Annotated in this window: 47 protein-coding genes and 1 pseudogene; 31 read left to right on the top strand and 17 right to left on the bottom strand. The window is 64.7% G+C overall.

Annotated features, from left to right (window positions below):
- Together N4G42_RS04495 and N4G42_RS04500 are read left to right on the top strand one after the other, a co-directional pair.
- Positions 1-265, top strand: a 265-nt coding sequence (locus N4G42_RS04495) for an electron transfer flavoprotein subunit alpha/FixB family protein (protein WP_260666321.1), incomplete at its 5' end; no start/stop codon positions are given.
- A gap of 128 nt (positions 266-393) precedes the next feature.
- Positions 394-1377 (top strand): Bug family tripartite tricarboxylate transporter substrate binding protein, encoded by a 984-nt coding sequence (locus N4G42_RS04500; protein ID WP_260666322.1) that lies wholly within the window; start codon positions 394-396, stop codon positions 1375-1377.
- Positions 1378-1412: 35 nt separating this feature from the next.
- Here N4G42_RS04500 and N4G42_RS04505 read toward each other — a convergent pair whose 3' ends face one another.
- Positions 1413-2258: a MurR/RpiR family transcriptional regulator gene (locus N4G42_RS04505; protein ID WP_056058413.1), complete on the bottom strand. Its 846-nt coding sequence runs from the start codon at positions 2256-2258 to the stop codon at positions 1413-1415.
- 255 nt (positions 2259-2513) lie between these two features.
- On the opposite strand from N4G42_RS04505, the gene N4G42_RS04510 reads away from it, so the two are divergent.
- The 4 genes from N4G42_RS04510 (at position 2514) to tal (ending at position 7856) form a co-directional block, all read left to right on the top strand.
- The gene (locus N4G42_RS04510) at positions 2514-3542 is read left to right on the top strand and encodes an ABC transporter substrate-binding protein (RefSeq protein WP_260666324.1); all 1029 of its coding nucleotides are present in this window, start codon (positions 2514-2516) and stop codon (positions 3540-3542) included.
- 96 nt (positions 3543-3638) lie between these two features.
- Positions 3639-5789, top strand: coding sequence for an ABC transporter permease (locus N4G42_RS04515; protein WP_260666359.1), 2151 nt, complete (start codon positions 3639-3641; stop codon positions 5787-5789).
- 26 nt (positions 5790-5815) lie between these two features.
- Complete coding sequence (locus N4G42_RS04520; RefSeq protein ID WP_260666325.1) at positions 5816-6898, top strand: ABC transporter ATP-binding protein; 1083 nt, start codon at positions 5816-5818, stop codon at positions 6896-6898.
- Between the two features lie 7 nt (positions 6899-6905).
- On the top strand, positions 6906-7856 hold the full coding sequence (gene tal, locus N4G42_RS04525) for a transaldolase (RefSeq protein WP_116748975.1): 951 nt from the start codon (positions 6906-6908) through the stop codon (positions 7854-7856).
- A 1020-nt stretch (positions 7857-8876) separates the two neighbouring features.
- Here the strand turns inward: tal and N4G42_RS04530 are convergent.
- Together N4G42_RS04530 and N4G42_RS04535 are read right to left on the bottom strand one after the other, a co-directional pair.
- The gene (locus N4G42_RS04530) at positions 8877-10274 is read right to left on the bottom strand and encodes a sensor histidine kinase (protein ID WP_056744047.1); all 1398 of its coding nucleotides are present in this window, start codon (positions 10272-10274) and stop codon (positions 8877-8879) included.
- 156 nt (positions 10275-10430) lie between these two features.
- Positions 10431-11147 (bottom strand): response regulator transcription factor, encoded by a 717-nt coding sequence (locus N4G42_RS04535; RefSeq protein ID WP_099731189.1) that lies wholly within the window; start codon positions 11145-11147, stop codon positions 10431-10433.
- Positions 11148-11321: 174 nt separating this feature from the next.
- On the opposite strand from N4G42_RS04535, the pseudogene N4G42_RS04540 reads away from it, so the two are divergent.
- The 7 genes and pseudogenes from N4G42_RS04540 (at position 11322) to N4G42_RS04570 (ending at position 18755) form a co-directional block, all read left to right on the top strand.
- Positions 11322-12572, top strand: a pseudogene (locus tag N4G42_RS04540) (ABC transporter substrate-binding protein).
- A 123-nt stretch (positions 12573-12695) separates the two neighbouring features.
- Positions 12696-13814 carry a carbohydrate porin gene (locus N4G42_RS04545; protein ID WP_056058431.1) on the top strand — a complete coding sequence of 373 codons (1119 nt, stop codon included), beginning with the start codon at positions 12696-12698 and terminating at the stop codon, positions 13812-13814.
- 462 nt (positions 13815-14276) lie between these two features.
- Positions 14277-15155, top strand: coding sequence for a carbohydrate ABC transporter permease (locus N4G42_RS04550; RefSeq protein ID WP_015012611.1), 879 nt, complete (start codon positions 14277-14279; stop codon positions 15153-15155).
- On the top strand, positions 15145-16014 hold the full coding sequence (locus N4G42_RS04555) for a carbohydrate ABC transporter permease (RefSeq protein ID WP_056744049.1): 870 nt from the start codon (positions 15145-15147) through the stop codon (positions 16012-16014). The genes N4G42_RS04550 and N4G42_RS04555 overlap by 11 nt, the downstream gene beginning before the upstream one ends.
- Positions 16015-16017: 3 nt before the next feature.
- Positions 16018-17079, top strand: coding sequence for an ABC transporter ATP-binding protein (locus N4G42_RS04560; protein WP_260666327.1), 1062 nt, complete (start codon positions 16018-16020; stop codon positions 17077-17079).
- 273 nt (positions 17080-17352) lie between these two features.
- A complete protein-coding gene (glk, locus tag N4G42_RS04565; RefSeq protein WP_260666328.1) occupies positions 17353-18330 on the top strand; it encodes a glucokinase in 978 nt (325 codons plus the stop codon).
- On the top strand, positions 18327-18755 hold the full coding sequence (locus N4G42_RS04570; protein ID WP_108498894.1) for a VOC family protein: 429 nt from the start codon (positions 18327-18329) through the stop codon (positions 18753-18755). The genes glk and N4G42_RS04570 overlap by 4 nt, the downstream gene beginning before the upstream one ends.
- A gap of 76 nt (positions 18756-18831) precedes the next feature.
- Here N4G42_RS04570 and N4G42_RS04575 read toward each other — a convergent pair whose 3' ends face one another.
- From N4G42_RS04575 to N4G42_RS04600, 6 genes are all read right to left on the bottom strand, one after another.
- Complete coding sequence (locus N4G42_RS04575; protein ID WP_260666330.1) at positions 18832-19836, bottom strand: transketolase family protein; 1005 nt, start codon at positions 19834-19836, stop codon at positions 18832-18834.
- Positions 19833-20687 carry a transketolase gene (locus N4G42_RS04580; RefSeq protein ID WP_260666331.1) on the bottom strand — a complete coding sequence of 285 codons (855 nt, stop codon included), beginning with the start codon at positions 20685-20687 and terminating at the stop codon, positions 19833-19835. The genes N4G42_RS04575 and N4G42_RS04580 overlap by 4 nt, the downstream gene beginning before the upstream one ends.
- A 36-nt stretch (positions 20688-20723) precedes the next feature.
- The gene (locus N4G42_RS04585) at positions 20724-21983 is read right to left on the bottom strand and encodes a TRAP transporter large permease (RefSeq protein WP_260666332.1); all 1260 of its coding nucleotides are present in this window, start codon (positions 21981-21983) and stop codon (positions 20724-20726) included.
- Positions 21984-22011: 28 nt separating this feature from the next.
- A complete protein-coding gene (locus tag N4G42_RS04590; protein ID WP_192422394.1) occupies positions 22012-22527 on the bottom strand; it encodes a TRAP transporter small permease in 516 nt (171 codons plus the stop codon).
- Positions 22528-22610: 83 nt separating this feature from the next.
- Complete coding sequence (locus tag N4G42_RS04595) at positions 22611-23597, bottom strand: TRAP transporter substrate-binding protein (protein ID WP_260666333.1); 987 nt, start codon at positions 23595-23597, stop codon at positions 22611-22613.
- A gap of 44 nt (positions 23598-23641) precedes the next feature.
- Positions 23642-24391, bottom strand: a complete 750-nt coding sequence (locus tag N4G42_RS04600; protein ID WP_099731177.1) for an SDR family NAD(P)-dependent oxidoreductase — start codon at positions 24389-24391, stop codon at positions 23642-23644.
- A 177-nt stretch (positions 24392-24568) separates the two neighbouring features.
- On the opposite strand from N4G42_RS04600, the gene N4G42_RS04605 reads away from it, so the two are divergent.
- Positions 24569-25453, top strand: a complete 885-nt coding sequence (locus N4G42_RS04605) for a LysR substrate-binding domain-containing protein (RefSeq protein WP_099731176.1) — start codon at positions 24569-24571, stop codon at positions 25451-25453.
- Positions 25454-25511: 58 nt separating this feature from the next.
- On the opposite strand, the gene zwf is transcribed toward N4G42_RS04605, so the two are convergent.
- Positions 25512-26966, bottom strand: a complete 1455-nt coding sequence (zwf, locus tag N4G42_RS04610) for a glucose-6-phosphate dehydrogenase (protein WP_099731175.1) — start codon at positions 26964-26966, stop codon at positions 25512-25514.
- Between the two features lie 175 nt (positions 26967-27141).
- On the opposite strand from zwf, the gene pgi reads away from it, so the two are divergent.
- From pgi to N4G42_RS04625, 3 genes are all read left to right on the top strand, one after another.
- Entirely contained in the window at positions 27142-28710 is a 1569-nt protein-coding gene (gene pgi, locus N4G42_RS04615; protein ID WP_260666336.1) for a glucose-6-phosphate isomerase, read from the top strand.
- 113 nt (positions 28711-28823) lie between these two features.
- The gene (locus N4G42_RS04620; RefSeq protein WP_260666338.1) at positions 28824-30065 is read left to right on the top strand and encodes an AGE family epimerase/isomerase; all 1242 of its coding nucleotides are present in this window, start codon (positions 28824-28826) and stop codon (positions 30063-30065) included.
- A gap of 70 nt (positions 30066-30135) precedes the next feature.
- Entirely contained in the window at positions 30136-30627 is a 492-nt protein-coding gene (locus tag N4G42_RS04625) for a GNAT family N-acetyltransferase (RefSeq protein ID WP_260666339.1), read from the top strand.
- A gap of 48 nt (positions 30628-30675) precedes the next feature.
- On the opposite strand, the gene N4G42_RS04630 is transcribed toward N4G42_RS04625, so the two are convergent.
- Positions 30676-31605 carry an SMP-30/gluconolactonase/LRE family protein gene (locus tag N4G42_RS04630; RefSeq protein WP_260666340.1) on the bottom strand — a complete coding sequence of 310 codons (930 nt, stop codon included), beginning with the start codon at positions 31603-31605 and terminating at the stop codon, positions 30676-30678.
- 98 nt (positions 31606-31703) lie between these two features.
- On the opposite strand from N4G42_RS04630, the gene edd reads away from it, so the two are divergent.
- The 3 genes from edd to N4G42_RS04645 all read left to right on the top strand — a co-directional run bounded on the left by edd (position 31704) and on the right by N4G42_RS04645 (position 34649).
- On the top strand, positions 31704-33473 hold the full coding sequence (gene edd / locus N4G42_RS04635) for a phosphogluconate dehydratase (protein ID WP_260666341.1): 1770 nt from the start codon (positions 31704-31706) through the stop codon (positions 33471-33473).
- The gene (eda, locus tag N4G42_RS04640) at positions 33464-34120 is read left to right on the top strand and encodes a bifunctional 4-hydroxy-2-oxoglutarate aldolase/2-dehydro-3-deoxy-phosphogluconate aldolase (RefSeq protein WP_313771898.1); all 657 of its coding nucleotides are present in this window, start codon (positions 33464-33466) and stop codon (positions 34118-34120) included. Before edd ends, eda begins: the two co-directional genes overlap by 10 nt.
- A 229-nt stretch (positions 34121-34349) precedes the next feature.
- Positions 34350-34649: a DUF805 domain-containing protein gene (locus N4G42_RS04645; RefSeq protein ID WP_056744079.1), complete on the top strand. Its 300-nt coding sequence runs from the start codon at positions 34350-34352 to the stop codon at positions 34647-34649.
- Positions 34650-34777: 128 nt separating this feature from the next.
- Here N4G42_RS04645 and groL read toward each other — a convergent pair whose 3' ends face one another.
- Positions 34778-36430 (bottom strand): chaperonin GroEL, encoded by a 1653-nt coding sequence (groL, locus tag N4G42_RS04650; RefSeq protein WP_108498884.1) that lies wholly within the window; start codon positions 36428-36430, stop codon positions 34778-34780.
- A gap of 94 nt (positions 36431-36524) precedes the next feature.
- Positions 36525-36815 (bottom strand): co-chaperone GroES, encoded by a 291-nt coding sequence (locus N4G42_RS04655; RefSeq protein WP_056058492.1) that lies wholly within the window; start codon positions 36813-36815, stop codon positions 36525-36527.
- Positions 36816-37464: 649 nt separating this feature from the next.
- Between N4G42_RS04655 and N4G42_RS04660 the strand changes: the two genes are divergently transcribed.
- The gene (locus N4G42_RS04660; RefSeq protein WP_260666344.1) at positions 37465-38016 is read left to right on the top strand and encodes a hypothetical protein; all 552 of its coding nucleotides are present in this window, start codon (positions 37465-37467) and stop codon (positions 38014-38016) included.
- A gap of 260 nt (positions 38017-38276) precedes the next feature.
- Here N4G42_RS04660 and N4G42_RS04665 read toward each other — a convergent pair whose 3' ends face one another.
- The gene (locus N4G42_RS04665; protein WP_260666345.1) at positions 38277-39197 is read right to left on the bottom strand and encodes a LysR family transcriptional regulator; all 921 of its coding nucleotides are present in this window, start codon (positions 39195-39197) and stop codon (positions 38277-38279) included.
- Positions 39198-39297: 100 nt separating this feature from the next.
- Between N4G42_RS04665 and N4G42_RS04670 the strand changes: the two genes are divergently transcribed.
- The 3 genes from N4G42_RS04670 to N4G42_RS04680 all read left to right on the top strand — a co-directional run bounded on the left by N4G42_RS04670 (position 39298) and on the right by N4G42_RS04680 (position 43292).
- The gene (locus N4G42_RS04670) at positions 39298-39624 is read left to right on the top strand and encodes a nuclear transport factor 2 family protein (protein WP_260666346.1); all 327 of its coding nucleotides are present in this window, start codon (positions 39298-39300) and stop codon (positions 39622-39624) included.
- Positions 39621-40403, top strand: coding sequence for an SDR family oxidoreductase (locus tag N4G42_RS04675; RefSeq protein WP_260666347.1), 783 nt, complete (start codon positions 39621-39623; stop codon positions 40401-40403). The genes N4G42_RS04670 and N4G42_RS04675 overlap by 4 nt, the downstream gene beginning before the upstream one ends.
- A 492-nt stretch (positions 40404-40895) precedes the next feature.
- On the top strand, positions 40896-43292 hold the full coding sequence (locus N4G42_RS04680) for a DNA polymerase II (RefSeq protein ID WP_260666348.1): 2397 nt from the start codon (positions 40896-40898) through the stop codon (positions 43290-43292).
- A 263-nt stretch (positions 43293-43555) separates the two neighbouring features.
- Here N4G42_RS04680 and argC read toward each other — a convergent pair whose 3' ends face one another.
- Entirely contained in the window at positions 43556-44491 is a 936-nt protein-coding gene (gene argC, locus N4G42_RS04685) for an N-acetyl-gamma-glutamyl-phosphate reductase (RefSeq protein WP_260666349.1), read from the bottom strand.
- A 102-nt stretch (positions 44492-44593) separates the two neighbouring features.
- On the opposite strand from argC, the gene N4G42_RS04690 reads away from it, so the two are divergent.
- A complete protein-coding gene (locus tag N4G42_RS04690) occupies positions 44594-45481 on the top strand; it encodes a LysR family transcriptional regulator (RefSeq protein WP_260666350.1) in 888 nt (295 codons plus the stop codon).
- Positions 45482-45528: 47 nt separating this feature from the next.
- Here the strand turns inward: N4G42_RS04690 and petA are convergent, their stop codons facing one another.
- On the bottom strand, positions 45529-46155 hold the full coding sequence (gene petA / locus N4G42_RS04695) for a ubiquinol-cytochrome c reductase iron-sulfur subunit (RefSeq protein WP_260666351.1): 627 nt from the start codon (positions 46153-46155) through the stop codon (positions 45529-45531).
- 360 nt (positions 46156-46515) lie between these two features.
- Here petA and N4G42_RS04700 point away from each other — a divergent pair, with 360 nt between their 5' ends.
- The gene (locus N4G42_RS04700) at positions 46516-47883 is read left to right on the top strand and encodes a sigma-54 interaction domain-containing protein (protein WP_260666352.1); all 1368 of its coding nucleotides are present in this window, start codon (positions 46516-46518) and stop codon (positions 47881-47883) included.
- An 89-nt stretch (positions 47884-47972) separates the two neighbouring features.
- Here N4G42_RS04700 and N4G42_RS04705 read toward each other — a convergent pair whose 3' ends face one another.
- The gene (locus N4G42_RS04705; protein ID WP_260666353.1) at positions 47973-48674 is read right to left on the bottom strand and encodes a TetR/AcrR family transcriptional regulator; all 702 of its coding nucleotides are present in this window, start codon (positions 48672-48674) and stop codon (positions 47973-47975) included.
- Between the two features lie 182 nt (positions 48675-48856).
- Between N4G42_RS04705 and N4G42_RS04710 the strand changes: the two genes are divergently transcribed.
- The 5 genes from N4G42_RS04710 (at position 48857) to hydA (ending at position 54914) form a co-directional block, all read left to right on the top strand.
- Positions 48857-49006, top strand: coding sequence for a hypothetical protein (locus N4G42_RS04710; RefSeq protein WP_156379419.1), 150 nt, complete (start codon positions 48857-48859; stop codon positions 49004-49006).
- On the top strand, positions 49006-50355 hold the full coding sequence (locus N4G42_RS04715; RefSeq protein WP_260666354.1) for an NAD(P)-dependent oxidoreductase: 1350 nt from the start codon (positions 49006-49008) through the stop codon (positions 50353-50355). The genes N4G42_RS04710 and N4G42_RS04715 overlap by 1 nt, the downstream gene beginning before the upstream one ends.
- A 33-nt stretch (positions 50356-50388) precedes the next feature.
- Positions 50389-51702, top strand: a complete 1314-nt coding sequence (preA, locus tag N4G42_RS04720; RefSeq protein ID WP_260666355.1) for an NAD-dependent dihydropyrimidine dehydrogenase subunit PreA — start codon at positions 50389-50391, stop codon at positions 51700-51702.
- 221 nt (positions 51703-51923) lie between these two features.
- The gene (locus N4G42_RS04725) at positions 51924-53381 is read left to right on the top strand and encodes an NCS1 family nucleobase:cation symporter-1 (RefSeq protein WP_260666357.1); all 1458 of its coding nucleotides are present in this window, start codon (positions 51924-51926) and stop codon (positions 53379-53381) included.
- Positions 53382-53462: 81 nt separating this feature from the next.
- Entirely contained in the window at positions 53463-54914 is a 1452-nt protein-coding gene (gene hydA / locus N4G42_RS04730; RefSeq protein ID WP_260666358.1) for a dihydropyrimidinase, read from the top strand.
- Positions 54915-55060: the final 146 nt, after the last annotated feature.

Below are 55060 nucleotides of genomic sequence, written 5' to 3' on the forward strand. Positions count from 1 at the left end.
GGCGCTCGGTGCCAGCCGCGCGGCGGTGGACGCAGGCTACGCACCCAACGACTGGCAAGTGGGCCAGACCGGCAAGATCGTGGCACCGCAGCTGTATGTGGCCGCCGGTATCTCGGGTGCTATCCAGCACTTGGCGGGCATGAAGGACTCCAAGGTGATCGTGGCGATCAACAAGGACCCTGAGGCACCGATCTTCAGCGTGGCCGACTACGGGCTGGAAGCGGATCTGTTCACGGCTGTGCCTGAACTGGTCAAGGCCGTCTGAGCCCCGCAGATCACAGGCACACCCCATTCGATGGGATCTGAGTGCTATAAAAAAATATAGCTTTTAGCGCTTGTTCGACGAGCGCTGAGGCTGCTTTTTATACCTATAAATCAGCAGGAGACAAAACCATGAGCACATTCCTTTCCCGTCGCAGGCTTGTCCAGGCCACTGGCGCAGCGCTGGCCAGTACGGCATTGCCAGCACTGGCCCAAACCAGTTGGCCCAGCCGCCCGATTCGCATCATCGTGCCGTACACGGCGGGCGGGTTTACCGACCAGATGGCGCGTCTGCTGACGGTAGGCCTGCAAAAGCAATTCGGTCAGCCGGTTGTCATCGACAACAAACCCGGTGCGAACAGCATCATCGGCGTGGATGCCGTCGCCAAGTCCGCCCCGGACGGTCACACCTTTGGTGTGGTCATTCCGGCCTTTACCGCCAACACCACGCTCTACCCCAAACTGCCCTACAACCCGCGCAAGGACCTGATGGGCGTGTCGCTGCTGGGTGTTTCTCCGTTGGTGGCGGCGGTGGCGCCCAATGCACCGTTCAAGACGGTGAAAGAACTCGTGGCCTATGCCAAGGCCAACCCTGGCAAGGTGAGTTTTGCCTCATCAGGCACAGGCTCTGCCGCGCACCTGACCAGCGAGCTGCTCAAGTCACTGACCAAGACCTTCATGGTCCACATTCCCTACCGCGGCGCAGCCCCGGCGTTGACGGACTTGCTCGGCGGCCAGGTGCCCCTGTTCCTCGACCCTCCGCCCAACCTGATCCAGCCCGCCAAGGCAGGCCGCATCACCCTCATCGGCGTGGCCAGCGAAAAGCGCTTGCCCATGTTGCCTGACGTGCCGACCTTCATCGAGCAAGGCGTGCCCGGCATGCTGGGCAGTACCTGGGCCAGCATGATTGCACCCGCAGGGACGCCGCGCGACATCGTCAAGCGCATGTCGGACGCCGTGAACGCCATCATCCAGAGTGATGAAACCAAGGCCAAACTCGACACCATGGGCACCTTTGGTGAAGGCACCACGCCCGAGGCGTGCGACGCTTTTCTTGCGGCCGAAACGACCAAGTGGGGCAAGGTGATCCGCGACGCGGGTGTCACGCTGGACTGAGAACGCGTGGGCCGGCCCGGCCTGATGGCCAGGATTTACGCGTAACGCTTGGCCCGCAGGTTTTCCTTCATCTGCTGCAGGATCGGCTGCAGCGAGCTGCCGATGCGTAGCGCCACGCAGGTGGCCAGCACGTCGATGATGAGCAAGTGCATGAGGCGCGACACCATGGGGCTGTAGCGGTCGTAGCCCTCGGGGTGGTCGGCCGCCAGATGGATCTGGCAGGTGCTGGCCAGGGGCGAGCCGCTGGCGGTGATGACGATGGTGGTGGCGCCGTTGCGGCGGGCGATGTCCGCCGCGTCCATCAGGTCGCGGGTGCGGCCCGAGTTGGAGATGATCACGGCGCAGTCGCCTGGGCCCAGCAGGGTGGCGCTCATCACCTGCATGTGGCCGTCGCTGCTGGCAATCGAGGTTACGCCCAGGCGGAAAAACTTGTGCTGTGCGTCCTGCGCCACGATGCCCGAGTTGCCCACGCCGTAGAACTCGATGCGTTTGCCTTTCTTCCACGTGTCTGCAATGGCCTCGGCCGCACGTTCGATGGCCACGGTGCTGGCCGCGTTGCGGTATTGCAGGAACGCTGCCACGGCGTTGTCCACCACCTTCACCAGAACGTCACCGGTCTTGTCGTCTGCATCCACACTGCGGTGGATGAAGGGCACGCCTTCGCTCACACTGCCTGCCAGCTTGAGCTTGAAGTCCGCCAGCCCGTCGTAACCCATGCTGCGGCAAAAGCGCACCACGGTGGGTTTGCTCACATGCGCGCGCTCGGCCAGCTCGCGCACGGGCAGGCGGGCGAAGGTGCGGGGGTCGGTCAGCACCAGCTTGGCCACGCGCTGTTCGGCGGGGGCCAGCGAGGGCAGGGAGGCGGTGATGCGGTCGAGCATGTCAGTCTGTGAAGGCAGGGCAGGCTGCGCAGGGGGCCTTGGAAAGGGCTTGGGTGGACGCTTCATCCACCGGCTGGGCGCGCGGTGGTGGGGCCATCTGCGTTTAATGTAACTCGGTTCCCAAAGGTATGGGGCCCGCGCAATCCCTGCCTTTCAACCTGCTTGCACGGGGCCTGGGCGTTTCCCCCCTGGCTCGGGCAGGCCCTGCACGCATAGCATCCTCCATCACGTTATCCAGATACTGAGGAGCCTTCCATGCGCAAACCCTTGCTGACAAAACTTCTGGCCGGTGCGGCCCTTGTGGCCGCTGCATCGGGCAGCTGGGCCCAGGGCCAGGTCAACATCATCTGCTCGGTGCAGGCCGAGTGGTGCAACCTGATGTCCACGGTGTACGCCAAGACCACTGGCACCAAGGTCAACATGACGGCCAAGGGCTCGGGCGAGGCGTTGGCGCAGCTCAACGCCGAGCGCGCCAACCCCAAGACCGACATCTGGTTTGGCGGCACAGGCGACCCGCATCTGCAGGCGGCCGAGCAGGGCCTGACGCTCGAATACAAGTCGCCCCAGCTGGCGCAGCTGTACCCTTGGGCACAAAAGCAGGCGGGCGATTCCAAGTACCGCACCGTGGGCGTGTACCTGGGCCCGCTGGGTTTTGGCTACAACAAGGAGCTGCTGGCCAAGCGCAAGCTCAACCCGCCCCAGTCGTGGGTCGACCTGCTCAAGCCTGAATTCAAGGGCGAGGTTCAGATGGCCAACCCGGCCTCTAGCGGCACCGCCTACACCATGATCGCCACGCTGGTGCAGATCATGGGCGAGGAAAAGGCGTTTGAATACCTCAAGGCCCTGCACCCCAACATCAGCGCGTACACCCGTTCAGGCACGGCGCCTGTCAAGGCGGTTGCACGCGGCGAGACCACGGTGTCCGTGAGCTTCGTGCACGACGTGACCACCGAGGCGGTCAATGGCTTCCCCGTGGGCTCGGTCACACCTTCTGAAGGTACTGGCGCCGAGGTGGGCTCCATGAGCATCGTCAAGAACGGCCCCAACACCGAGGCCGCCAAGAAGTTCTACGAATGGGCGCTCACGCCGGGTGGTCAGCAGTTTGGCCTGGCGGCCAAGCAGTTCCAGCTGCCCAGCAACACGCAGGTGCCCAAGGACCCGCGCATGACCGATCCGGCCAAGATGAAGCTCATCAACTACGACTACGCCAAATACGGCGCCAGCGCCGAGCGCCGCCGCCTGATTGCGCGCTGGGAAAAAGACGTGCAAAACGCAACGCGCTAAGGGGTGGTGGTGTCGGCAGCAGCGGCGGCGCACGCAACCCTTCGGACCAGGACTCCCGGTGCCTCGGTCAACCGGCCCCTGTGGGTCTGGCTGGCCATGGGCGTACTGGGGTACCTGGTGTTCCCCTGGTATGCACAGCAGGACGCCAATGGCCTGTTGGCGGTGGGCCAGGTCTTCAGCAGCGAGCAGGCCGCCAACGGGCTGATGCAGGCGGCCTTGTTCGGGCGCCCCTGGCTGTGGCTGGGCCTCGCCGGGCTGGTGGTGGCGGGCCTGGGTGCGTGCCTGCCCGCCGGGCGCAAGCAGGGCGCCCTGCTGGTGGCGGGGGGTGCACTGGGGCTGGTGGCCCTGCTGCTCAGCGGCTTTGCGATTGGTGCGCGCGGCTGGGCGTTTGAATGGATGAACACCAGCCTGGGCGAACTGGGCGCGCGCCAGCCCGGCATGGGCTGGGGCGGGTTTGTGGTGCTGTCGGCGCTGCTGGTGCTGCTGTCTTTCGGGGTGGCACGGCGGGGCTTCTTCAAGGGCGACCTGTTCGTGGCTGCGGCAGTGGTGGGCTGTGGCAGCCTGCTCGCGCTGTTCATCGTGTTCCCGGTGCTCAAGGCGCTGTCGGCTGCGTTTTTTCTGGAGGACGGCCCGTTCTCGCTGGCCGTGGTGTGGGAGCGCATTGCGCACGAGCGCAACTTCAGCCTGTCGTGCCTGGCGGGCGGCCAGCGCTGCGGCGTGGCCTGGAACACGCTGTTCCTGGGCTTGATGACGGCCACCAGCACCACGCTGCTGGGCACCTTCATGGCCCTGATGGCCGAGCGCGCATCGCGCCGCTATGCGCGGCCGCTGAACATCGTGGCGCTGCTGCCCATCATCACGCCGCCGTTTGTGGTGGGCCTGGGGCTCATCCTGCTGTTCGGCCGTGCGGGGGTGTTCAACCAGTTTCTGGAATACGCGTTTGGCATCACGCCGTCGCGCTGGTTCTACGGCTGGCTGGGCGTATGGGTGGCGCAGACCTTTGCCTTCACACCCATTGCTTTCATGATCATGCGCGGCGTGGTGCAGGGCGTGGCGCCCAGTCTGGAAGAGGCCGCGCAAACGCTGCGTGCCAGCCCGCACCGCACCTTCATGACCGTGACTCTGCCGCTGCTCAAGCCGGGCCTGGCCAATGCGTTCCTGGTGGGCTTCATCGAAAGCATGGCCGACTTCGGCAACCCCATCGTGGTGGGCGGGCAGTTCTCGGTGCTGTCCACCGAAATCTTCTTTGCCATCGTGGGTGCGCAGTATGACCAAGGCCGTGCCGCGTCGCTGGCCTGGATCCTCACATTCTTTGCGCTCACCGTGTTCGCCATCCAGCGCGGCTTGCTGGGCAAACAGAACTTCACCACCGTATCGGGCAAGGGTGATGCAGGCATTGCCATGCCGCTGCCCACCGGTGTGCGCCGCGTGGTGCACTCGATTGCACTGCCCTGGATGGCGTTCACCCTCATCGTGTACCTGTTTGCGCTGGCCGGCGGCTTTGTGCAGACCTGGGGGCGCGACTACACCATCACGCTGGCGCATTTCCGTACCGCGTTCAGCGTGGAATGGGGCGAGTTTGGTGTGGTGTGGGCGGGCACGGCGTGGAACTCGTTCTTCACCACGCTCAAGCTCGCCGCCATCTCGGCCCCGCTCACGGCCACGCTGGGCATCGGCATTGCGTGGCTGCTGGCGCGCACCGAGTTCCGGGGGCAGGGCGCGTTCGAGTTTGCAGCGCTGCTGGCTTTTGCCATTCCCGGCACGGTGCTGGGCGTGAGCTACATCCTGGCGTTCAACGTGCCGCCGTTCGAGCTGACGGGCACGGCACTCATCATCGTGCTGTGCTTCATGTTCCGTAACCTGCCGGTGGGCGTGCGTGCGGGCACGGCGGCGTTCAAGCAACTCGACCGGTCGCTGGATGAGGCGTCCGTCATGCTGCGCGCAGGCAGCGTGCAGACGCTGCGCCATGTGGTGCTGCCGCTGCTCAAGCCCGCGCTGGTGGCTGCACTGATCTACAGCTTTGTGCGTGCCATCACCACCGTGAGCGCGGTGATCTTCCTGGTCACCGCCGAGAACGAGCTGGCCACCACCTACATCATCGGCCGCGTGGGCAATGGCGACTATGGCGTGGCGCTGGCGTACTGCACGGTGCTCATCGTCCTTATGTCGGCCTCCATCGGACTCATTCAGCTGCTGGTGGGTGACCGCAAACTGGGCCGCCGTGGAGCCGCTCCCGCTGCGCATTGACCCCCTCTGAAAAAAGAAAACACGCCATGAACAACAATGACGCGGGCATCGTGTTCCGCAACATCACCAAGCGCTACGGCAGCGACAGCAGCGCGGCCCTGGCCGTCAAGGGCATCAGCTTTGAGGTGCCGCGCGGCACGCTCACCACCATCCTCGGCCCCTCGGGCTGCGGCAAGACCACCACCTTGCGCATGATTGCGGGGCTGGAATCGCCCACTTCGGGCGAGATCTTCATCGCAGGCCAGGACGTGACCACGCTGGGCCCCGCGCAACGCAATGTGAGCATGATGTTCCAGAGCTACGCGTTGTTCCCGCACATGAATGTGGTGGAGAACGTGATGTACGGCCTGCGTATGTCAGGCCAACCCAAGGAGCAGGCGCGCACCAAGGCCGTGGAGGCGCTGCGCGGCGTGGGCCTGGTGGGCTATGACGACCGCCTGCCCAGTGAACTCTCGGGCGGGCAGCAGCAGCGTGTGGCCCTGGCCCGTGCGCTGGTGCTGGAGCCCGAGGTGCTGCTGTTTGACGAGCCCTTGTCCAACCTCGACGCCCGCCTGCGCCGCGAGATGCGTGAAGAGATCCGTGCGCTGCAGCAGCGCCTGTCGCTCACGGTGGCCTACGTCACGCACGACCAGGCTGAGGCCATGGCGGTGAGCGACCAGATCATCGTGATGAACCAGGGCCTGATTGCACAAAAGGGCTCGCCCCGCGCGCTGTATGAAACCCCGCACAGCGAATTCGTCGCGGGCTTCATGGGCGAGGCCATGCTGTTCCCGGCTGTGGCCGACGCTGACGGCACAGTGGCGCTCGGCCCACTGGTGTTGCGCCCCCGCATGGCGGTGAAGAGCTGCCCGGTGAAGGTGGCGGTGCGGCCGGAGGCCTGGCGCATTCACCGCCAGGGCGAAGGCCTGCTGCCCGCGCGGCTGGACAAGCGGGCCTACCTGGGCGCCGTGTACGAATACACCTTCGAGACTGCGCTGGGCCATATTTTTGTGGTGTCGTCCGACCTGGACGATGTGCTGGCTGTGGGCGACGCGGTGCAGCTGAGCCTGGGTGCCCACGGCGTATCAGTGGTTGGTAGTACCGAAGGCGCCCGGACCAATGCGGAATAATGGCGCCATGACGAACCAACTCGACGCACTCAAACAGTTCACCACCGTGGTTGCCGACACCGGCGACTTTCTGCAACTGGCCCAGTTCCGTCCGCAGGACGCCACGACCAATCCCTCGCTGATTCTCAAGGCGGTGCAAAAGCCCGAATACGCGCCGCTGCTCAAGGACACCGTCGCCAAGTGGCAAGGGCGTGCGATGGACGAGGTGATCGACCGCCTGCTGGTGCGTTTTGGTTGCGAGATCCTGACCCACGTGCCCGGCCGTGTTTCCACCGAAGTGGACGCCCGCCTGAGCTTTGACACCAGCGCCACCGTCACGCGCGCCGAGCGCATCATCGAGCTGTATCAGGCCGAAGGCATCCACATCGACCGCGTGCTCATCAAAATCGCGGCCACGTGGGAGGGCATCCAGGCCGCCGCCCAGCTGGAGCGCAAGGGCATCCACACCAACCTCACGCTGCTGTTCTCTTTTGCCCAGGCCGTGGCCTGCGGCCAGGCCAAGGTGCAGCTGATCTCGCCCTTTGTGGGCCGTATTTACGACTGGTACAAAAAGCAGGCAGGCGCGAGCTGGGACGAGGCCGCGCGCGCAGGCGCCAACGACCCGGGCGTGCAGTCGGTCACGCAGATCTACAACCACTACAAGCGTTTTGGCATTGCCACCGAGGTGATGGGCGCGAGCTTCCGCAATGTGGGGCAGATCACGGCGCTGGCCGGGTGCGACCTGTTGACCATTGCGCCCGAGCTGTTGGCGCAGCTGGCTGCGAGTGATGCACCGTTGCAGCGGGCGTTGGATGCAGAGGCTGCCAAGGGCATGGACTTGCCTGCGGTGAACTATGACGAGGCGGGGTTCCGGTTTGCGCTGAATGAGGATGCGATGGCGACCGAGAAGCTGGCTGAGGGGATTCGGGCGTTTGCGGTGGATGCTGTGAAGCTGGAGAAGCTGATCCTCGCGGCTTGAGGTTTGTTTTTGTATTGGGGCGGCTGGTGCCTGGGGTGCAGGTGCTGGCCGCTTTTGTTTTTGGGTATTCGCAAGGCTACTTGCTTATCAGGTGGTGTGCCTGGTTTGAGTGCGGAGGCCGGGAGTCGCCCCGGCGGGCGAGGTACTTTTCTTTGCTTCGCCAAAGAAAAGTACCCAAAAGAAAGGCGACCCCCAGTCTGCGACCCCTGCGCTTCGCTCCGGGGCAAACCTGCGGCGGAGCGGTTGTGGGGTGCGCCGTGGAACTCGCTTTGCGCTGCGCGCGCCGCTCAGACATCCACGGCGAGTCAGTTGACGAGGCATGGGCGCTCCGACGCCCATGCTCACCCCACAACCGCCCCGCCGTAGGCACAGCCAGCAGGGGGTGGACAGCCGAACATCCAAACAACCGAACAACCGAACAACCGAACAACCGAACAGCCGGACAGCCGGACATCCATTCGGGCCATTGCTGCGCTCGGCCGTGCCTGCGCAGCGCGTGGCGCTTACGCCCGCGAGACGGGGCCGAGCGCAGCGCAGCGAAGCAATGGCCCGTGTGGATGTCCGTTTTTGGGTTCCCTTCTGCGCGTGCCGAGAAGCGCAGGGCAGGGGGTGCGTGCGTGTGCCGAAGGACACACGCACTTCGTGCACTGACTTGCCGCAGTTGTTTGAACGGAGCGCGTAGCGCGCAGTGAGTTCTGCGGCGCACCCTCTGTGCGAGCATCGCAGGTTGCCCGTAGCGCAGCGAAGGGACGCGCGCAGTAGGGTCGCCCTTTCATTGGTGACTTTCTTTCGGCGACGCGAAAGAAAGTTACTCGCACGCCGGGCGACTCCCGGCCTCCGCCCTCAGTGCCGGCATGCCATTCGATGAGCACAAGCCCCCAAGACTGAGCGTGAAAAAATACGCATCAAACCGTCAACGTCGGCCGGAAATCTCCCGTCCGGAAGTGCTGAAGATCACTATAAAAATCATAGCTGCCAAGACATGAAGCACTAGCGCACCCAGCCAAAAACACCAAAAACTCACCCCGCAGGCAGCCGCATCCCCACCCGCAACCCCTTCGGCACCACCCCTTCCGCCACCGTCCGCCCCCCGTGCCGCAGCGCGATCTCTTCCACGATCGACAGCCCCAGTCCGCACCCCCCCGCCTTGTCCGACCCGCGCCAGAACCGCGCAAACAGATCGCCCAGGTGCTCGGCCGGCACGCCCGGTCCGTCGTCCTCCACCACCAGCAGCGCCCAATGCCCCGGCTCTTCATGGCCCACGCGCACCGTCACCGTGGCGCCGGGGCCCGCGTAGTGCAGCGCGTTGTCGATGAGGTTGTTCAACGCCTCGCGCAGCAGCAGCGGGTGGCCCTGCGCGGGCAGGTGGTCCACGCCCTCGTAGCCCAGGTCCATGCCCTGGGCCAGGGCGCGGGCGGCCCATTCGCGGGCCACCTCGCGGGCCAGGGCGGCGAGGTCGATGGACTGCATCTCCACGTTCGACTCCGAGCGCGCCAGCTGCAGCAGCTGGTGCACCAGGTGCGCGCTGCGTTGCGCGGCCGACAGCACCTTTTGCAGGCGGGCCTGCACTGCGGGTTCGTGGCTTTCGTGCAGGGCCAGTTCGGTCTGGCCGATCAGGCCTGCGAGCGGCGTGCGCAGCTGGTGGGCAGCGTCGTTCAGAAACCGCTTTTCCTTTTGCTGGCCACGCGCCACGGTCTCCAGCAGGCGGTTGATGGTGCTGGCCAGCGAATGCACTTCCTGCGGTGCAGAGGTCAGCTCAATGGGCGGCAGCGGCGTGGTGCCCGTGTGGGGCTGCGCGCCTGCGCGCTCAATTTGCGCCTCCAGGCGCTTGAGGGGTTGCAGGCCGCGCAGCACGCCCGCATACACCACGGCACTCAGGGCCAGGCCCATCAGGCCCATGGGGAACACCATGCGCTCCAGCAGTTCCTGCGCAATGCGCTCGCGCACTGTGAGGCTCTGGGCCACCTGCACGCGCAGGCGCTGGCGGGTGGAGGCGGTGCCGTAGTCCACATCCAGCAAGGCCACGCGCACCGGTTTGTCGTCCACCCGCGCCTGGTACAAAAACGCCTCGCCCACCGCCACATCAACCTGGGCGGGCGGTGGCGGCAGCTGCGCGTTGCCCAGCAAAAAGCGGCCGGGCGGGGACGACACCATGTAGGTGATGCGGTCGGCTGGGTCCTGCTCCAGGATGTCCTGCGCGGCCTTCGGAAAGTCCACCAGCAGCCCATCGCCAATCGGCTTGATCTGCCGCGCCAGCGCCCGCACCGACTGGGTCAGCGTCTGGTCAATGCCCTTCTCGCCGTTCTGCAGCGCAATGCGCCACGCCAGAAACCCACCCGACAGCCACAGCACCAGCTGCGGCAGCAGCAGCCACAGCAGCAGCTTGCGTTGAAGAGAGACCCCAGGTACGTGGCGCATGTTTCAACAGTCAAAGATAGGCGGCGCTGCGTTGAAAACCGGCACGGCCCACGCGAGGGCCGCCGCGCAAGGGCCGCCCCGCCGCGCTGGCGGCGTCCCCCTTCCCGCGCACAGCGCGAGAGAAGGGGGAAGCGACGCAGCCGCTCAGGGGGATGCTCACGGTTTATTCAGCATGTACCCCAGCCCCCGGATATTGCGGATCACCAGATTGGACTGGTCGAGCTTCTTGCGCAGGCGGTGCACATACACCTCCAGTGCATTGGAGTTCAGCGGGGCGGCGGTTTGGCCCGGCTCGGGCGGGCTGGCGCGCCAGGCGGCCAGCACGTCGTCGCGCGTGACGACTTCGCCACAGCGGTGGGCCAGCAGCTCCAGCAGCTCCCACTCACGCTGGGTCAGCTCCAGCAGGTCACCGTTCAGGGCCGCGGCATGGCTGGCGTGGTCCAGCACCAGGGGGCCGATGGTGGTGCTGACGGCGCCCGCAGCGCTGCTGGCCTGGGTGAAGGCGGGCTGGCGCGCGCGGCGCAGCATGGCCTGCAGGCGGGCCTGCAGCTCCTGCATGTTGAAGGGCTTGGTGATGTAGTCGTCGGCCCCGGCGTTCAGGCCCAGCACGCGGTCGTCGACGCCATCGCGGGCGGTGAGGATCAGCACGGGCAGGCCGGCAATGTGCGCGCGGGCCCAGGTCAGCAGCTCCATGCCGTCGGCGCCGGGCAGGCCCAGGTCCAGGATGATGCCGTCCACCGCCTGCGTCTGCAAAAGCGCCATGGCCTGCGCCACGCTGCTGGCGGTGCAGACGCTGTAATCGAGTTGCTTGAGCTGGCCGGTGAGAGCGTCGAGCAGGAGGGCGTCGTCTTCGACAATCAGTATCGTGGCCATGGATTGAGCATAACAAAGGCCCCTGCAACGGGCCCTCTGTGGGGCCGCTGCGACTCTCAGGGAAAGCCCTGAGAATTAAATTAATTATTGTAATTAAAGTACCGACTGCGCTGAACGGCACCGGTATCACGGCGCAGCAACGGGTTCTGAAAACAACGTCGAGGAGACAAGGGTATGTGGAAGATGACAAAGATCGCCGCACTGGCGGTGGGCCTGGCGGCCGCGATGTCTGCCAGCGCGGGGGAGGTCGAGGTCCTGCACTACTGGACATCGGGCGGCGAGGCCAAGTCGGCCGCCGAGCTCAAGAAGATCATGCAGTCCAAAGGCCACACCTGGCGCGACTTTGCCGTGGCGGGCGGCGGTGGCGACAGCGCCATGACGGTGCTCAAGAGCCGCGTGATCTCGGGCAACCCGCCCTCGGCCGCCCAGGTCAAGGGCCCGGCCATCCAGGAATGGGCGTCCGAAGGCGTGCTGGCCAATGTCGATGCGCTGGCCAAGACCGAGAAGTGGGACGACGTGCTGCCCAAGGTGGTCGCCGACGTGATGAAGTACAAGGGCAGCTACGTGGCTGCCCCGGTCAACGTGCACCGCGTGAACTGGCTGTGGGCCAGCTCCGATGCGCTCAAGAAGGCGGGCGTTGCCAGCATGCCCAAGACCTGGGACGAGTTCTTTGCCGCTGCCGACAAGCTCAAGGCCGCAGGCCTGGTCCCGGTGGCCCATGGCGGCCAGAACTGGCAGGACTTCACGACCTTTGAATCCGTGGTGCTGGGCGTGGGCGGTGCCAAGTTCTACCAGGACGCCCTGGTCAAACTGGACGACAAGGCCATCAACAGCGACACCATGAAGAAGTCGCTGGAGACCTTCCGCCGCATCAAGACCTACACCGACCCGGGCGCTCCCGGCCGCGACTGGAACCTGGCCACGGCCATGCTCATCCAGGGCAAGGCGGGCTTCCAGTTGATGGGCGACTGGGCCAAGGGTGAGTTCATCGCGGCCAACAAGGCGCCGGGCAAGGACTTCCAGTGTGCAGCGGCACCGGGCACGGCCAACGCGTTCACCTTCAACGTGGACTCGTTCATCCTGTTCAAGCTCAAGGACGCAGCAGCATAGAAGGCGCAGAGCGACTTGGCCAGCTCCATCATGAGCCCTGAGTTCCAGGAGGTGTTCAACCTCAACAAGGGCTCGATCCCTGTGCGCACCGGACAGAAGATGGACAAGTTTGACGACTGCGCCAAGCTGTCCAGCAAAGACTTTGCCGACACTGCCAAGAGCGGTGGCCTGGTGCCCAGCGTGGCCCATGGCATGGCGATTGCGCCTGCCACCGAAGGGGCGATCAAGGATGTCGTCAGCCAGTTCTGGAACGACGACAAGGTGAGCGTCGGCGACGCCATGAAGAAGATCGCGGCCGCCGCGAAGACCAAGTAAGCCGTGTCCAACACACGCACCCGCACGCACTAAAACCAACCCCAGAGGGATCCCATCATGAAGACAAGAAACCGCCTCACGGCGGTGGCTTTGGCCGCCGCATGCGCGAATGGCGCCTTTGCTATGGACGTAGCAGGCTTTGAGTTCAACGGCTACTCCCGCGGTGGCCCGGTGTTCAACCACTCCGATGGCGTCAAGGGCAACCTGACGCTGGGCGGCGAGCTGCAGAAGTACCGCCTGGGCAACGAGGGTGACAACGGTATCGAAGTTAACTTCGCCAAGGGCTTCGAGGCCGGCGGCATCAACTGGAAGGTGAACTACATGCCCGCCAAGTGGGGCAGTGGCGACATCAGCACCGAACAGGCGTTTGTGGAAATGAGCGGCTTCTCGTTCTCGCCCGAAGCCAAGTTCTGGGTCGGCCAGCGCCGCCTGCGGATCCAGGACGTGCACATCGTCGACTACTTCCTGCTGAACTACGGCGACAACATCGGCGCTGGTGTGACCGACGTGCCTGTGGGCGGCATGAAGCTGGGCGTGGGCGTGTTCTCCGGCGACAAGTTTGACGGCGGCCTGCCCAACAACGTGAAGGCACACCGCATCAACGCCGACCTGTCCGAGATCAACACCAACCCCGGCGGCAAGCTGCGGGTGCTGCTGACCGCCGTTGGCGGCAAGAACCAGGTGGGTGGCGGCTCCGGCTCTGGCATCTCGTTGATGCACACACAAAAGGAGTTCCTGCTGCCCAGCATCAGCAACACGCTGTATTTGCAGACATCGCGCGGCCATGCCCGCATCGACGGGGAGTTTGAAGCCATCGAGGGCACCAGCGCAGGCAAGCGCGCCACCCGCATTGCCGACTCCATCAACTGGCAAAGCGGCCCGTTTGGCGGCCAGGCCCTCATTGGCTACCAGACCAACAAGGCTGACCTGACCGGCGTGGAGACCAAGGACTTCTCGCTGGGCGGCCGTGGCTCGTACGCGTTCACCAAGAACTTCAAGGGCCTGGTGGAGCTGTCCACCACCACCCGTAAGGGCAGTGGTCCGGACCAGCGCCTGTCCAAGGTCACGCTGGCGGGTGCCCTGGCCCTGAACGAAGACTTCTGGTCGCGCCCTGAGCTGCGTCTGTACGTGACGAAGGCCAACTGGAACCAGGCGGCGGCGGTGGCCAACGCAGGCACCTTTGGCGCCAATGGCAAGACCTCGCGCACGCTGGTGGGCGTGCAGTACGAGGTGTGGTGGTAAGAACCTGCTCAAGATCTTTTCGGGGTCGCACAAGTACCTTGCCGGGATGGGGTGCAAGGCGCGGGGCGCAGTGGATAGCCCGGCTATCCACAAGCGCCGCAACGCCGCAGACCGCCCGGCAAGGCACTTGCCCGAAGGGTTGGAGTGAAATCGGGCGATTGGACGCCTCGGCTGCTTGCGTGGGCACGAGCCCATGCGGCGCATCCAAGGCATCCACTCATCCCGATTGCACTCCAATGCGATCCCCGAACAGATTTTGAACAGGTTCTAAGTGAGTGAGTAGCGAGTTAGTTTGAGGTAGACACTTTGTTCATTGGGGGGTGCTCTGTGCGCACCCCCCTTTTTTCATGTGACACAAAGTGGGTGAGTGAATGAGTGAAACGGTGATTCAGTGACTGATCGAGACACCGCGTACCGCGCGCGCAGCGTGTGTAGTGCGTACGCAAGAGAGATTCGCAAGCAATGAAGAATTCCTTTGAAACCTGGCTGCCCAGGCTGGTGGTGACCCCGGCGTTTGTGCTGGGTTTTGCCTTCATCTATGGCCTCATGGTGTGGAACGGCGTGCTCAGCCTCACCGCATCGCGCATGCTGCCCAACTACGAATGGGCGGGCCTGGCGCAGTACGAGCGCCTGTGGGAGATGGACCGCTGGTGGGTCGCCCTGAAGAACCTGGGCATTTTTGGCGTGGGCTATGTGGGCGGATCGCTGGTGATTGGTGTGGTGCTGGCCGTGCTGCTGGACCAGAAGATCCGCGCCGAGGGCGCGCTGCGCACCATCTACCTGTACCCCATGGCGCTGTCGTTCGTGGTGACCGGCACGGCCTGGAAGTGGCTGCTGAACCCCGGCCTGGGCATCGAAAAGATGGTGCGCGACTGGGGCTTCACGAACTTTGAATTTGGCTGGCTGGTGGACACCGAGATGGCGATCTACTGCGTGGTCATCGCCGGCATCTGGCAAAGCGCCGGGTTTGCTATGGCGCTGTTCCTCGCCGGGCTGCGCGGCATTGACGACAGCATCATCAAGGCCGCGCAGGTCGATGGTGCCTCGCTGCCGCGCATCTACTGGCGCATCGTGCTGCCTGCGCTGCGGCCGGTGTTTTTCTCCACGCTCATGGTGCTGTCGCACCTGGCCATCAAGAGCTTTGACCTGGTGATGGCGCTGACGGCGGGCGGCCCTGGCTTTGCCACCGATGTGCCCGCCACCTTCATGTACACCATGTCGTTCTCGCGCGGGCAGATTGGCCTGGGCGCGGCCAGCGCCACCATGATGCTGGCCACCGTGGCGGCCCTGGTGATTCCTTACCTTTACAGCGAACTGCGGAGCAAACCCCATGACCGCTAAGCCCTCTGTTTTTCCGTCCGTGGGTCGCCTGCTGGTCTATGGCGTGCTGGCCCTGGCCACCGCGTTCTTTCTGCTGCCGCTGTACGCCATGCTGGTCACCTCGTTCAAGGACGCAGAGGAGATCCGCAGCACCTCGCTGCTGGCACTGCCCGCTGCGCTGAACTGGTCGGCCTGGGGCACGGCCTGGCAGAGCGCCTGCACGGGCGTGGACTGCAACGGCCTGCGCCCGTTTTTCTGGAACTCGGTGGCTATGGCCGTGCCGGCCGTGCTGATCTCCACCGTGTGGGGCGCGCTCAACGGCTATGTGCTGAGCCTGTGGAAGTTTCGCGGCAGCGACACGCTGTTTGGCCTGCTGCTGTTTGGCGTGTTCATGCCCTTCCAGGTCGTGCTGCTGCCCATGAGCCAGGTGCTGGGCTGGCTGGGGCTGTCCAGCTCCATCACCGGGCTGGTGCTGGTGCACTGCCTGGCCGGGCTGGCGGGTACCACGCTGTTCTTTCGCAACTACTACGCGGCCATCCCCAAGGAGCTGGTGAATGCGGCACGCATGGACGGCGCCAGCTTCTGGCAGATCTTCTGGCGCATCGTGCTGCCGCTGTCCACGCCCATCGTGATGGTCACGCTGATCTGGCAGTTCACCAATATCTGGAACGACTTTCTGTTCGGCGTGGTGTTCTCGGGCACCGAGTCCAAGCCCATCACCGTGGGTCTGAACAACCTGGCCAACACCAGCAGCAGCGTGAAGGCCTACAACGTGGACATGGCGGCCGCCATCATCGCGGGCCTGCCCACGATGGTGATCTATGTGCTGGCGGGTAAATTTTTTGTGCGCGGGCTGACAGCCGGCGCGGTGAAGGGATAAATCATGGCGTCATCACTCGACATTGCAGGCATCAACAAGCGCTTTGGCAAGGGCGACAAAAGCGTGGAGGTGCTGCGCAAGGTGGACATCCACGTCGCGCCAGGCGAGTTCCTCATCCTGGTCGGCCCCTCGGGCTGCGGCAAGTCCACGCTGCTCAACATCATTGCGGGGCTGGATGAGCCCACTGAGGGCGAGATCCGCATTGGCGGCAAGAACGTGGTGGGCATGCCCCCGCGCGACCGCGACATCGCCATGGTGTTCCAGAGCTACGCGCTGTACCCCACGCTGAGCGTGGCCGACAACATCGGCTTTGCGCTGGAGATGCGCAAGATGCCCAAGGCCGAGCGCCAAAAGCGCATCGACGAAGTGGCCGCCATGCTGCAGATCAGCCACCTGCTGGACCGCCGGCCCAGCCAGCTGTCGGGCGGCCAGCGCCAGCGTGTGGCCATGGGGCGGGCGCTGGCGCGCCAGCCGCAGCTGTTCCTGTTCGACGAGCCGCTGTCCAACCTGGACGCCAAGCTGCGCGTGGAGATGCGCGCCGAAATCAAGCGCCTGCACCAGGCCAGCGGCATCACCAGCGTGTACGTCACACACGACCAGGTCGAGGCCATGACGCTGGGCTCGCGCATCGCGGTGATGAAGGGCGGTGTGGTGCAGCAGCTGGGCACACCGGACGACATCTACAACCGGCCCGCCAACACCTATGTGGCGACCTTCATCGGCTCGCCCACCATGAACCTGCTGCGCGGTGCGGCCACGGGCGGGCAGTTTGGCATCCAGGGCGCAGCGCTGAACCTGGCGGCCCCCGCCAGTGCCAACGAGGTGCTGCTGGGCGTGCGCCCAGAGCACCTGGTGATGCAGGAGACGGCCCCGTGGCGCGGCCGCGTCAGCGTGGTGGAGCCCACGGGCCCCGACACCTATGTGATGGTGGACACGGCCGCAGGCAGCGTCACGCTGCGCACCGACGCCCAGACCCGCGTGCAGCCCGGCGACACCGTGGGCCTGGCGGTAGAGCCCGCCAACGCTCACTGGTTTGACGCCAGCAGCGAGAATCGGCTGGCGTGAGCCGCGCGGCGCAAGTGCCGCAGGATCGTTGCATGTAGTGTGCTGTCCCGCAAATAGCTGCACATGAAATCGCGTCCTCACCCCCAGGGCTGCGTTGCAAATCCTCGCGATAGCGACGGCTATCACTGCGGTTTGCGCCTTGCTCTGGGCGCGATGTCATCGATTTCATTTCGCGCAGCTATTTGCGGGACAGCACACTAGTTGCTATTGAACCAATAGCTGTTAGCGCATGTTCTACTAGCGCTAGCAGCTGTTTTTGCTTAAAAACACCGCATGACACCCCTGCGCCTGCTGGCCGACATTGGCGGCACCAACATTCGCCTGGCCTGGCAAGACCAGCCCGATGGCCCCCTGCACGACACCCGTGTGCTGCCCTGCGCACAGTTCCCCACGGTGGACGCCGCACTGGCGGCCTACCTGGCCGAAGTGGGCATTGCCACCCCGCGCGAGGCGGCGTTTGGCATTGCCAACCCTGTCACGGGAGACGCCATCCGCATGACCAACCACAGCTGGAGCTTCTCGCAGCGCGCCGTGCGCGAGGCCTTTGGTTTTGAGCGGCTGGTGGTCATCAACGACTTCACCGCACTGGCGCTGGCGCTGCCCCTGCTCACGCCCGAGCAGCTGCGCCCCGTGGGTGGCGGCGTGGCCGTGCCGGGCGCCGCAATTGCGTTGCTGGGCCCGGGCACGGGACTGGGGGTGTCGGGCCTGGTGTTTCCGCCCGGCTCCAGCCTGGGCGTGCCGCTGTCCGGCGAGGGCGGCCATGTCACGCTGGCCGCGCAGACCCAGCGCGAATTCGATGTGCTGGGCATCCTGCATGAGCGCTACGGCCATGTGTCGGCCGAGCGCGCCGTGTGTGGCGCCGGGCTGGTGGACCTGTACCACGCGCTGCGCCGGCTGGCTCAGCGCGGTGGCAAGGAAGTCAGCTCCGCCGCGCAGGTGACCGAGCTGGCGCTGCAGGCCAACGACCCGCTGGCGCTGGAGGCGCTGGAGCTGTTCTGCGGCTTTCTGGGCAGTGTGGCGGGCAACCTGGCGCTCACGCTGGGTGCGCGCGGTGGCGTGTACCTGGGCGGCGGCATGGTGCCGCGACTGGGCACGTGGTTTGACCAGTCCCCGTTCCGCGCACGGTTTGAGTCCAAAGGGCGCTTCCAGTCCTATCTGGCGACCATTCCCTGCTGGGTCATCGACCCCAGCGCCACGCCCGCGCTGTTTGGCGCATCGCGCGCGCTGGACATTGCGGGCTCGGACGCATGAGCAGCAACAGCGCACCACCGCCCATGCTCCGGCCCACCGGTGTGCACCACGTGGCCATCATCGCCAGCGACTACGCCCGTTCCCGCCGCTTCTACACCGAGGTGCTGGGCCTGCAGGTGGTGCACGAGCACTACCGCGCCGAGCGGCAGTCGTACAAGCTCGACCTGCAACTGCCCGATGGCACGCAGGTGGAGCTGTTTTCCTTTCCTGAACCGCCTGCGCGCCCGTCCTACCCAGAGGCCTGTGGCCTGCGCCACCTGGCCCTGCGCGTGGCCGACATGGCGGCCAGTGTCGCTGCCCTGGCGGCACATGGCGTGGCCGTGGAGCCGGTGCGCACGGACCCGTTCACCGGGGCGCTGTTCACCTTTTTTGCCGACCCGGACGGGTTGCCGATCGAGCTGGTGGAAGAGGGCAGGGCGCGGTAAACCGCACATCGCTGCAACACTGCGCAGCCATTGCGCAGGCGCTAAGGGTGCGGACCTGCCTCCCAGGGCTTCAGTTTTATTTCAACCACGCCTTGACGCGCGCCGAAAGTGCCTCGGTGCTGATGCCGTAGCGGTCGTGCAGCGTGGGCAGGGCCCCCGCATCCAGGTAGGCATCGGGCAGCCCCGCCAGGCGGAACCGCGCGGGCTGTACGCTGTTTTGCAGCAGCGCGCTGGCCACAGCCTCGCCCAGGCCGCCAACCACCGAATGGTTCTCCGCCACCACCACCAGGCGCGGTTTGCGCTGCACCTCGGCCAGGATGGTTGCTACATCGAGTGGCTTGATGGTGGGGCAGTGCAGCACGCCCACGCCGATGCGGTCGGCCTGCAGCGCCTTGGCCACCTCCAGCGCACGCATGGTCAGGAAGCCGCTGGAGATGATGAGCACCTCGTCGCCATCCACCAGGCGCTTGGCCTTGCCCAGCTCGAACTGGTAGTTGTACTCGTCCAGTACCAGCGGCACATTGCCACGCAGCAGGCGCATGTAGACAGGGCCGTTATGGGCGGCCATCTGCGGCACGGCCTGCTCGATGTCGAGCGCATCGCAGGGGTCGATGATGGTCAGGCCCGGGATGCCGCGCATCATGGCCAGGTCTTCGGTGGCCTGGTGGCTGGGGCCATAGCCGGTGGTCAGGCCGGGCAGCGCGCAGCACATCTTCACGTTCAGGTTTTCTTCGGCGATCACCTGGTGGATGAAGTCGTACGCGCGGCGCGTGCCGAACACGGCGTAGGTGGTGGCAAAGGGAATCAACCCTTCTTTGGCCATGCCGCCCGCAGCGCCCATCAGCAGCTGCTCGGCCATGCCCATCTGGTAGAAGCGCTCCGGGTAGGCCTTCGCAAACAGGTGCAGGTCGGTGTACTTGGCCAGGTCGGCGGTCATTCCCACGATCTCGGGGCGGGTGGCGGCCAGTTCGACCAGCGCCTTGCCAAACGGTGCAGCCTTGACGCGCTGCCCTTCGCCCGCAATGGAGGCAATCATGGCGGAGGTGGTCAGGCGCGGTTTTTTCTCGGCAGCGGTGTTCATGCGGCGGCTCCTTCGGGGGCGTTCTGGTCGAGGATGGCGAGGGCCTGCTGCCACTCGGGCGGATCGACACGGATGAAGTGGTTCTTGTCACGCGTCTCCAGGAAGGGCACGCCCTTGCCCATCAGCGTGTTGAACAGGATCACACGCGGCTTGGGCCCTGTCAGATTTCGCGCGGTGTCAAAGGCCGCCAGTACGGCAGCCAGGTCGTTGCCATCGACACGCTGCACATGCCAGCCAAAGGCCAGCCACTTCTCGGCCAGCGGCTCGAAGCCCAGCACTTTGCTGCTGGGGCCGTCAGCTTGCTGGTTGTTGATATCCACCAGACAGATCAGGTTGTCGAGCTGGTGGTGGGCCGCCGACATGGCGGCCTCCCAGGTCGAGCCTTCGTCCAGCTCGCCGTCGCTCATGGAGTTGTAGACGAACGCGGGGTTTTTCTTCTGCTTGAGGCCCAGCGCCATGCCCACACCGATCACCAGGCCTTGGCCCAGCGAGCCACCCGAGATTTCCATGCCCGGTGTGTATGTGGCCATGCCGCTCATGGGCAGGCGGCTGTCGTCGCTGCCGTAGGTTTCGAGTTCGTCCTGCGGGATCACGCCTGCTTCGATCAGCGCCGCGTAGTGGGCGATGGCGTAATGGCCGTGCGACAGCAGGAAGCGGTCCCGCCCCTCCCAGGTGGGGTCTTGGGGCTGCAGGTTCAGCGCGTGGCCGTAGGCCACGGCCAGCACATCGGCCCAGCCCAAGGCCTGGCCGATGTAGCCCTGGCCCTGAACCTCACCCATGCGAACGGCGTAGCGGCGGATGCGATGGGCGCACCGGGCCAGCGCCTGCAGTTTGTCTGCGGCGGAAGTCATGGAGTTCTCCTGTGTGAAAGCGGGGAAGAAAAGCGGTCAGCGAAGGATCGAGGCCGGCACGTAAGACACCAGCGCCAGCACCAGGAAGGCCACAAAGTAGAACGGCCCCAGCTCGCGCACCGTCTGGCCCACCTTGACCTTGGCAAGCGCGCTGGTGATGAACAGCGTGGTGCCCACCGGCGGGGTGTAGAGCCCCACAGCCAGGTTCACCACCATCATGATTCCCAGCTGCACCGGGTCCATGCCAATGCTTTCGGCCAGGGGCAGGAACACCGGGGTCAGCAGCAACACGGCGGCCGGCAGGTCGATGAACATGCCGATGAACAGCATCAGCAGGTTCATGATCAGGATCACGATCCAGCCCTGGCTCACGTTCTGCTGGATCCAGTGGGCCACGCCCGTGGGCATCTGGTCGTAGGTCAGCAGCCAGCCGATGGCGGCAGAGGCCATGATCACCAGCAGCACCACGCCGGTCGCCAGTCCCGCATGCACCACGGCATCGTTCAGGCGCTTGAGCGACAGGTCGCGGTACACCACCACCGACACCGCAGCGGCGTACAGCGTGGACAACACGGCCACCTCGGTGGGTGTGGCAATGCCAAAGCGCAGGAACAACACGATCAGCACCGGCAGCAGCAGCGCGGGCGACGAGTACAGCAGGTGCACGCGGAATTCACTCCAGTTGATGGGGGTGGTGTCGCGTGGGAAGTTGCGGCGCTTGCCGACCCACCTGCACATGAACATAAAGCCCACGCACATCAGGATGCCGGGCAGGATGCCCGCGACAAACAGTGCCGCAATGGAGGCATTGGCCGTCAGGGCGAACAGAATCATCGGGATCGAGGGCGGGATCAGGATGTCGATGGTGGCCGCTGCAGCCAGCGTGGCGGCAGAAAAAGCGGGCGGATAGCCCAGGCGCTTGTGCCAGGGAATCAGCAGCGAGCCGATGGCCGAGGCATCGGCCACGGCCGAACCCGACACGCCACCGAACAGCGTGGACGACAGCACGCCCACTTGCGCGGGCCCGCCGTGAAAGCGACCGATCAGCGTGCTGAGCACGCCCACCAGCGCAGCCCCCAGGCGCCCGCCCATCATGAGCGAGCCGGTGAGCATGAAAAACGGGATCGCGATCAGCGGAAAGCTCTGCACCTGCGCCACCATCTGCTGCACCAGCAGGTCGAGCGGCACGCGGTCGGATGTGGCGGCGGCGGTCATGGCCGCGACCAGCAGCGCATGGGCGATGGGCATGGCCAGCACGGCCGCACCGAGAAAGACAAAAAGAATGAGGGCACTCATGGTGAGATCCTTGGCAGGGGGGCGGGGCTTACCAGTGCGCCTCGGGCACGGCGGTCTCGGCATCGGGCGCGCTGGGCACCGGTGGCGTGGCCCAGGCGTTCCAGGCTGACTTGAGCGCCAGCAGCGCCAGCATCACCAGCCCACCCATCACGCAGCCATAGGTGAGCGACCCGGGCACCTGCAGGATGGGCGACTTCTCGTCGTGGACGATCTCCAGCATCTGAAAGGTGGCGCGGGCGAGCGTGCCGTACAGCGCTGCCACCACCAGCCAGCTGCCGATGGCCGCCCAGCGGCGCAGCGCGGGGGGCACGGCGTCCATCAGAAAGCTGGTGGTGATGTGGGCACCGTGCGCTGCCGCCAGCACCACGCCAGACATGACCAGCCACGGAAACAGCAACTCCGGCACCTCATTGGCCCACTGCAGGCTGGTGCCGGTGGCGTAGCGCAACACGGTGTTGGCCACCAGGATGATGAAGATGACGGACGTGCTGATCCACAGCAGCACTCGGCATAAGCCGACAACGGCCCATTCGATGAGGTTCATCGGGAGACTCCTTGGGCTGCAGGGCCGGGGCCCGTGCAGCGGCTTCGGGGAAATGAGGACAGGCGCCGCAGCGCCCCGAACGGTCAGCGCGCGGCGGCGATGACTTTCTTGAGGTACGGGCCGATGGGCGTGGTCAGCCACTTGGCGTCCACCGCAACCGTGGCCTTGGCAAACGCGGCCTTGTCCACCGTGGTCACCTGCACGCCCTTGGCCTTGAGGTCGTCCAGCAGCTTGTCGTCGGCCTCTTGCGACATCTTGCGCTGCAGTGTCGTGGCCTCGGCAGCCGCTTCGGTCACGGCCTTGCGGTCGGCGTCGGACAGGCGGTCCCAGGTGCGCTTGCTCATCAGGAACGGCGTCATCTGGAACATGTGGCTCGTCAGTGCCAGGTGCTTTTGCACTTCGTACAGCTTGCTGGCGTGGATGTTGACCAGCGGGTTCTCCTGCCCATCGACCACGCCCTGCTGCAGCGCCACGTACAGCTCGGCAAACTTGATCTGCTGTGCCTCGGCACCCAGCGCTTGCATGATGTCCACCAGCACTGCGTCAGGCGGGGTGCGCATCTTCAAGCCCTTCATGTCTTCGACCTTGGTGATGGGGCGTCTGCTGTTGGTCATGTGGCGGATGCCGTTGTCCCAATAGCCCAGCACCACTATGCCCTTGTCGGCCGACTTCTGTGCCAGCTCCTGGCCCAGTGGGCCGTCAAGCAGCTTGAAAGCCTGCGAGGGGGTGGAGAACATGAACGGCATGCCGTAGGCGGCGTACTCGGGCACGGCCACCGACACGGCGCCTTGCGAGTTCGCCGTCATGTCCAGCGCGCCGGTGCGCACGGCCGTGACCATGGCAGCGTCGTCGCCCAGCTGGGCGGATGGCGCCACCTGCACCTCGATGCGGCCTGCGGTCTTGGCCTTGAGGGTTTCAGCGAATTTGACAGCGGCCTCGTGGCGCGGATTGCCGGGGGCAGCGCCATGGCCCAGCGTGAGCTTCATGGTCTGCGCCTGCGCGAGCCCGGGCAGTGCCACCGCCAAAGCAGCGGCTGTCAGCAGGGTGCGGGTGAAGGTTTTGCGTTGCATGGTTTGTCTCCTGGTTTATGTTTGTTGAGAGGTCGTGAGGGCGGTCAGTGGATCAGCATGCCGCCGTTCACATCGAGCGTGATGCCGGTGCAATAAGTCGAAAGCGGGCTGGCGAGAAACACGCAGGCTCCGGCAATGTCATCGGCCCGGCCCAGGCGGGCGAGTGGAATGGTTTCCGCGATCTCGGCCTTTTTCTCTTCGGTCAGCTTGCCCTTGATGATGTCCGTGCCGATCAGGCCGGGGGTGATGCAGTTGACGCGGATGTTCTCGGGACCAAACTCGCGGGCCATGGCGCGGGCCAGGCCCAGCACACCTGCTTTGGCGGCCGAGTAGTGAGGCCCGCCCAGAATGCCGCCGCCGCGCTGGGCCGACACCGACGAGATGCAGATGATGGAGCCGCTTTGCTGTGCACGCAGCGTGGGCAGCACAGCCTGGGACATGTACAGCGTGCCACGCAGGCTGACGTTGAGAATGCGGTCGTAGTCGGCGCCCGTGATCTCCAGCGTCTTGACGGGCTGGGTGATGCCCGCGTTGTTAACCAGCGTGTCGATGCGGCCGAAATGGGCATACACCTGGGCGGCGGCGGCATCGCACGATGCCTTGTCGGTCACATCGGCCACCAGGCCCAGGTGGCCCTCGCCCAGCCGCGCGGCGGCGCCTGCGGGGTCGGCGGCTTCGAGGTCGAGGATGGCGACTTTGGCGCCTTGCTCGGCCATCAGGCGGGCGGTGGCAAACCCGAGGCCGTTGAGTCCCGCCCCTCCGGTAATGATGGCAACCTGGTTCTTGAGCAGCATGTGTTTTGTCTCCTGTGGTGTGAAGGTGCAGGAGACTTGCACGCTGCCGGTGAGGGCGGCTGTCGAAGCGGTGTCTCCTGTTCTGGGAGCCGATTCTCAAAGCCGCTCAAGATGATGACAAGCGATGAATCATCAGCGTAAGATGACATTCCGTCATCTAACGTCAGGGTTCACCCCATGCCCACCTTGCCGCCCATTGCCAATCTGCAGGCCTTCGAGGCCGTGGCACGCCGCCGCAGCTTTGCACTGGCAGCGGCGGAGTTGAACCTCACGGCCTCGGCCATCAGTCACCAGGTTTCGCGACTGGAGGCACAGCTGGACATCCGCCTGTTCGAACGCAGCGCCCACGGGGTGCGCCTGAGCCCTGCGGGCGAGCATTACCTGATGCACGTGGGTGCAGCGCTCAACGCCATCGCCACGGCCACGGACGATCTGCGTCATGGCATCCGCAACAGCCTGTATGTGCACTCGGCACCCAGCATTGCCAGTCTGTGGCTCATGCCGCGCCTGCACCACTTTGCACAGGCCTACCCGGAGATATCGCTCAACCTCTCGGCCGCCCACACACCCAGCGATTTCGCACTGGGCCAGGCCGACATCGACATCCGCTACGGCATTCCGCAGTGGGGCGATCTGGTGGTGGAGCCGCTGTTCGAGGAGGCGATCGTGCCGCTGGCCAGCCCGGCCTTCATCAAGGCGCACAAGCTCAAGCGCGCAGAGCAGTTGCTGGACCTGCCGCTGATCCAGAGCAACGTCAGCATCGTGCAGTGGTCCGACTGGTTTGGCCGGTTCACCAAGCTGCGGGCACCCGACCGTTTCTCCCTGCGGTTTGACCGCGCCCAGATGTCCCTGGACGCCGCCACACAGGGCCTGGGCGTGGCGCTAGAGAGCGCCGTCAACGCGGGTGGGCACCTGGCCGATGGCAGGCTGAAGGCCCCGTTCGGCATGGACCAGGCCGTGCGGGTGAAGGCGCATTTCGCCGTGTACCCCGAGCGGCACGCCAAGCGCCCAGCGGTGGAGGCGTTTCTGTCGTGGCTGCACAGCGAGGCTGCGCAGACCTAAGAAAACAAGGCCCGGCGGCCGAGGCTGCGAAGGTCTGCAGCCGCCGGACGCGAGGCTCTCACATCTCCTCGCTCCAGCAATACCCGTCGCGCGCAATCATCGCGCTCGCGGCACGCGGGCCCCAGCTACCGGCAGGGTAGGGGCGGGGGCCTGCAGGGTCGTTCTTCCAGTATTGCAGGATGGGTTCCACCCAGCGCCAGGCTTCTTCCTGCTCGTCGCTGCGCACAAACAGGTTCAGGCGGCCAGCGATCACATCGAGCAGCAGGCGCTCGTAGGCGCCCACGCGCTCGGTGCCAAAGCGCTGGTCAAAGTCCAGGTTCAGGTGCACCTGCGACAGCGCGGGCTCGGTCTGGTGCTGGGCGGCGCCCTGCGCCATCAGGTGCAGCTCCAGCCCATCCTTGGGCTGCAAATTGATCACCAGCCGGTTGGCGGCGCCTGCAGGCGTCTTGAAGATGGGGTGGGGCACGGGCCGGAAGTTGATGACGATGTGCGCGTCGCGCCCCGCCAGCCGCTTGCCGGTGCGGATGTAGAACGGCACACCCGCCCAGCGCCAGTTGCTGATCTCGGTGCGCAGCGCCACAAAGGTCTCGGTGGTGCTGCTGGCGGCCACGCCTTTCTCTTGCGCGTAGCCGGGCACGGGCTGGCCCTGGTGGTTGCCGGCCGCGTACTGCCCACGGATCACGTGCTGGCCGATGGTCTCCAGCGTCCAGGGCTTGAGCGACTGCAGCACCTTGAGCTTTTCGTCACGGATCGCGTTGGCGCTGGAGTTGATGGGGGGCTCCATGCCGATCGCGCACAGCAGCTGCAGCGCGTGGTTCTGCACCATGTCGCGCAGTGCGCCGGTCTGGTCGTAGAACGCGCCGCGCGACTCCACACCCAGCTCCTCGGCAATCGTGATCTGGATGTTGGCAATGGTTTCGCGGCGCCACAGGGGCTCGAACAGCGCGTTGCCAAAACGCAGCGCAAACAGGTTCTGGACGGATGGCTTGCCCAGGTAGTGGTCGATGCGGAAGACCTGCTCTTCCTTGAGCACGCGGCGCAGCGTGTCGTTGATCGCGCGGTTGGACTGCAGGTCGTGGCCCAGGGGTTTTTCCAGCACCACGCGGGTGGTGGGGCCGTTCAGGCCCACCGCGGCGATCTGTTCACACACATTGGTGAACAGGCTGGGGGCTGTGGCCACATACATCACCACCGAGTCGGCGCCGCGCGCCTTCAGCGTCTCGGCCAGGCGCTCGTAGTCCTGGGTTTTGGACAGGTCCATGCGCAGGTAATGCAGCAGTGCCGCGAAGCGTGCAAACTCGTCCGGGCTGGGGCGCTTGGCCAGTTCCACGCTGTCGAACCGCGACTGGATCAGGCTGCGGTATTGTTCGTCGCTCAGGTCGTCGCGTGCGACCGCGATGATGCGCCCCCCCTCAGGCAGCGTGCCATGTCGGAATGCCTGAAACAATGCGGGCATGAGCTTGCGCCAGGCAAGGTCGCCGGTGCCGCCGAACAGGACGAGGTCAAAACTCATGGTGTCTCCGTGATGGGGTGGTTCGTTTTGTTGCGTGGGATTGTAATCACGTTACATGATTTTCTAAAGAGGAGTGCCTTGTATCTACTGCTTGTAACCCAAAAGAACCTGTTAATAGGCCACTTTGTCGTGTAATCAAGTTACTATTCCGGCGCTTTTTCACCTTACCCGTTTGATGACCATGCCTCTCCGTTGCGACCAGTCTGCGCTGTGGCCCCAGTTGGCCGCCCACTACGCCTCCCACGGCCAGCACCTGGACATGCGCCAGGCGTTTGCGCAGGATGCCCAGCGGTTTGCAGCCTTCAGCCAGTCGGCTCCGCATGTGTTTGCTGACCTGTCCAAGAACCTGTGGGACCGCGATACCGAAGCCCTGCTGCTGAATCTGGCCCGCGACTGCGGCCTGGTGCAACACCGCGATGCGATGTTTGCAGGCGAGGCCATCAACACCACCGAAAACCGCGCCGTGCTGCACACGCTGCTGCGCCGCCCTGCGGGCATGGCTCTGCCCGGTGATGTGCCCGATACCGCACAGCGCCTGGCCGACGTGCACCACACGCTTGATGCCATGCTGCAGTACGCCGAGCAGGTGCGCAGCGATGCCACCATCACCGACGTGGTGAACATTGGCATCGGGGGGTCGGACCTGGGCCCGCACATGGCCGTGCGCGCGCTCGAAGAGTTCCGCATCCCCAGCAAGCGCTTTCACTTTGTGTCTAACGTGGACGGGCACGAGCTGCACTACGTGCTCAAGGGCCTGCGGCCCGAGAGCACGCTGTTCCTGGTCGCGTCCAAGACCTTCACCACGGCCGAGACCATGACCAACGCGCGCTCGGCCCTGGCGTGGTTTGGTGCCCAGGGGGGGCGCGATGTGGCCCGCCACTTTGCGGCGCTTACCACCAACATCGAGGCCGCAGCGGCCCTTGGCATCACCACCACCTTCGGCTTCTGGGACTGGGTGGGCGGCCGCTACTCGCTGTGGTCGGCCATTGGCCTGCCGATTGCCATCGCGATCGGTGCCCAAGGCTTCCGAGATTTCCTTGCGGGCGCGTACGCCATGGACGAGCATTTCCGCACCGCACCGCTGGCGCAAAACCTGCCGGTGCGTCTGGGTCTGCTCGATGTCTGGTACCGCAATTTCCTCGGCTTCACCAGCCGCTGCATTGCGCCGTATCACGCCGCGCTGGGGCGCTACTCGGCCTACCTGCAGCAGCTGGAGATGGAGAGCAACGGCAAGCGCGTGGCGCAAGACGGCAGCGCGCTGGCCTGCGTCACATCGCCCGTGCTGTGGGGCGAGCCCGGCACCAACGGCCAGCACGCGTTCTTCCAGATGCTGCACCAGGGCGCCGATGTGCTGCCGCTGGAGATCGTCGCAGTGCGCAAGGCCTCGCACCCGCTGCCCGGCCACCAGCAAAAGCTGCTGGCCAACGCGCTGGCGCAGACGCAGGCGCTGATGGTGGGCAAGGCCAGCGACGACGGCCACCGGCACTTTCCGGGCAACCGCCCCAGCACCCTGATGCTGCTCGAATCACTCACCCCCACATCGCTGGGCGCGCTGATTGCACTGCAGGAGCACCGCGTGTTTGTGAGCGGCAGCCTGTGGGGCATCAACAGCTTTGACCAGTGGGGCGTAGAACTTGGCAAGGTGCTGGCCAAGGACCTGGAGGCGCGGCTGGAGAGCGGTGATGTGGCGGGGCTCGATGGCTCCACCGCTGGCCTGCTGGGCTTGCTGCGCAGCCCTGCCTGACCTTCGCGGCACAGCAAAGTCCTCGGGGTCGCTCTGGCGGAAGACCGGGCGCCCTGCCGGCAGAAGCCGGCACAGTTTCTGGTCGACAGCTAACGCATCAGGAGACACTTCCCATGGCGATTCCGCCCTATCCGGACTTCCGCTCCGCTGCCTTTTTGCGCCAGCATCTGCGTGACGCCATGGCGTTCTACGACCCCGTGGCCACGGACGCGAGCGGTGGCCAGTTCCACTTCTTTCTGGACGACGGCACGGTTTACAACGCGCACACCCGCCACCTTGTCAGCGCCACGCGTTTTGTGGTCACGCACGCCATGCTCTACCGCACCACGGGGGAGGCGCGTTATCAGGCGGGCATGCGGCACGCGCTCACGTTCCTGCGCACCGCGTTTCTCGACCCTGCCACGGGCGGCTACGCCTGGCTGATCGACTGGCAGGATGGCCGCACCACCGTGCAAGACGCCACGCGCCACTGCTACGGCATGGCCTTTGTGATGCTGGCGTATGCCCGCGCTTGCGAGGCCGGAGTGCCCGAGGCCCGCGATTGGCTGGCTGAGGCTTTTGAAACTGCCGAACAGCACTTCTGGCAACCTGCCGCAGGCCTGTATGCCGACGAGGCAAGCCCCGAGTGGCAGGTGACCAGCTACCGAGGCCAGAACGCCAACATGCACGCCTGCGAGGCCATGATCTCCGCCTTCCGCTCTACGGGCGAGCGTCGTTACATCGAGCGTGCCGAGCAACTCGCGCAAGGTATCTGCCAGCGGCAGGCCGCGTTGTCCACCCGCGCCCTTGCGCCCGCTGCCGAAGGTTGGGTGTGGGAGCACTTCCATGCCGACTGGTCCGTGGACTGGGACTACAACCGCCATGACCGCAGCAACATCTTCCGCCCCTGGGGCTACCAGATCGGCCACCAGACCGAATGGGCCAAGCTGCTGCTGCAACTCGACGCCTTGCTGCCCGCCGAATGGCACCTGCCGTGTGCGCAGCGCCTGTTCGATACCGCTGTGGAGCGGAGCTGGGATGCCGAACACGGCGGCCTGTACTACGGCATGGCGCCCGACGGCAGCATCTGCGACGACGGCAAATACCACTGGGTGCAGGCCGAGAGCATGGCGGCTGCAGCGGTGCTGGCCGTGCGCACGGGGGATGCGCGCTACTGGCAGTGGTACGACCGCATATGGGTCTATTGCTGGGCCCACTTTGTGGACCACGAACATGGCGCGTGGTTTCGCATCCTGCACCGCAACAACCGCAACACCACCCGCGAGAAGAGCAACGCGGGGAAGGTGGACTATCACAACATGGGGGCGTGTTATGACGTGTTGGGAGCGCTGGGGCTGGGGGCTGAGAAGGGCTGACCGGCAGCGAGTCGCCCTGTCGGCGTAAGCTCACCCCATCGGAACCATCCGGTCCAGCAAGAGAGGAAACATGGAAGTCGGTTTGCTGACCCCGGCGCAACAGGAGCAGATGGTGGACTTGCTGCTTGCGCTGCATGATCACTACCACCCGGGCCGGGTGCTCGACCGGGTCCTTGTGCGCAACCACCTGTTGGACAACCTGTGCGGACCCCACTCTCAGATTCGGCTGGTGACGGCAGAACTCGGCGGCGAGTTGTTGGGGTTTGCCGCCATTTACCTGGTGTATTCGTTGGTGGAGCCCGAGCCCGCCCACCAGCGGCAGTGTGTACTTAAGGAGCTGTTTGTTTCTCCGCACCATCGGAGCCAAGGTATTGGCCTGGCTTTGATGCAATGGGTGGCGCGATACGCGCTGGACAACGGCTGTGGCCGCATCGACTGGTCGGTCAAGTCGTCCAACGCCCGGGGCATTGCGTTTTACGAGAGCCTGGGTGCAAGGTTGGTCAGTGACCGCCTCAGCTATCGGATCGTGCGCGAGGAGATCGGCGCGTTGGCGGGCTGGTGATGGAGCGCTGGCCTTTGTGTCCCACTGCGACCAGTTGCTCGTCGCTTTTCACACCTTGAAGAAATTTACCGGTAGCCCAGCCACTTCCACCTGCATGCTGAACAGCGACCCTGCTGCAACCGCTGCCTGCTGCTCTTGAGGAGGCCTCCCCGCCCGCGCCGACGTAATGAACAGCGTCCGCAAATCCTCCCCTCCAAAACACACCATGGTCGGACACTGCACCGGCACGGCAATGCGCTGCAACACCTCACCCGCTGGCGAAAGCTGCACCACACACGCGCCTTCGTACATCGCCACCCAGTAGTTCCCCTCCACATCCACCGCAGCCCCATCGGGCCGCCCGCCGTAGGGCTGGCCGTCCACCTTGCGGTCGAACTGCACCCAGGGGCGGCGGTTGGTGACCTCGCCCGTGACCACCTCGAAGTCGAACTGGTCGATGCGGTGCTCGGGCGTATTCGACCAGTACATCGTGCGGTTGTCGGGGCTGAAGGCCAGGCCATTCGCGGTGAAGTTGTCGCCCATCATGTAGCGCACGCGGTAGCCAGTGGCGCTGGCCGGGTCGGCCTGCAGGCACCACAGTGCCGCGTTCGGTGCGGTGCGGGGCGTGATGACCGAGCCCGCCCAGAAGCGGCCTGCGGTGTCGCAGCGGCCGTCGTTCAGGCGCAGGACCGTGGTGTCATGCTGCTCGGGCGGCAGCAGGGCCAGGCAGCTGAGGGCGGTGGGGTCTGCGCTGTCCTTGGCCGTATCCAGGAGATAGAAACCGTTTCGTAACCCGATTACCAATCGCCCATCAGCCGCAGGCGCGCAGCAGCCGGGCTCGCTGGGCATGCGCCACTGTCGGTGGTGGCCGCTGTCAGGATGCCATGCGTGCACCGCTTGTCCCTGAATGTCACACCAGTAAAGGGATTTTTCCGTGGGGTGCCAGAAGGGAGATTCACCCAGTTCGGACGGCGGCAAGGGCAAGGTTTGCAGGGACATGGGTTGAATTGGGGTGGTTATCGAGTTACATTCTAGGGCCTCAGATAACGACCCTGGCGCAATGCACGGGGTCCTGCCACCCACCGATGGAGACTTCCATGCATCCAGTTGTAGCGCGCGTGACCGAGCGCATTGTCCAGCGCAGCGCAGACACCCGCGGCGCCTACCTTGCCGGCGTTGACGCCATGATTGCCCGCAAGCCCGCACAAGACCGCATGGGCTGCGCGAACCTGGCCCACGCCTACGCGGCATTGCCGGGCTCGGACAAGTTCAAGGTCACGGTCGAGAAGGCGCCCAACATCGGCATCGTCACGGCCTACAACGACATGCTCTCGGCGCACCAGCCGTACCAGAGCTACCCCGCTATCCTGCGTGATGAGGCCGCCCAGCTCGGTGCCACGGTGCAAGTGGCCGGCGGCGTGCCCGCCATGTGCGACGGTGTGACGCAGGGTACGCCCGGCATGGAGCTGTCGCTGTTCTCCCGCGATGCCATTGCCATGGCCACTGCGGTAGCGCTGTCCCACGATGTGTTCGATGGTGCACTGCTGCTGGGCGTGTGCGACAAGATCGTGCCCGGCCTGTTGATTGGCGCGCTGCACTACGGCCATCTGCCCTGCGTGTTTGTGCCCGCAGGCCCCATGGGCACAGGCCTGTCGAACAAGGAAAAATCCAAGGTGCGCGAGCAGTACGCACAGGGCCTGGTGGGCCGTGACGAACTGCTCAAGGCCGAATCGGCCGCGTACCACAGCCCTGGCACCTGCACGTTCTACGGCACGGCCAACAGCAACCAGATGCTGCTCGAAGCCATGGGCCTGCATGTGCCCGGCGCGGCGTTCGAGTCGCCCGGCAGCGAGGCGCGCGAGGCCTTCACGCGCCAGGCGCTGCGCACGGTGCTCGACATCGGCAAGCGGGGCAACCGCTTCACCCCCATCGGCAAGCTGGTGGACGAGCGCTGCATCGTCAACGCCATGGTGGCCCTGCTGGCCACGGGTGGCTCCACCAACCACCTGATCCACTGGGTGGCGATTGCGCGCAGCGCGGGCATCCTGATCGACTGGACGGACTTTGACGAACTCTCGTCGGTGGTGCCCCTGCTGGCCCGCGTGTACCCCAATGGCGATGCCGATGTGAACCAGTTCCAGGCGGCGGGCGGCCCGCCCTGGATCCTGCGTGAGCTGCTGGCGGGTGGCTTGATGCACCCTGATGCGATGAGCGTGAACGCGGGCGGCATTGCCGATGGCGGCAAGAGCGCCCCGGCGGTGTCGGGCGACACCTCGGTGCTGCGGTCCGTGAGCGAACCCTTCTCACCCACCGGCGGTCTGCGCCTGCTGCAAGGCCGCCTGGGCCGCGCGGTGATCAAGGTGTCGGCCGTGCCCGAAGATCGCCACATCGTCCAAGCCCCAGCGCGAGTTTTTGACTCGCAAGAAGCCCTGCTCGCAGCCTTCAGCGCGGGCGAGGTGAACCAGGACATGGTGGCCGTGGTGCGCTTTCAGGGCCCGCAGGCCAACGGCATGCCAGAGCTGCACAAGCTCACGCCCCCGCTGGCAGTGCTGCAGAACCAGGGCTTCCAGGTGGCGCTGGTCACCGACGGCCGCATGAGCGGCGCCTCCGGCCGCGTACCGGCCGCGATCCACGTCACGCCCGAGGCCCTGGCCGGTGGCCCGCTGGCCAAGGTGCGTGATGGCGACATCGTGCGGGTGGATGCGGTGGCTGGCACGCTCGATGTGCTGGTGGACGACGCCGAGTGGGCCGCACGCGCCCCGGAGCGCTGCAGCGCCCCATCACCCATCGGCTTCGGCCGCGAACTCTTCACCAACTTTCGCCGCCACGCAGGCGGTGCCGAACAAGGAGCCTGCACATGGCTGTAACCCCTGCTTCCGCCCCCATGAATCCCCTCGACATCGCCAGCCATGGCCCGGTCATCCCCGTCATCGTGATCGACCGCGTGGAAGACGCGCTGCCCCTGGCCGAGGCCCTGCTGGCCGGTGGCGTGAAGGTGCTGGAGGTGACGCTGCGCACCGCTGCCGGTCTGCCCGCCATCGAAACCATCGCCCGCCATCTGCCCGAAGCTGTGGTGGGTGTGGGCACGGTGCTCAACGCTGATGACGCGCGCCGCGCGAGCGAAGCCGGTGCGCGTTTTGCCGTGAGCCCCGGTTATACCTCGGCCGTGGGCACCGCCTGCAAGGGCCTGAACCTGCCGCTGCTGCCCGGTGTGGCCACATCCAGCGAGATCATGGCGGCGCTGGCCGATGGGTTCTCGTTCCTCAAGCTCTTCCCGGCCGAGGCCGTGGGCGGCATCCCGCTGCTCAAGTCCTGGGCCAGCCCGTTTGGCCAGGTGAGCTTTTGCCCCACGGGTGGCATCACCAACGCCACTGCCTCCAACTACCTGGCACTGCCCAATGTGCGCTGCGTGGGCGGCTCATGGCTTACGCCCACCGATGCGGTGCGCGCGGGCGACTGGGCGCGCATCACCCAGCTGGCGCGCGACACCCAGGCATTGCGCAAGGCGGCTTGAGGGGCTCTGGGCGCTGGGTTTGCAGCCAAAAGCGCCTGGTGCGCTAGTGCAATATGCACTAACAGCTATCAAAATAAGAGCAAAAGAGACGCTGACACCGTGGCGCCAGCGGTACGGTGTCTCCGCTGCGCGTGCCGAGTTGGCTGGACTTGTCGCGGCGCCCCTCTATCATGGCCACGCGGGGATACCCCGTGACCGAGCAATGATTGTTCAAGAGAGGGAATTCGCTATGGATTTTGTTTCGGCTGTCAAAAGCTGCTTCGCGCAGTACGCAGGGTTTTCGGGCCGTGCACCACGCTCTGAGTTCTGGTGGTTTGCGCTGTTTCAGTTCGGGGTGCTGGTGATTGCCACCATGATCAGCCAGGTGCTGTATGGCATTGCCGCGCTGGCCCTGCTGTTGCCAGCGCTGGCCGTGGGGGCTCGCCGCTTGCACGATATTGGCCGCTCCGGCTGGTGGCAGCTGCTGTCCCTCACCGGTATCGGCACGCTGGTGCTGATTTACTGGTGGGTGCAACCCAGCGGGGAGTAAACCCATGGCAGGCCAGTGTCCCGAGTTGGCCCCATAGAAAAACAAAAGCCCGCAGACCGTAAGGCCTGCGGGCTTTTGTGTAGTGGGCTGCGCAGTCAACACGGGGCTGCTGCGCAGGGGGCAGGCAATTACATGCCCATGCCGCCCATGCCACCCATGCCGCCCATGTCGGGCATGCCGCCACCAGCTGGGGCGTCATCCTTCGGGGCTTCAGCCACCATGGCTTCGGTCGTCAGCAGCAGCGATGCCACGGAGGCAGCGTTTTGCAGAGCGGTGCGGGTGACCTTCGTGGGGTCCAGAATGCCCAGTTCCAGCATGTCGCCGTAGGTGTCGTTGGCAGCGTTGAAGCCAAAGTTGCCCTTGCCAGCCAACACTGCGTTCACCACCACCGAGGCTTCGCCACCGGCGTTGTTCACGATTTCGCGCAGAGGAGCTTCCACTGCCTTCAACACCAGCTTGATACCGGCGTCCTGGTCAGCGTTGTCGCCCTTGATCGAGTCGCCCACAGCTTGCTTGGCACGCAGCAGAGCCACGCCGCCACCAGCCACAACGCCTTCTTCCACAGCTGCACGGGTAGCGTGCAGTGCGTCTTCCACGCGGGCCTTCTTTTCCTTCATTTCGACTTCGGTGGCAGCGCCCACCTTGATCACGGCCACACCGCCAGCCAGCTTGGCCACGCGCTCTTGCAGCTTTTCGCGGTCGTAGTCGGACGTGGCTTCTTCGATCTGCACGCGCACTTGCTTGACGCGGGCTTCGATGTCAGCAGCAGCGCCAGCGCCGTCGATGATGATGGTGTTTTCCTTGCCCACTTCGATGCGCTTGGCTTGGCCCAGGTCGGCCAGCGTCACCTTTTCGAGCGTCAGGCCCACTTCTTCAGCGATGACCTTGCCGCCCGTCAGGATGGCGATGTCTTCCAGCATGGCCTTGCGACGGTCGCCAAAGCCTGGAGCCTTCACAGCCACAACCTTCAGGATGCCGCGAATCGTGTTGACCACCAGCGTAGCCAGGGCTTCGCCTTCGACTTCTTCGGCAATGATCAGCAGGGGACGGCCAGCCTTGGCAACTTGCTCCAGCGTAGGCAGCAGGTCGCGGATGTTGCTGATCTTCTTGTCGAACAGCAGCACGAAGGGGTTGTCCAGAATCGCGGATTGCTTTTCTGGGTTGTTGATGAAGTAAGGCGACAGGTAGCCGCGGTCAAACTGCATGCCTTCCACGACGTCCAGTTCGCTGTCCAGCGACTTGCCGTCTTCCACGGTGATCACGCCTTCCTTGCCAACCTTGTCCATGGCGTCAGCGATCAGCTTGCCGATGGTTTCGTCGGAGTTGGCGGAGATCGAACCCACTTGGGCGATTTCCTTGGAGGTGGTGGTGGGCTTGGAAGCCTTCTTCAGCTCGGCAACCAGGGCCGTCACAGCCTTGTCGATACCGCGCTTCAGGTCCATCGGGTTGATGCCGGCGGCCACGTACTTGAAGCCTTCGCGAACGATGGCTTGTGCCAGCACCGTAGCGGTGGTGGTGCCGTCACCAGCGTTGTCGCTGGTCTTGGAGGCCACTTCCTTCACGAGCTGGGCGCCCATGTTCTGCAGCTTGTCCTTGAGTTCGATTTCCTTGGCCACGGACACACCGTCCTTGGTCACGGTAGGGGCGCCGAACGAGCGCTCCAGCACCACATTGCGACCCTTGGGGCCCAGAGTCACCTTGACCGCGTTGGCCAGGATGTTCACGCCTTCAACCATGCGTGCGCGGGCTTCGCCGCCGAAAACTACGTCTTTTGCTGCCATTTTGGAGCTCCTGAAAATTGGGTTCAAATTGGCCGCTAGCGCTTATCCAGTAAGCGGTAGCAGCTATGAAAAGATGAGCGAATCAGCGGGAGAATTACTTCTCGACCACTGCGAACAGATCGTCTTCCTTCATGACCAGCAGCTCGTCGCCCTTGACCTTGACGGTCTGGCCCGAGTACTTGCCGAACAGAACGCGGTCACCGACCTTCACGTTCAGGGCGAGCACTTCGCCCTTGTCGTTGCGCTTGCCGGGGCCAACGGCCAACACTTCACCTTGATCGGGCTTTTCGGCGGCGTTGTCAGGGATCACGATGCCGGAAGCGGTCGTGGTTTCGCTTTCAATACGCTTGACGATCACGCGATCGTGCAGAGGGCGAAGGTTCATTGCAATGCTCCTGTTTTCAGTAAAAAGCTGAGGGACTCAATCAGCCCCGGCCATCCGGGGCCACCAAACTGCCAGCAGGGAGTGTGGTGTTAGCACTCGTCTGCGGTGAGTGCTAATGATACGGGCATTTGTGGCCATTTCAAGACACCCCCTCAGAACATGGGGTCGAAGGTGCGGAACGCTGCGGAACGCTGCGGAACGCCACTCTAATTTCGTTTTTCCGCCATTCAAATTTAGATTTTGGTGAATCGCTAGCGCGGAGTTGCCGCGTATGCCGTCAGCCCGTCGTTCTTTGGAACGCTTAGAACAGATGTTAAAAATGGAAGCGGGCGCACACTATTTTGCGATCGGCCGAAACCGAATTGCTTCCATTGCAGCTCCCGGCTGGTTGCGGTCATAGGGTTGCCGCAGACGGATGAGTGTCAGGGTCAGTGCATGTTTTATCTTCACCTTAGGGTGATCCCTAAACAGCCGTGCACCGATGTACATGTTTTCAAGCGCCTCGGTTGAAGCGCTGACTGGCAAGAGCTACGGGGAGTTGGATGGGCTGCTTCAGGCTGGTTGCAGACATACGGGATGCGTCATCGAATGAGTACTATCGGCCACAACCGGACATTGGATGCACTATGACCATTGAGCCTAAATTTGGATGGGGTCCAAAGACAATGCCTCGACCGAGCAAGTCAGACATGAATCGTTTGGCTGGGATGGTTATCAACCGCCCACCGTCGCGCTGCGGTTGACCTTCTTGGCCTGCGCCCTGCTTGTGCTGATACTCCTGCCCGTGAAAGGATGCAGCCATATGCAGGTGGAGCTGTATCGCCAGGCGATTCCTCCTCAATTCGAGCTGGTGGAAGCTCTGCACCACGATGAGATCGTTGGTTTTCGAGAGGGGTGTGGATACGCAATCTTCCGGCTTTCAGAAGACAACCTGGCGCGCATTCGTCGCCAGGGCCTGGCTTACTTCGACGCGGCCCAGCTTGGGCGGGATGGCAAGCCCTATCACCAATACCAGCCGTGGCAAGCCACGCTGACCGATGCGCATGACCAGCTGTTCCGCGGGCAGAGCTGCGCAGGTGAACCGCCTGAATTGCTGGAGCAGGCTCAGCGCGCAGTTGGCAAAGAAGGGGCGTTCTTCACTACCGGCCACGAGCAGGATCTGGTGGTTGTTCCCGCGTTGGGATTGCTCATCTACTCCTAAAAGGGTTGACCGAACGGCCCCGCTTTATCTATTGCACCTTCTACCTTGTGCATCATCTCATCGCCATATCCTCCCAACGAGGCTCAGCAATGGCATCAACCAGGCATAGATCTGCGCGATCGCGTGCACATTTGAACGGAGTTGCTTGTTCGTTCAGTCAATCCACTACCTTGAACGACCAACCTCGAAGTAGCCGACCAAATTCAATGCGCAATCAACTGCACAATTAGGCGCATGGGCCCCTCGGGCTACAACTTGGACTACCCAGCTTTGCGTCCTATGTCCAAATCTCTGTCCAAGAGACAGTCGATAAATGCACCCAAGAGCGCTGGTCGATGATGCCTGTTCGGGTAGTAGAGGAACAGCCCGGGGCGTGAGATCGACCAGTCCGCCAAGACCTGGACTAACCTGCCGTGGGCCAAGTGCTCGGCCACACCATCTCGTTCGAAGTGATAAGCAATGCCGAGCCCGTTCAGCGCAGCAGCGATGCCAATGTCAGCGTGATTGGTGACGACCGGCCCATCCACCGCGACTTCCAGTTTTTGGCCCTTCTTTTCGAACTCCCAGCGGTACTGTCTGCCGTCCATCTGGAGCCGCCAGTTAATGCATGCATGGCTATGCAAATCGGCGGGTGTCTTAGGGACCCCTCGCGCAGCCAGATAGCCTGGAGAAGCTACTGCAACCATGTTCAGGTCTGGGCTGAGACGCACGGCAATCATGTCTTTCTCAAGTCGTCCACCCACGCGGATGCCCGCGTCGAAGCGGCCCACAACGATATCTGCCAGAGCGTCGTCGACCACGATGTCGAGCAGCACTTCAGGATAGGTCTGGTGGAAGCGTGAAAGCCTGGGTGCAATGATGGTTCTCGCTGCGATCCCCAGCGTGTTGATGCGAAGCGTGCCTGTGGTGTGCCCTGCAGCCTCGGTGGCTTCAGCGACTGCTGCATCCATTTCCCGAAACAATGGGGCTATGCGCCCATAAAGCAGTTCGCCACTTGCAGAGGGCGAGACGCTTCGTGTCGTCCTATTCAGAAGGCGCGTGCCGATCCGGGCTTCGAGCTGTCGAATGGTCTGGCTGAGCGCAGACGGCGAAAGGCCCAGATGTTCAGCCGCGCGGGCAAAGCTCTTGCGTTCGACCACGGCAGCAAAAGCTTTTAGCTCAGCAAATTCGAACCCGCGCATTATGTATTCCTTGCTACATAGCTCATTCGAATTATAGATGATTCACTTATTTCACTACGGCACGCATCCTTAGGCTTCATTCAACACACGGAGCACCAGCATGCACCCCTCGACTCTTCCTGAACCCATTGCCGCGTACTTCGCGGCTGAGCACAACCCTGAGGCCTTGGGGTGTTGTTTCACACCGCAAGCGGTCATGAAGGACGATGGCCACACCTACATCGGCGTCGAAGCCATCACGGCCTTTATGGCCGAGGCATCCGCCAAGTACAGCGCAACGACGGTGCCGTTTGCGCTGGCAAGTGAGGGGGGCCTCCAGATCGTCCACGCCAAGGTCACAGGCAACTTCCCTGGCAGCCCTATCAATCTGTCCTATCGCTTTCGCCTGGAACGCGGCCTGATTTCATTGCTGGAGGTCACAGCATGAACTTCGATCTTCAATTGAAAGGCCAGCGCGCCCTGGTTACCGGCGGCACCAAAGGTTTGGGAGCTGCCGTCGTGAAGAGCCTCCAGGAAGTCGGAGTGCAGGTCATGACAACTGCGCGCTCTGCACCAGACAGGCCGCTTGAAGGTGTGACTTACGTCCAGACTGACCTCACGACGGCGGAAGGCGTGAGCGAACTGGCGCGCGTGGTGAAGGAGCAGTGGGGCGGTGTCGATATCCTGATCAACTCCGTCGGAGGCTCGACCGCTCCGGCAGGTGGTTTTGCGGCACTGGATGACGCTGTGTGGCTCAGTGAGCTGAATCTGAACCTGATGTCAGCAGTGCGTCTTGACCGTGCGCTGTTGCCCGCCATGTTGGCCAAGGGTACAGGGGTTGTCCTGCATGTGACGTCGATACAGCGTGTGCTTCCACTTCCGGAGTCAACGACCGCGTACGCCGCCGCCAAGGGTGCCCTCTCGACCTACAGCAAATCCTTGTCAAAGGAGGTCACACCGAAAGGAGTGCGCGTTCTGCGCGTTTCGCCGGGCTGGATTGAAACTGAGGCTTCGGTGGTATTCGCCGAGCGAATGGGCGCCGAAGCAGGCACGGACTATGAGGGCGGGAAGAAGATGGTCATGGACTGGCTCGGCGGAATTCCGGTCGGGCGGCCTGCCACGCCAAAGGAAGTTGCCGACCTGATTACCTTCCTGGTGTCTCCTCGCGCAGCATCGGTATCGGGCTCGGAGCACGTGATCGATGGAGGGACAGTACCAACCGTGTAGAACCTTCACAAGGCTCTACAGATACTCCCACAATTCATGAGCTTGGACGATTCTCCGATTTCTGTAGGTTGGGCTCCGGAAACCTGGCGTAGGGTTGCACAAGGCGGCGGATGTGCGACACACCAACTCCAGGTATCACGGTCAACTTATGCTGCCGGTACAAACAATTCGCGCTCTTGACGTTGTCTATCCAGAGATCTGCTCGGTAACACACGATTTTGGATGCAGCGGAGCATCACGCTGGATGGTGAAAGTCGTCAGGTGTAGGGCTGCGGTGTCGCCTTATAGCCATGCCCAGATCCGGCGCAGCAATGCGGGCGCCGGTCGAGAGGGACGGAATACATAACGGGTTGGTTTGTGCATGGCCTTCGCGGTATCGGTTTTTGCAATACTGTACAAAAGATCAGTATCATGCTCAAGAGTGCTTCGTAGCTTTCAACCTGTTCGCTCGAGGCATCAGAATTAGCGTGCCACCGTCTTCCGCTCCACCTGATGTCTTTAGCCCTCGCACCCACCGAACTCCGGGGCTTCATCCTCACCCGCCACTGGCGCGACCTCCCCGACGGCACCGAGATTGAATACTGGCTGGCCACCGACGAGGGGCCGAAGAAGGTGCTCCTGACCCGGCAGACCTCGGTCGCCTTCCTGCCGGCCCTCCATCGGGCTGCGGCACAGGCGTACTTGGCAAACCTGCAGGGCATGGAGGTGAGAGAGCTGGGTTTGAAGACATTCGACCAGAAGCCCGTCCTCGGCGTCTATGCCCGCAGGTTCCGCGATCTCGGCAAGCTGGCGCGCGCGCTCCAGCCGCTGGGAATACCACTCTACGAAGCGGATGTCCGCCCGCACGATCGCTACCTGATGGAGCGGTTCATCACGGCCGGTGTTCTGATCGAGGGAGGCCAGCGCGAAGGCTCGACCATCCTCGACGGCAAGTTGAAGCCAGCATCCGGTTGGCGCCCGGTATTGAAGGTGGTGTCGCTGGACATTGAGACGAGCGCGACCGAGGAGCTGTACTCGATCGCACTGGATGGTGCGGGCGACCGGGTGGTGTTCATGCTGGGGGAAGCACCAGAGTCTGTATCAGCGCCAGCTGTGTCGCCGGTGGACTTCAGGCTTGTGTACTGCCCGACACGCCGGGAGATGATTGAGCAGCTCAATGCCTGGTTTGCAGACCATGACCCGGATGTCATCGTCGGCTGGAGCGTGATCCAGTTCGACCTGCGGGTGCTGCAAAAGACCGCCGACGCGAACTCCGTGCAACTGCTACTCGGACGCGAGCGCCGCCCCATCGCTTGGCGTACACACCCGGGACGGCAAGGCTACCTGTTCGCACCCATGCCCGGACGCGTGGTTGTCGATGGCATCGAAGCACTGCGGGCGGGCATGTGGAGCTTCCCGTCTTTCAGCCTCGAAGCGGTCTCGCAGGCATTGCTCGGCGAGGGCAAGGAGATCGGCGATGCTTACGACAAGATGGATGAAATCGAGCGGCGCTACCAGGAAGACAAGCCGGCGCTGGCCAGCTACAACATCCGCGACTGCGCGCTCGTCCTTCGCATTTTCGACAAACTGGAGCTGCTGCCGTTCGTGCTGGAGCGAGCCCAGACCACGGGCTTGCAGATAGATCACTTCGGCGGCTCCATCGCCGCATTCAGCCACCACTACCTGCCGCGCATGCACCGCCTGGGCTACGTGGCACCCAACGTGGGTGACATCGCAGCCAAGGCGTTTCCTGGCGGCTATGTGATGGACTCCAGGCCGGGCTTCTACGACTCCGTCGTGGTCTTGGACTACAAGAGCCTGTACCCCTCCATCATCCGGACCTTCCTAGTGGATCCAGTAGGCTTGGCAGAGGGAGAGAGCACCAAGGTCCAGACCGGGTTGGTGCAAGGGCCACAAGGCACGCTGTTCTCGCGCGACAAACACTGTCTGCCGGACATCGTGACCACACTCTCGAATGCCCGGGACGAGGCCAAGCGGGCGCGCAATCAGCCGCTGTCGCAGGCCCTGAAGCTGCTCATGAATTCCTTTGCGGGTGTGCTGGGTGCGTCGGAATGCCGCTTCTTCAATCCGAAGCTGGTGTCTGCAGTGACCCTGCGCGGCCACGAGGTGATGAAGCTCACACGGACCTTCGTGGAGCTGCGTGGATACCAGGTCATCTACGGAGACACCGACTCCATCTTCATCTGGCTCAAGCGCACTTATTCCAATGCGGAGGCACACGCCATCGCGGCCAGCTTGGTGCAGGAGATCAACGCTTGGTGGACCGGCAAGCTGCGAGAAGAGCAGCAGTTGGAGAACTTCCTCGAGATTGAGTTCGACATGCACTACGCCAAATTCTTCATGCCCACCATCCGGGGATCGGATGTCGGCAGCAAGAAGCGCTATGCCGGCCTGAGCATCGATGAAGAGGGGCGGGAGGAGATGGTCTATCGCGGGCTGGAGATGGCCCGCAGCGACTGGACCCTGTTGGCACGCCAGTTCCAGGAGGGCTTGCTGTCACGCATCTTCCATGGCGAGCCCTATCAGGCTTTCGTTGCCCACTATGCGCGGTCGATGCTGGACGGTCAAATGGATGCGTTGCTCGTCTACCGAAAACGCCTGCGCCACCGGCTCGATGCCTACGAGGTCAACGTGCCGCCCCAGGTGCGCGCGGCGCGCATCGCTGACGCACACAACGCGAAGTTGAACCGCCCTCAGCAGTACCAGCGTGGCGGCTGGATCGAGTACGTGATGACGCAGAGCGGCCCCGAACCTCTGGAGGCCCGGCATTCGCGCATTGACTATGAGCACTACCTCGTCAAACAACTGCAACCCATTGCTGATGCGATTCTTCAGCCGCTGGGGGACAGCTTTGCAGCATTGACGAGTGCGCAGAAGGTGTTGTTCTAGGCGATACCGGCGGTCGAACTGGTGCGCCCCCTGATGCGGACTTGTTGATGAGGGCGAGCAGACGAGACCGTCTATTTGCGTCCGATAGCGAGCTTCGCACCCACGAAAGTCTAGTGGCGCAAAAACCGCACCGACGAATGTAGAGTGGCGCGGGCCTCTAAACACCAATGGCGCAGTTTGGAGGAAACTGAAGTAAATCAACGACTTACGCCTGCTGGGTTTCTAAGGTTAACTGGCGTTCCGCAATGTTCTGTCCAAGTCCGTCAGGCCGCAGCAACCAGCATCAGATCCAGGTTCTGCACCGCCGCCCCCGAGGCGCCCTTGCCAAGGTTGTCAAACACGGCGGTCAGCAACACCTGACCGTGGCGGGCGTTGCTGAACACCCCCAGCTGCAGCCGGTTGGTGCCGTTCAGGGCTTGCGGGTCCAGATGCTCGGCCGCTTCGGTGGTGGCGGGGGGCATCACCTCGACAAAGGTGGCGCCGGCATAGTGCTGCTGCAGGCAGGCGTGCAGGTGTTCGCCTTGCGCTCCGGGCGCGAGCTGCCGCAGATGCAGCCCGATGGTCAGCACGATGCCCTGGCGGAAGGCGCCGTACGAGGGCAGAAAAAACGGGCGCTGCGACAGTCCGGCGTGTTGCGCGATCTCGGGCGTGTGTTTGTGCTGCAACTGCAGTCCATAGACCTGGAAGGCGGGCGCATGGGCTGCCTCGGGGCCTTCGTGGGCTTGCACGCGGGCACGCCCACCGCCGGAGTAGCCCGATACCGCATGGATGTTGAGCGCGTGGTCGGTGGGCAGCAAGCCGGCCTGCACCAGGGGGCGCAGCAGGGCGATGGCGCCTGTGGGGTAACAGCCGGGGTTGCTGACGCGTTGCGCGCTGGCGATGCGCGCGGCCTGCACCGCATCCATTTCTGGAAAGCCGTAAACCCATTGCGCGTCCGTGCGGTGGGCCGAGCTGGCGTCGATCACGCGCACTGAGGGGTTGTGGATGGCGGCCACGGCTTCGCGGGCGGCGGCGTCGGGCAGGCACAGGATGGCGATGTCGCAGCTGTTGATGGCTTCGGCGCGGCGGGTGGGGTTCTTGCGGTCGGCTTCGGGCAGTGTCAGCAGCTGCAGGTCTGTGCGGCCGTGCAGGCGCTGGTGGATTTGCAGGCCGGTGGTGCCTTGGTCGCCGTCAATAAAAACAAGGGGCTGGGTGGTCATGGTGCGGATTCCTCGCAGGGGTGGGATACGGAATCTTCGGCGCCGGTCTAAACTTTGAAAAGTTGAATTTCACAAACATCAAGATCAGTTCTGCTGAACGTCATGCGCGAACTCAATCTCGACCGGCTGCGCACCCTGGTCACCATCGCTGACCTCGGGTCTTTCGCTGAAGCTGCCCGCACGCTGCACCTGGCGCCGCCCACCGTCAGCCTGCACATTGCCGACCTGGAGGCGTTGATTGGTGCGCCGTTGCTGGTGCGCAAGCGGGGCGAGGTGCGGCCGTCTGGCGCGGGCGAGGTGCTGGTGGAGCGGGCCCGGCGCCTGCTGGCCGATGCCGACGAGGCCATGGACCTGGTGCGGCGCCAGGTGCAGGGGCTGGAGGGGCGGGTGCGGCTGGGCGCGTCCACCGGCGCCATCGCGCACCTGCTGCCCCAGGCGCTGGAAGTGCTGGGCCAGCACCACCCTGGCATCGATGTGCAGGTGCTGGTGCTCACGTCGCAGGAGACTGTGTCGCGTCTGGCGCTGGGCACGCTGGACGTGGGCCTGGTGGCCTTGCCCATGGCCTCAGTGCGCGGGGTGACGGTGATGCCGTGGCGGCGCGACCCGGTGATGGCGTTCGTCCCCTCGGCCTGGGCGGCACCCCGCAGGGTCACGCCCCAGTGGCTGGCGGGGCAGCCGTTGATCCTGAATGACGACGGCACCAGCCTGTCGCGCCTGACGAGCGAATGGCTGGCTCTGGCGGGCGAGCAGCCCAAGGCGCGCATCCAGCTCAACTACAACGATGCCATCAAGAGCCTGGTGGCGGCCGGCTATGGGGCCACACTGCTGCCGCACGAGGCATCCACCGCCACGCCGCTGGACCCGCGCATTCGCATGCTGCCCGTGCAACCCCGGCTGTGGCGCCCCCTGGGCATTGCCCACCGCGCGGGCCCGGTGGAGCGCGCCACCCAGCATGTGTTGGATGTGCTGTGGCAGCAGAAGCAGGGGTGACGCGAAGCTTGAACCGGGAATGCGCCGCCCCAAGCGGCTGCCATCGCTCAGGCCGCGTCTTCCCCGATGAGCAGCCGGGTGTCAGACACGTAGCGGTGCGGCGGGACCTCCAGGTTGGTGGGCGCGGGCTTGTTCCTGAAGACGCGGCCTGCCAGGTCGAAGGTGGAGCCGTGGCAGGGACAAAAGAAGCCGCCCTGCCACTGGTCGCCCACGCTGGGGTTGGAGGTGCCTGCGGGCACGGCGGTGGGGGAGCAGCCGAGGTGCGTGCAGATGCCCACGGTGACAAACACCTCCGGGCGGATGGAGCGTTGCGGGTTGCGGGCGTACTCGGGTTGCTGGTCCTTGCGCGAGGCCGGGTCGGCCAGCGCGGCGTCTTGCTGGGGCAGGGCGGCCAACATTTCGGGCGTGCGCCGCATGATCCACACGGGCTTGCCGCGCCATTCCACCGTCTTCACGCCGCCGGGCGGCAGGTCGCCGATGTCCACCTCGACACCGGCGCCCATGGCCCGTGCGCGTTCGCTGGGGGCCAGGCTGGACACCAGGGGCACGGCAACCCCTGCCGCCGCCACGCAGCCCGTGGCCGCTGTCAGCAGCACCAGTTGCCGACGCTCTGCGGAGGGATCGCCGTCGGTGCCTGAAAGGCAGCCATTGGGAATAGCGGTGTGGAGAGACATGGGGTGCTTTCAGAGAGAGGTAGGACTGGCGGTGGCGTCGAGAGGGGGGCTCGGCGGGGTGACAACCACCGCCCGCAACGCAGCGGGCGGCAATGCTTCACCGCAAACGACGTGCCATCACCCGCAAGACCGGCCTGCCATGGCGCGTACTGCATGAAAAGCCTATGAATTCAATGGGTTGCGCGCGCGATGTCAAATTTGCAGGTGCTCCGCAGGCCCGGCAGCGGCCGGATTCACTGCCACCCTGTCTGCCAAACCGGCTGCCAACTGCCATCCGTTGCAGTCCGCATGGCATAGATCAAAGGCCCGCTGCCGAAACCGGTGCACCGTCAGGGCCCTTGCATGTACGAAGGTTTTTCCATGCCCCACCTCCCCGCACCACCCGCAGAACTGGTGTCCTTTCTGGAGGGCCTGCCAGATCCGCACATCCTGCTGGACGGCCGCTATCGCATCCTGGCGGCCAATGGCGCCTATCGCCGCCTGTTCGCTACGGCTGGTGGCGCGGGTGGCAGCGTGGTGGGGCGCACCTGCCACGCTGTGTCACACCATGCCAGCGTGCCCTGTGACCAGGCGGGCGAGTCCTGCCCGCTGGCGCAGGCGCGCGCCTCGGGGCAACGCGAACGGGTGCTGCATGTGCACCACACCGCCCAGGGCGAGGAATATGTGCAGATCGAGCTGGCGCCGGTGGCGGGTGCGGACGGCACCGCGGGGTTCTTTGTCGAAAAGATGGTGCCCTTGCCGGTGGCGGCGCAGCCGGTGCCGTCGGCGCAGGGGCTCATCGGGCGTTCGCCCGCTTTCCAGAAGATGCTGGGCCTGGTGGCGCGGGTGGCGCCTTCGCGGGCTGCGGTGCTGTTGCTGGGCGAGTCGGGCACGGGCAAGGAGCTGGCGGCCCATGCCGTGCACCAGGGCAGCCTGCGCGCGCGGCGGGCGCTGGTGCCCGTGGACTGCTCCAGCCTGCCCGAGGCGCTGTTCGAGTCCGAGCTGTTCGGGCATGAGAAAGGGGCGTTCACCGGCGCGGCACAGGCCCGGCCGGGGCTGGTGGAGGCGGCCAACGGCGGCACGCTGTTTCTGGACGAAGTGGGCGACATCCCCCTGTCGCTGCAGGTCAAGCTGCTGCGTCTGCTGGAGACCGGCACCTACCGCCGCGTGGGCAGCACCGAACTGCGGCATGTCGACCTGCGCGTGGTGTCTGCCACGCACCGCAACCTGCAGCACATGGTGGCCGCGGGGCACTTTCGCGAAGACCTGTATTACCGCCTGAGCACCTTCCCCATCCATCTGCCACCGCTGCGCGAACGCCAGGGGGACACCGCTTTGCTGGCACGCGCGCTGCTGGAGCGCGTGGCGCCCCCGCCCCGTGCGCTGCAGTTGTCTGGCGCTGCGCTGGCCTTGCTGGAGGCGCAGCCCTACCCCGGCAATGTGCGGGAACTGCGCAACCTGCTGGAGCGCACCGCCTTGCTGTGCGATGGCGACAGCATCGGCGCGGAGCATGTGCAGCAAGCGCTTGCCTGTGGTCTGCCCCCGCTCGCGGGTGCGGTGGCTCAGGGCGCAGGGGTGCTGCCTGTATCGGTTGCGTTAGCGGGGCTGCCACGCCGCCGCCCCTTGCCCGACGACGAGGCCCTGCGCCAAGCCGTGGCTGCCCACCAGGGCAGCCGTTTAGCCCTGGCGCGGCGGCTGGGCATTAGCGAGCGATCGCTGTACCGGCGGCTGAAAACATTGGGTGCTTGACGCCAATAAGTGAAGAAATTGGCCTCAAGCGCATGTATTAATTGTGCTGGCAGCTATCTTTTATATAGCGTTTGGTGCACCTTGCTGGCTTAGACCACCGCATCGGGCGCCAGCGCGCTCAGCACCATGCGCACAATCAGTTCCTCGGCCTTTTCGTAGTCGCGCTCGGTCAGGGCGGGTTTGCCCAGCAACAGGGCGAACTGGGCTTCCTGCTCCGCATACGCCTGCGTGACCGACCAGATGATGAACATCAGGTGCGTGAAGTTGACCTTGGCAATGCGGCCCTCGCGCGCCCAGCGCTCGAAGGTGCGCACCTCGGTCTTGAGCAGCGGCGCCACGCGTTCGGTGATGGCCGTGCCATACCGTGGTGCACCCGCAATCACCTCTTTGGTGAACACCTTGGCGCCCTGGGGGCGGGTGCGCGAATAGTGCAGCTTGGCGCGGATGTAGCGCCGAAGCGCCTGCTGGGGGTCATCGCTGTGCGACAGGTCTTCCATGCCTGCCAGCCACTGGGTGAGCACATCGTCCAGCACCCGCTGGTACAGCGCCTCCTTGCTTGGGAAGTAGTACAGCAGGTTGTGGCGGCTGATGCCGATGGCGGCGGCAATGCTCTCCAGCGATGCGCCCTCAAAGCCGAATTGCGCAAACTGATTCTCTGCCTCGGTAAGGATGCCCTGCTCCTTGAGCAACCGCGAGGCCGTGGGGGCGCGGGGGGCGGGCTCGTCGTGGGCGGGCGGGAGGGCCGCCTTGCGGGGGCGCGGGGGGGCAGGGGACGGGCGGGCTGCAGTCATTGCACCATTGTGGAACAAGCCGGGGCCTGAAAACTGGCAATTGGCTGGCTGGAGGCTGGCACGCGGTTTGCTGTAGGGATTTTACCAATTGGTAAATTTTTACTGGTTGGTAAATTGACCCACAACGCAGGGCACCGCCGTCGCAAAGCAGCGGGCGCCTGCACCCCACAGCGAGGACCACGATGAAACCTCCGAAGTTTGCGGGCACCAGCATTCACGCCGGTGCCGCATTGGTTGGCGCCACTTGCTGGCGCTCCAACGCTGCGCGGCGTGCGCTTGCACGCCCCATGGGCGCCCAGACCCCCACCCTGACCCTCTCGGAGGAAACCTGATGGACACACCCGCAAGCCGTGCCTGCGGCATTCATGCCGCACGCCTGAACCTGGCCGACTACGCCGTCAACTTCAGCGACGCGCACCCGCCGCTCACCCGGGCGCAGGCGCTGATCGAGGCCGAGCGTTGCTACTACTGCCACGACGCGCCCTGCGCCACGGCATGTCCCACGGGCATCGACATCCCCTCGTTCATCCACCGCATTGCGCAAGACAACAACCGGGGCGCTGCCCGCGCCATCCTGGAGGCCAACCCGCTCGGTGGCATGTGCGCCCGCGTGTGCCCCACCGAGGTGCTGTGCGAACAGGCCTGCGTGCGCAACACCAACGAGGACAAGCCGGTGGAGATCGGCTCGTTGCAGCGCTACGCCACCGACGCCTTCTTTGCCCAGCCCGGTGCACCGCTGTTCCAGCGTGCAGCCGCCACCGGCAAGCGCGTGGCCGTGGTGGGCGCCGGGCCGGCGGGCCTGGCCTGCGCGCATGGCCTGGCTGTGCGCGGGCATGACGTGGTGCTGTTCGAGGCGCGCCCCAAGCTCGGCGGCCTCAACGAATATGGCCTGGCCAGCTACAAGACCACGCACAACTTCGCGCAAAAGGAAGTGGAGTGGCTGTTGTCCATCGGCGGTATCGAGGTGCGCACCGGCCAGCAACTGGGCCGTGACATCACGCTCGACAGCCTGCTGGGCGCTTACGACGCTGTGTTCCTGGGACTGGGCCTGCAGGGCGTGAACGCGCTGGGCGTGGCTGAGCCCACGGCCACTGGGTTGCGCAATGCCGTGGACTTCATCGCCGAGCTGCGCCAGAGCACCGACCTCTCCGCCCTGCCTGTAGGCCGCCGCGTAGTGGTGATTGGTGGCGGCATGACGGCGGTGGATGCCGCTGTGCAGTCGCGCAAGCTGGGCGCGGAAGAGGTGACCATCGTCTACCGCCGGGGCGCTGAGGCCATGTCGGCATCGCACGTGGAGCAGCAATGGGCGCAGACGAACGGCGTGACCATCCGCCACTGGGCGGCACCGAAAGAGGTGCTGATCGAAGGCGGTGTTATCAAGGGCGTGCGTTTTGCCGCCACGGCATTGAGCGGAGGCAAGCTGGGGGAAACCGGCGAGACCTTCACGCTCGAAGCCGACATGGTGCTCAAGGCCATTGGCCAGACCTTTGTGGCCGAGCCTGTGGGCAACCGCATCGTGCTGGAGGGCGGGCGCATCGCCACCGATGCCGAAGGCCAGACCAGCCTGCCGCGTGTATGGGCCGGTGGCGACTGCCGTGTGGGCGGCCGCGACCTCACGGTGGAAGCGGTGGAGCACGGCAAGGTCGCCGCTGTGTCCATCCACGCCGCACTGATGGCTTGAACCCCTTCACCCCAGTTTTCACGGGAGCACCCCATGGCAGACATTCGCAGCAATTTCCTGGGCATCCAGAGCCCCAACCCCTTCTGGCTGGCCTCCGCACCACCCACCGACAAGGAGATCAACGTCACCCGCGCCTTCGAGGCGGGCTGGGGCGGCGTGGTGTGGAAGACGCTGGGCGAAGACCCACCGGTGGTCAACGTCAACGGCCCGCGCTACTCCACACTCATGTCGCAAGACCGCCGCGTGATTGGCCTGAACAACATCGAGCTGATCACCGACCGGCCGCTGCACACCAACCTGGAAGAAATCAAGCGCGTCAAACGCAACTGGCCGGACCGCGCCATGATCGTTTCGCTGATGGTGCCGTGCGTGGAAGAGAGCTGGAAGAACATCCTGCCGCTCGTGGAAGACACCGGCGCCGACGGCATTGAACTCAACTTCGGCTGCCCACATGGCATGAGCGAGCGTGGCATGGGCGCGGCTGTGGGCCAGGTGCCTGAATACATCCAGATGGTCACGGCCTGGTGCAAGCACTACTGCAAGCTGCCAGTGATCGTGAAGCTCACCCCCAACATCACCGACGTGCGCCAGCCCGCACGCGCCGCCAAGGCGGGCGGAGCCGATGCGGTGTCGCTCATCAACACCATCAACTCCATCATGGGTGTGGACCTGGACCGCATGGTGATGAGCCCGAGCACGGACGGCTGGGGCTCGCACGGCGGCTACTGCGGCCCGGCCGTCAAGCCGATTGCGCTGAACATGGTGGCCGAGATTGCACGCGACGCGCAGACCGCTGGCCTGCCCATCAGCGGTATTGGCGGCATCACCACCTGGCGCGACGCGGCCGAATACATTGCGCTCGGCTGCGGCACGGTGCAGGTGTGCACGGCCGCCATGGTGTATGGCTTCAAGATCGTGCAGGACATGTGCGACGGCCTGTCCAACTTCATGGACGAGCACGGGTATGCCACGCTCGACGACTTCAAGGGCCAGGCCGTGCCTACCGTGAAGGACTGGAAGAACCTCAACCTCAACCACATCGAAAAAGCTGTCATCAACCAGGATGCCTGCATCCAGTGCGGCCGCTGCCATGTGGTCTGCGAAGACACCTCGCACCAGGCCATCACCTTCACCAAGGAAGGCGGTGTGCGCAAGTTCGAAATCAACGAGGCCGAGTGCGTGGGCTGCAACCTGTGCGTGTCGATCTGCCCCGTGCCCGAGTGCATCACCATGCGCGCGCTGGAGCCGGGCGAGGTGGATGTGCGCACCGGCAAGACGGTGACGGGCGAATACGCCAACTGGACCACGCACCCCAACAACCCGCAGCGCGTGTCTGCAGCCGCTTGATATGTGCCCCTGCGAGCTTGTGCCACCGACCCCGCAAAGCGTTGTGACAGCACCCGTTGTGGTGCCGATTTGCAACGCATGCTGCACTGCATCTGGTGCAGTTCTTGCGTGATCTCTAGCATCGCTCGCTTCCCTTTGCCCGCCATCTGCCAGCGTGAGGGCGCTGGAACAGACAGCGGGTTGTGTGCAACCCCAACGACGTCTTTGACAGGAGTACAGGCATGACCAACAGTACCGGCAGCGCGGCCCATGTGGCGGGGCTGATGCCCGGCGATGCATCCAACACGCTCGCCAATGAAGATCTGCTCCCCACCACCGCCGCGCAGCGACACTGGACGTGGAAGGACTTTGCCGCACTCTGGGTGGGCATGGTCGTGTGTGTGCCCACCTACACCATGGCCAGCTCCATGCTGGACCAAGGCTTCACCTGGCAGATGGCCGTGTGGCTGGTGTTCCTGGCCAACTGCATCGTGCTGGTGCCCATGGTGCTCATCGGGCGCGTGGGGCCCCGGTACGGCGTGCCGTTCCCGGTGCTGGCGCGTGCATCGTTTGGCGTGAAAGGCGCCAACCTGCCCGCCGTGCTGCGCGGGCTGGTGGCGTGTGGCTGGTTCTCCATCAACTGCTACTTTGGCGCGCTGGCGCTGCACGGGTTCCTCAACATCCTGGGCATGGGGCTCGCGGGACCGGCCGATGGGCAGACCATCAGCACCTCGCAGTTCATGTGCTTTCTGGCGTTTTGGGCGGTGCACATCTGGTTCATCTGGAAGGGGCCGGAGTCCATCCGCATGCTGGAGGTGATTGCGGCGCCGCTGATGATCATTGCGTCCATCGCACTGGTTGTGGTGCTGATGATGAAGGTGCCCTCGGGCCAGCTCTTCAACCTGCCCGCCAAGGTGGTCGAGGGCGGCCCCAAGACCTGGGCGGCGCTCACCGGCCTGGTCGGCTTCTGGGCCACGCTGGCACTCAACATTCCGGACTTCACCCGCTTTGCCAAGTCGCAGAAGGACCAGGTGGTGGGGCAGGCCATCGGCCTGCCGATTCCCATGGCGCTGTTCTCCATGGTGGGCGTGATCGGCTTCTCTGCCTCGGCCATCCTGTACGGCAAGGCCCAGCTGTTCCCCGATGGTCTGCTCACGCAGATGGGCAGCGTGGCCGCAGGCCTGGGCCTGCTGGTGATCTTGCTCGCCAACCTCACCACCAACGTGGCCGCCAACCTGGTTTCGCCGTCGTATGACTTCAGCCAGTGCGCGCCGTCCAAGATCAGCTTCCGCATGGGCGGCCTGATCGCTGCAGGCATCGGTCTGCTGTTCATGCCCTGGAAACTGCTGGCCACCTCGGGCGGCTACCTGTTCACCTGGCTGGGCGGCTACGGCACGCTGCTGGGCGCCATCGCGGGCATCCTGCTGGTGGACTACTACCTGGTGCGCAAGAGCGAACTGAAGGTGGACGACCTGTACCGCCGTGGCGGTGAATACGAGTACAGCAACGGCTGGAACCTGCAGGCCCTGATCGCTTTCGCACTGGGCGTGCTGCCCTGCCTGCCGGGCTACCTTGCCGTGTCGGGTGTGGTGGACAAGGCGGGCATGCCTGCCATCTGGTTGTCGCTGTTCGATGCGGGCTGGTTCTTCAGCCTGGCGGTGGCCGGCACCTACTACTACCTGACGGCCAAGAAGAAGTGATGCCCCGGACCCTGCCTGGGCCTGGTGCCAGTGCAGGGTCCCTTTTTTTTGAATTGATCCGTATCCCTGAAGGAGACCCCCATGAGCCAAGCCCTTGTGATCCGCGGTGGCACCGTGGTCAACGCCGACCGTGAACAGCGCGCCGATGTGTTGTGTGTCGATGGCCGCATCGTGGCCGTGGGGGACGACGCTGCGGCCCAGGCCCCCGCGGGTGCAGAGACGCTGGACGCCAGCGGCCAGTACGTGCTGCCCGGCGGCATCGACCCGCACACGCACATGCAGCTGCCGTTCATGGGCACCGTCACCATGGACGACTTCTTCACCGGCACGGCCGCCGCGCTGGCGGGCGGCACCACGAGCATCATCGACTTCGTGATCCCCGACCCGCAGGAACCCATCCTGGACGCCTACCACAAGTGGCGGGGCTGGGCGGAGAAGTCGGCTGCCGACTATTCCTTCCACGTCGCCATCACCTGGTGGAGCGAGCAGGTGCGCGCCGACATGGGCACGCTGGTGCAGCAGGAGGGGGTGAACAGCTTCAAGCACTTCATGGCCTACAAGAACGCCATCATGTGCGACGACGAAACCCTGGTGAACAGCTTCAAGCGCGCGCTGGAGCTGGGCGCCATGCCCACGGTGCACGCCGAGAACGGTGAGCTGGTGTACCTGCTGCAGCAGGAGGTCGCCAAGATGGGCATCACCGGGCCTGAGGGCCACCCGCTGTCGCGCCCACCGATGGTGGAGGCCGAAGCCGCCAACCGCGCCATCGCCATTGCCGATGTGCTGGGCGTGCCGATCTACGTGGTCCACGTGAGCTGCATGGAATCGGCCGACGCGATTGCCCGCGCCCGCGCGCGCGGCCAGCGCGTGTACGGCGAGGTGCTGGCGGGCCACCTGCTGGTGGACGACAGCGTGTACCGCGACCCCGACTTTGCCAAGGCCGCCGCCTATGTGATGAGCCCACCCTTCCGCCCCAAGGGCCACCAGGAGGCGCTGTGGCGCGGCCTGCAGTCGGGCCAGCTGCACACCACGGCGACAGACCACTGCACCTTCTGCGCCGCGCAAAAGGCCATGGGCAAGGAGAACTTCGCCAAGATCCCCAACGGCACGGGCGGCGTGGAAGAGCGCATGGCCGCGCTGTGGGATGGTGGCGTGAACACCGGGCGACTTACGCCCAGCGAGTTCGTGGCCATCACCTCGGCCAACGCGGCCAAGCTGTTCAACATCTACCCGCGCAAAGGCTACATCGGCGAAGGCGCCGATGCCGACCTGGTGCTGTGGGACCCGCAAGGCACCAAGACCTTCTCGGCCAAGACGCAGTTCAGCAAGGGTGACTTCAACATTTTTGAAGGCCGCACCGTGCGCGGCATTCCCAGTCACACCGTCAGCCAAGGGCGCGTGGTGTTTGCCAATGGCGACCTACGGGCCGAGCAGGGCAAGGGCCGCTATATCAAGCGCCCCGCGTTTGGCGCGAACTTCCAGGCCGTGCAAAAGCGTGCGCAGGACCTGGCCCCCTCGGCGGTGGCGCGCTAAGCGCTGCAATGCATCTGGAGAACACCATGGACACAAAAGTCAAACCCGAAATCGAGAACCTGCGCATCAACGGCGATCGCCTGTGGGCATCGCTGATGGAGCTGGCGCAGATCGGCGCCACCCCCAAGGGCGGCGTGTGCCGCCTC

The organism is Acidovorax sp. K2F, assembly GCF_025246485.1.
Lineage (GTDB): Bacteria > Pseudomonadota > Gammaproteobacteria > Burkholderiales > Burkholderiaceae_C > Acidovorax > Acidovorax delafieldii.

Bases quoted from the DNA above. Each gene is read 5' to 3' on its own strand.
- N4G42_RS04705 (WP_260666353.1), bottom strand. From the start codon at position 48,674: ATGACTGCAGCCCGCCCGTCCCCTGCCCCCCCGCGCCCCCGCAAGGCG.
- N4G42_RS04660 (WP_260666344.1), top strand. From the start codon at position 37,465: ATGGGGTCCAAAGACAATGCCTCGACCGAGCAAGTCAGACATGAATCG.
- N4G42_RS04595 (WP_260666333.1), bottom strand. From the start codon at position 23,597: ATGCAACGCAAAACCTTCACCCGCACCCTGCTGACAGCCGCTGCTTTG.
- N4G42_RS04605 (WP_099731176.1), top strand. From the start codon at position 24,569: ATGCCCACCTTGCCGCCCATTGCCAATCTGCAGGCCTTCGAGGCCGTG.
- N4G42_RS04585 (WP_260666332.1), bottom strand. From the start codon at position 21,983: ATGAGTGCCCTCATTCTTTTTGTCTTTCTCGGTGCGGCCGTGCTGGCC.
- N4G42_RS04545 (WP_056058431.1), top strand. From the start codon at position 12,696: ATGGACGTAGCAGGCTTTGAGTTCAACGGCTACTCCCGCGGTGGCCCG.
- N4G42_RS04655 (WP_056058492.1), bottom strand. From the start codon at position 36,815: ATGAACCTTCGCCCTCTGCACGATCGCGTGATCGTCAAGCGTATTGAA.
- N4G42_RS04700 (WP_260666352.1), top strand. From the start codon at position 46,516: ATGCCCCACCTCCCCGCACCACCCGCAGAACTGGTGTCCTTTCTGGAG.
- N4G42_RS04620 (WP_260666338.1), top strand. From the start codon at position 28,824: ATGGCGATTCCGCCCTATCCGGACTTCCGCTCCGCTGCCTTTTTGCGC.
- N4G42_RS04710 (WP_156379419.1), top strand. From the start codon at position 48,857: ATGAAACCTCCGAAGTTTGCGGGCACCAGCATTCACGCCGGTGCCGCA.
- N4G42_RS04515 (WP_260666359.1), top strand. From the start codon at position 3,639: ATGGGCGTACTGGGGTACCTGGTGTTCCCCTGGTATGCACAGCAGGAC.
- N4G42_RS04560 (WP_260666327.1), top strand. From the start codon at position 16,018: ATGGCGTCATCACTCGACATTGCAGGCATCAACAAGCGCTTTGGCAAG.
- preA (WP_260666355.1), top strand. From the start codon at position 50,389: ATGGCAGACATTCGCAGCAATTTCCTGGGCATCCAGAGCCCCAACCCC.
- N4G42_RS04510 (WP_260666324.1), top strand. From the start codon at position 2,514: ATGCGCAAACCCTTGCTGACAAAACTTCTGGCCGGTGCGGCCCTTGTG.
- N4G42_RS04625 (WP_260666339.1), top strand. From the start codon at position 30,136: ATGGAAGTCGGTTTGCTGACCCCGGCGCAACAGGAGCAGATGGTGGAC.
- N4G42_RS04590 (WP_192422394.1), bottom strand. From the start codon at position 22,527: ATGAACCTCATCGAATGGGCCGTTGTCGGCTTATGCCGAGTGCTGCTG.
- argC (WP_260666349.1), bottom strand. From the start codon at position 44,491: ATGACCACCCAGCCCCTTGTTTTTATTGACGGCGACCAAGGCACCACC.
- N4G42_RS04505 (WP_056058413.1), bottom strand. From the start codon at position 2,258: ATGCTCGACCGCATCACCGCCTCCCTGCCCTCGCTGGCCCCCGCCGAA.
- N4G42_RS04550 (WP_015012611.1), top strand. From the start codon at position 14,277: ATGAAGAATTCCTTTGAAACCTGGCTGCCCAGGCTGGTGGTGACCCCG.
- hydA (WP_260666358.1), top strand. From the start codon at position 53,463: ATGAGCCAAGCCCTTGTGATCCGCGGTGGCACCGTGGTCAACGCCGAC.
- N4G42_RS04675 (WP_260666347.1), top strand. From the start codon at position 39,621: ATGAACTTCGATCTTCAATTGAAAGGCCAGCGCGCCCTGGTTACCGGC.
- glk (WP_260666328.1), top strand. From the start codon at position 17,353: ATGACACCCCTGCGCCTGCTGGCCGACATTGGCGGCACCAACATTCGC.
- N4G42_RS04725 (WP_260666357.1), top strand. From the start codon at position 51,924: ATGACCAACAGTACCGGCAGCGCGGCCCATGTGGCGGGGCTGATGCCC.
- N4G42_RS04500 (WP_260666322.1), top strand. From the start codon at position 394: ATGAGCACATTCCTTTCCCGTCGCAGGCTTGTCCAGGCCACTGGCGCA.
- N4G42_RS04580 (WP_260666331.1), bottom strand. From the start codon at position 20,687: ATGACTTCCGCCGCAGACAAACTGCAGGCGCTGGCCCGGTGCGCCCAT.
- N4G42_RS04665 (WP_260666345.1), bottom strand. From the start codon at position 39,197: ATGCGCGGGTTCGAATTTGCTGAGCTAAAAGCTTTTGCTGCCGTGGTC.
- N4G42_RS04555 (WP_056744049.1), top strand. From the start codon at position 15,145: ATGACCGCTAAGCCCTCTGTTTTTCCGTCCGTGGGTCGCCTGCTGGTC.
- N4G42_RS04530 (WP_056744047.1), bottom strand. From the start codon at position 10,274: ATGCGCCACGTACCTGGGGTCTCTCTTCAACGCAAGCTGCTGCTGTGG.
- N4G42_RS04600 (WP_099731177.1), bottom strand. From the start codon at position 24,391: ATGCTGCTCAAGAACCAGGTTGCCATCATTACCGGAGGGGCGGGACTC.
- N4G42_RS04575 (WP_260666330.1), bottom strand. From the start codon at position 19,836: ATGAACACCGCTGCCGAGAAAAAACCGCGCCTGACCACCTCCGCCATG.
- N4G42_RS04690 (WP_260666350.1), top strand. From the start codon at position 44,594: ATGCGCGAACTCAATCTCGACCGGCTGCGCACCCTGGTCACCATCGCT.
- N4G42_RS04680 (WP_260666348.1), top strand. From the start codon at position 40,896: ATGTCTTTAGCCCTCGCACCCACCGAACTCCGGGGCTTCATCCTCACC.
- eda (WP_313771898.1), top strand. From the start codon at position 33,464: ATGGCTGTAACCCCTGCTTCCGCCCCCATGAATCCCCTCGACATCGCC.
- N4G42_RS04535 (WP_099731189.1), bottom strand. From the start codon at position 11,147: ATGGCCACGATACTGATTGTCGAAGACGACGCCCTCCTGCTCGACGCT.
- N4G42_RS04570 (WP_108498894.1), top strand. From the start codon at position 18,327: ATGAGCAGCAACAGCGCACCACCGCCCATGCTCCGGCCCACCGGTGTG.
- N4G42_RS04630 (WP_260666340.1), bottom strand. From the start codon at position 31,605: ATGTCCCTGCAAACCTTGCCCTTGCCGCCGTCCGAACTGGGTGAATCT.
- groL (WP_108498884.1), bottom strand. From the start codon at position 36,430: ATGGCAGCAAAAGACGTAGTTTTCGGCGGCGAAGCCCGCGCACGCATG.
- tal (WP_116748975.1), top strand. From the start codon at position 6,906: ATGACGAACCAACTCGACGCACTCAAACAGTTCACCACCGTGGTTGCC.
- pgi (WP_260666336.1), top strand. From the start codon at position 27,142: ATGACCATGCCTCTCCGTTGCGACCAGTCTGCGCTGTGGCCCCAGTTG.
- N4G42_RS04670 (WP_260666346.1), top strand. From the start codon at position 39,298: ATGCACCCCTCGACTCTTCCTGAACCCATTGCCGCGTACTTCGCGGCT.
- N4G42_RS04520 (WP_260666325.1), top strand. From the start codon at position 5,816: ATGAACAACAATGACGCGGGCATCGTGTTCCGCAACATCACCAAGCGC.
- edd (WP_260666341.1), top strand. From the start codon at position 31,704: ATGCATCCAGTTGTAGCGCGCGTGACCGAGCGCATTGTCCAGCGCAGC.
- zwf (WP_099731175.1), bottom strand. From the start codon at position 26,966: ATGAGTTTTGACCTCGTCCTGTTCGGCGGCACCGGCGACCTTGCCTGG.
- petA (WP_260666351.1), bottom strand. From the start codon at position 46,155: ATGTCTCTCCACACCGCTATTCCCAATGGCTGCCTTTCAGGCACCGAC.
- N4G42_RS04645 (WP_056744079.1), top strand. From the start codon at position 34,350: ATGGATTTTGTTTCGGCTGTCAAAAGCTGCTTCGCGCAGTACGCAGGG.
- N4G42_RS04715 (WP_260666354.1), top strand. From the start codon at position 49,006: ATGGACACACCCGCAAGCCGTGCCTGCGGCATTCATGCCGCACGCCTG.